Origin of the sequence: Paenibacillus sp. Marseille-P2973 (genome assembly GCF_018101095.1) — a bacterium.
Lineage (GTDB): Bacteria > Bacillota > Bacilli > Paenibacillales > Paenibacillaceae > Fontibacillus > Fontibacillus vini.
On record NZ_JAGQEH010000004.1, the window covers coordinates 115,344 to 172,786 of the forward strand.

Annotated in this window: 55 protein-coding genes (2 of these 55 cut by a window edge); 35 read left to right on the plus strand and 20 right to left on the minus strand. The window is 51.1% G+C overall.

The window, feature by feature from the left end; all coding sequences use genetic code 11:
* Together KB559_RS10060 and KB559_RS10065 are read left to right on the plus strand one after the other, a co-directional pair.
* Positions 1-1,023 carry the final stretch of a cellobiose phosphorylase gene (locus tag KB559_RS10060; protein ID WP_211021612.1) on the plus strand. The gene continues 2,199 nt to the left of window position 1, outside the view, so 1,023 of the gene's 3,222 nt are visible here — the last part of the coding sequence; its start codon lies beyond the left edge, outside the window; its stop codon occupies positions 1,021-1,023.
* A 248-nt stretch (positions 1,024-1,271) separates the two neighbouring features.
* A complete protein-coding gene (locus KB559_RS10065) occupies positions 1,272-3,167 on the plus strand; it encodes a sensor histidine kinase (protein WP_211021613.1) in 1,896 nt (631 codons plus the stop codon).
* Between the two features lie 56 nt (positions 3,168-3,223).
* On the opposite strand, the gene KB559_RS10070 is transcribed toward KB559_RS10065, so the two are convergent.
* Positions 3,224-3,469, minus strand: coding sequence for an NHLP leader peptide family RiPP precursor (locus KB559_RS10070; RefSeq protein WP_211022159.1), 246 nt, complete (start codon positions 3,467-3,469; stop codon positions 3,224-3,226).
* Between the two features lie 77 nt (positions 3,470-3,546).
* Positions 3,547-4,485 carry a hypothetical protein gene (locus tag KB559_RS10075; protein WP_247681726.1) on the minus strand — a complete coding sequence of 313 codons (939 nt, stop codon included), beginning with the start codon at positions 4,483-4,485 and terminating at the stop codon, positions 3,547-3,549.
* Positions 4,486-4,658: 173 nt separating this feature from the next.
* On the opposite strand from KB559_RS10075, the gene KB559_RS10080 reads away from it, so the two are divergent.
* Positions 4,659-5,501, plus strand: a complete 843-nt coding sequence (locus KB559_RS10080; protein WP_211021615.1) for an SDR family oxidoreductase — start codon at positions 4,659-4,661, stop codon at positions 5,499-5,501.
* A gap of 141 nt (positions 5,502-5,642) precedes the next feature.
* On the opposite strand, the gene KB559_RS10085 is transcribed toward KB559_RS10080, so the two are convergent.
* The 5 genes from KB559_RS10085 to ytaF all read right to left on the minus strand — a co-directional run bounded on the left by KB559_RS10085 (position 5,643) and on the right by ytaF (position 9,990).
* A complete protein-coding gene (locus tag KB559_RS10085) occupies positions 5,643-6,857 on the minus strand; it encodes a M24 family metallopeptidase (protein ID WP_211021616.1) in 1,215 nt (404 codons plus the stop codon).
* A gap of 46 nt (positions 6,858-6,903) precedes the next feature.
* Positions 6,904-7,554 carry an amino acid ABC transporter permease gene (locus tag KB559_RS10090; RefSeq protein WP_211021617.1) on the minus strand — a complete coding sequence of 217 codons (651 nt, stop codon included), beginning with the start codon at positions 7,552-7,554 and terminating at the stop codon, positions 6,904-6,906.
* Between the two features lie 40 nt (positions 7,555-7,594).
* Positions 7,595-8,470 (minus strand): substrate-binding periplasmic protein, encoded by an 876-nt coding sequence (locus KB559_RS10095; protein WP_211021618.1) that lies wholly within the window; start codon positions 8,468-8,470, stop codon positions 7,595-7,597.
* Between the two features lie 53 nt (positions 8,471-8,523).
* A complete protein-coding gene (locus tag KB559_RS10100) occupies positions 8,524-9,159 on the minus strand; it encodes a TetR/AcrR family transcriptional regulator (protein WP_211021619.1) in 636 nt (211 codons plus the stop codon).
* Between the two features lie 180 nt (positions 9,160-9,339).
* On the minus strand, positions 9,340-9,990 hold the full coding sequence (ytaF, locus tag KB559_RS10105) for a sporulation membrane protein YtaF (protein ID WP_211021620.1): 651 nt from the start codon (positions 9,988-9,990) through the stop codon (positions 9,340-9,342).
* 145 nt (positions 9,991-10,135) lie between these two features.
* On the opposite strand from ytaF, the gene tatA reads away from it, so the two are divergent.
* Positions 10,136-10,339, plus strand: coding sequence for a twin-arginine translocase TatA/TatE family subunit (gene tatA, locus KB559_RS10110; RefSeq protein WP_211021621.1), 204 nt, complete (start codon positions 10,136-10,138; stop codon positions 10,337-10,339).
* 132 nt (positions 10,340-10,471) lie between these two features.
* On the opposite strand, the gene KB559_RS10115 is transcribed toward tatA, so the two are convergent.
* Positions 10,472-11,452, minus strand: coding sequence for an MraY family glycosyltransferase (locus tag KB559_RS10115; protein WP_211021622.1), 981 nt, complete (start codon positions 11,450-11,452; stop codon positions 10,472-10,474).
* Positions 11,453-11,513: 61 nt separating this feature from the next.
* A complete protein-coding gene (locus KB559_RS10120) occupies positions 11,514-12,956 on the minus strand; it encodes an MFS transporter (protein WP_247681727.1) in 1,443 nt (480 codons plus the stop codon).
* A 176-nt stretch (positions 12,957-13,132) separates the two neighbouring features.
* Between KB559_RS10120 and KB559_RS10125 the strand changes: the two genes are divergently transcribed.
* The 4 genes from KB559_RS10125 (at position 13,133) to KB559_RS10140 (ending at position 17,006) form a co-directional block, all read left to right on the plus strand.
* Positions 13,133-13,510: a DivIVA domain-containing protein gene (locus tag KB559_RS10125; protein ID WP_211021623.1), complete on the plus strand. Its 378-nt coding sequence runs from the start codon at positions 13,133-13,135 to the stop codon at positions 13,508-13,510.
* Between the two features lie 422 nt (positions 13,511-13,932).
* Complete coding sequence (locus KB559_RS10130; RefSeq protein WP_211021624.1) at positions 13,933-14,397, plus strand: Dps family protein; 465 nt, start codon at positions 13,933-13,935, stop codon at positions 14,395-14,397.
* Between the two features lie 274 nt (positions 14,398-14,671).
* Entirely contained in the window at positions 14,672-15,319 is a 648-nt protein-coding gene (locus KB559_RS10135; protein WP_211021625.1) for a transcriptional regulator, read from the plus strand.
* A gap of 1,351 nt (positions 15,320-16,670) precedes the next feature.
* Positions 16,671-17,006, plus strand: coding sequence for a KGG domain-containing protein (locus KB559_RS10140; protein WP_211021626.1), 336 nt, complete (start codon positions 16,671-16,673; stop codon positions 17,004-17,006).
* Positions 17,007-17,119: 113 nt separating this feature from the next.
* Here KB559_RS10140 and KB559_RS10145 read toward each other — a convergent pair whose 3' ends face one another.
* Positions 17,120-18,814 carry a methyl-accepting chemotaxis protein gene (locus KB559_RS10145; protein WP_211021627.1) on the minus strand — a complete coding sequence of 565 codons (1,695 nt, stop codon included), beginning with the start codon at positions 18,812-18,814 and terminating at the stop codon, positions 17,120-17,122.
* A 157-nt stretch (positions 18,815-18,971) separates the two neighbouring features.
* On the opposite strand from KB559_RS10145, the gene thpR reads away from it, so the two are divergent.
* Together thpR and KB559_RS10155 are read left to right on the plus strand one after the other, a co-directional pair.
* Entirely contained in the window at positions 18,972-19,550 is a 579-nt protein-coding gene (gene thpR, locus KB559_RS10150; protein ID WP_211021628.1) for an RNA 2',3'-cyclic phosphodiesterase, read from the plus strand.
* A 175-nt stretch (positions 19,551-19,725) separates the two neighbouring features.
* The gene (locus tag KB559_RS10155; protein ID WP_211021629.1) at positions 19,726-20,553 is read left to right on the plus strand and encodes a cell wall hydrolase; all 828 of its coding nucleotides are present in this window, start codon (positions 19,726-19,728) and stop codon (positions 20,551-20,553) included.
* Here the strand turns inward: KB559_RS10155 and KB559_RS10160 are convergent.
* Positions 20,544-21,740 carry an MGDG synthase family glycosyltransferase gene (locus tag KB559_RS10160; protein ID WP_211021630.1) on the minus strand — a complete coding sequence of 399 codons (1,197 nt, stop codon included), beginning with the start codon at positions 21,738-21,740 and terminating at the stop codon, positions 20,544-20,546. The genes KB559_RS10155 and KB559_RS10160 overlap by 10 nt on opposite strands.
* Before the next feature lie 289 nt (positions 21,741-22,029).
* Here KB559_RS10160 and KB559_RS10165 point away from each other — a divergent pair, with 289 nt between their 5' ends.
* From KB559_RS10165 to KB559_RS10190, 6 genes are all read left to right on the plus strand, one after another.
* Positions 22,030-22,608, plus strand: a complete 579-nt coding sequence (locus tag KB559_RS10165) for a TetR/AcrR family transcriptional regulator (RefSeq protein ID WP_211021631.1) — start codon at positions 22,030-22,032, stop codon at positions 22,606-22,608.
* A 77-nt stretch (positions 22,609-22,685) separates the two neighbouring features.
* Positions 22,686-24,866, plus strand: coding sequence for a YhgE/Pip family protein (locus KB559_RS10170; RefSeq protein ID WP_211021632.1), 2,181 nt, complete (start codon positions 22,686-22,688; stop codon positions 24,864-24,866).
* A gap of 238 nt (positions 24,867-25,104) precedes the next feature.
* Positions 25,105-29,700 carry a glutamate synthase large subunit gene (gltB, locus tag KB559_RS10175; RefSeq protein ID WP_211021633.1) on the plus strand — a complete coding sequence of 1,532 codons (4,596 nt, stop codon included), beginning with the start codon at positions 25,105-25,107 and terminating at the stop codon, positions 29,698-29,700.
* 819 nt (positions 29,701-30,519) lie between these two features.
* Complete coding sequence (locus KB559_RS10180; RefSeq protein WP_211022161.1) at positions 30,520-31,176, plus strand: PDDEXK family nuclease; 657 nt, start codon at positions 30,520-30,522, stop codon at positions 31,174-31,176.
* Positions 31,177-31,339: 163 nt separating this feature from the next.
* Positions 31,340-32,251: an ABC transporter ATP-binding protein gene (locus KB559_RS10185; RefSeq protein ID WP_211021634.1), complete on the plus strand. Its 912-nt coding sequence runs from the start codon at positions 31,340-31,342 to the stop codon at positions 32,249-32,251.
* The gene (locus tag KB559_RS10190; RefSeq protein ID WP_211021635.1) at positions 32,244-33,023 is read left to right on the plus strand and encodes an ABC transporter permease; all 780 of its coding nucleotides are present in this window, start codon (positions 32,244-32,246) and stop codon (positions 33,021-33,023) included. The genes KB559_RS10185 and KB559_RS10190 overlap by 8 nt, the downstream gene beginning before the upstream one ends.
* Positions 33,024-33,112: 89 nt before the next feature.
* Here KB559_RS10190 and KB559_RS10195 read toward each other — a convergent pair whose 3' ends face one another.
* The gene (locus tag KB559_RS10195; protein WP_211021636.1) at positions 33,113-33,529 is read right to left on the minus strand and encodes a bactofilin family protein; all 417 of its coding nucleotides are present in this window, start codon (positions 33,527-33,529) and stop codon (positions 33,113-33,115) included.
* 46 nt (positions 33,530-33,575) lie between these two features.
* Positions 33,576-34,559 (minus strand): M23 family metallopeptidase, encoded by a 984-nt coding sequence (locus KB559_RS10200; protein WP_247681729.1) that lies wholly within the window; start codon positions 34,557-34,559, stop codon positions 33,576-33,578.
* 177 nt (positions 34,560-34,736) lie between these two features.
* On the opposite strand from KB559_RS10200, the gene cls reads away from it, so the two are divergent.
* A complete protein-coding gene (gene cls, locus KB559_RS10205) occupies positions 34,737-36,167 on the plus strand; it encodes a cardiolipin synthase (protein ID WP_211021637.1) in 1,431 nt (476 codons plus the stop codon).
* A gap of 32 nt (positions 36,168-36,199) precedes the next feature.
* Here cls and ligD read toward each other — a convergent pair whose 3' ends face one another.
* A complete protein-coding gene (gene ligD, locus KB559_RS10210; protein ID WP_211021638.1) occupies positions 36,200-37,102 on the minus strand; it encodes a non-homologous end-joining DNA ligase in 903 nt (300 codons plus the stop codon).
* 126 nt (positions 37,103-37,228) lie between these two features.
* Between ligD and KB559_RS10215 the strand changes: the two genes are divergently transcribed.
* Positions 37,229-38,176 (plus strand): ATP-dependent DNA ligase, encoded by a 948-nt coding sequence (locus tag KB559_RS10215; protein WP_211021639.1) that lies wholly within the window; start codon positions 37,229-37,231, stop codon positions 38,174-38,176.
* A gap of 16 nt (positions 38,177-38,192) precedes the next feature.
* Here KB559_RS10215 and ku read toward each other — a convergent pair whose 3' ends face one another.
* Positions 38,193-39,221, minus strand: a complete 1,029-nt coding sequence (gene ku / locus KB559_RS10220; RefSeq protein ID WP_211021640.1) for a non-homologous end joining protein Ku — start codon at positions 39,219-39,221, stop codon at positions 38,193-38,195.
* Positions 39,222-39,429: 208 nt separating this feature from the next.
* On the opposite strand from ku, the gene tsaE reads away from it, so the two are divergent.
* The 4 genes from tsaE to tsaD are packed head-to-tail and all read left to right on the plus strand — an operon-like array spanning position 39,430 to position 42,390.
* Complete coding sequence (gene tsaE / locus KB559_RS10225; RefSeq protein ID WP_211021641.1) at positions 39,430-39,924, plus strand: tRNA (adenosine(37)-N6)-threonylcarbamoyltransferase complex ATPase subunit type 1 TsaE; 495 nt, start codon at positions 39,430-39,432, stop codon at positions 39,922-39,924.
* Positions 39,925-39,926: 2 nt separating this feature from the next.
* Positions 39,927-40,829: a tRNA (adenosine(37)-N6)-threonylcarbamoyltransferase complex dimerization subunit type 1 TsaB gene (gene tsaB / locus KB559_RS10230; protein ID WP_211021642.1), complete on the plus strand. Its 903-nt coding sequence runs from the start codon at positions 39,927-39,929 to the stop codon at positions 40,827-40,829.
* A 17-nt stretch (positions 40,830-40,846) separates the two neighbouring features.
* Positions 40,847-41,362 (plus strand): ribosomal protein S18-alanine N-acetyltransferase, encoded by a 516-nt coding sequence (gene rimI, locus KB559_RS10235; protein ID WP_373316826.1) that lies wholly within the window; start codon positions 40,847-40,849, stop codon positions 41,360-41,362.
* On the plus strand, positions 41,356-42,390 hold the full coding sequence (gene tsaD / locus KB559_RS10240; protein ID WP_211021644.1) for a tRNA (adenosine(37)-N6)-threonylcarbamoyltransferase complex transferase subunit TsaD: 1,035 nt from the start codon (positions 41,356-41,358) through the stop codon (positions 42,388-42,390). Before rimI ends, tsaD begins: the two co-directional genes overlap by 7 nt.
* A gap of 111 nt (positions 42,391-42,501) precedes the next feature.
* Here the strand turns inward: tsaD and KB559_RS10245 are convergent, their stop codons facing one another.
* Together KB559_RS10245 and KB559_RS10250 are read right to left on the minus strand one after the other, a co-directional pair.
* Positions 42,502-42,933 (minus strand): bactofilin family protein, encoded by a 432-nt coding sequence (locus KB559_RS10245; protein ID WP_211021645.1) that lies wholly within the window; start codon positions 42,931-42,933, stop codon positions 42,502-42,504.
* Complete coding sequence (locus tag KB559_RS10250; RefSeq protein WP_211021646.1) at positions 42,933-43,958, minus strand: M23 family metallopeptidase; 1,026 nt, start codon at positions 43,956-43,958, stop codon at positions 42,933-42,935. Before KB559_RS10250 ends, KB559_RS10245 begins: the two co-directional genes overlap by 1 nt.
* Before the next feature lie 301 nt (positions 43,959-44,259).
* Here KB559_RS10250 and KB559_RS10255 point away from each other — a divergent pair, with 301 nt between their 5' ends.
* Genes KB559_RS10255 through KB559_RS10270 form a run of 4 tightly spaced genes read left to right on the plus strand, consistent with a single transcriptional unit; the run spans position 44,260 to position 46,915 of the window.
* Entirely contained in the window at positions 44,260-45,081 is an 822-nt protein-coding gene (locus tag KB559_RS10255; RefSeq protein WP_244861573.1) for a VanW family protein, read from the plus strand.
* Positions 45,078-45,497: a DUF6157 family protein gene (locus KB559_RS10260; RefSeq protein ID WP_211021647.1), complete on the plus strand. Its 420-nt coding sequence runs from the start codon at positions 45,078-45,080 to the stop codon at positions 45,495-45,497. The genes KB559_RS10255 and KB559_RS10260 overlap by 4 nt, the downstream gene beginning before the upstream one ends.
* A gap of 22 nt (positions 45,498-45,519) precedes the next feature.
* On the plus strand, positions 45,520-46,074 hold the full coding sequence (locus tag KB559_RS10265; RefSeq protein ID WP_211021648.1) for a pyridoxamine 5'-phosphate oxidase family protein: 555 nt from the start codon (positions 45,520-45,522) through the stop codon (positions 46,072-46,074).
* A gap of 37 nt (positions 46,075-46,111) precedes the next feature.
* Complete coding sequence (locus KB559_RS10270; protein ID WP_211021649.1) at positions 46,112-46,915, plus strand: AAC(3) family N-acetyltransferase; 804 nt, start codon at positions 46,112-46,114, stop codon at positions 46,913-46,915.
* Positions 46,916-46,939: 24 nt separating this feature from the next.
* Here KB559_RS10270 and cysK read toward each other — a convergent pair whose 3' ends face one another.
* Positions 46,940-47,863 carry a cysteine synthase A gene (gene cysK / locus KB559_RS10275; protein ID WP_211021650.1) on the minus strand — a complete coding sequence of 308 codons (924 nt, stop codon included), beginning with the start codon at positions 47,861-47,863 and terminating at the stop codon, positions 46,940-46,942.
* Positions 47,864-48,087: 224 nt separating this feature from the next.
* Between cysK and KB559_RS10280 the strand changes: the two genes are divergently transcribed.
* Entirely contained in the window at positions 48,088-48,582 is a 495-nt protein-coding gene (locus KB559_RS10280) for a hypothetical protein (protein WP_247681730.1), read from the plus strand.
* Here KB559_RS10280 and KB559_RS10285 read toward each other — a convergent pair.
* Positions 48,569-49,450 carry a hypothetical protein gene (locus tag KB559_RS10285; RefSeq protein WP_211021651.1) on the minus strand — a complete coding sequence of 294 codons (882 nt, stop codon included), beginning with the start codon at positions 49,448-49,450 and terminating at the stop codon, positions 48,569-48,571. The two genes, KB559_RS10280 and KB559_RS10285, sit on opposite strands and share 14 nt — an antisense overlap.
* A gap of 173 nt (positions 49,451-49,623) precedes the next feature.
* On the opposite strand from KB559_RS10285, the gene KB559_RS10290 reads away from it, so the two are divergent.
* Complete coding sequence (locus KB559_RS10290; RefSeq protein ID WP_211021652.1) at positions 49,624-49,941, plus strand: YciI family protein; 318 nt, start codon at positions 49,624-49,626, stop codon at positions 49,939-49,941.
* Positions 49,942-50,232: 291 nt separating this feature from the next.
* Here the strand turns inward: KB559_RS10290 and KB559_RS10295 are convergent, their stop codons facing one another.
* Entirely contained in the window at positions 50,233-52,194 is a 1,962-nt protein-coding gene (locus tag KB559_RS10295; protein ID WP_211021653.1) for an ABC-F family ATP-binding cassette domain-containing protein, read from the minus strand.
* 190 nt (positions 52,195-52,384) lie between these two features.
* On the opposite strand from KB559_RS10295, the gene KB559_RS10300 reads away from it, so the two are divergent.
* The 7 genes from KB559_RS10300 to groL all read left to right on the plus strand — a co-directional run.
* Positions 52,385-53,026, plus strand: a complete 642-nt coding sequence (locus KB559_RS10300) for a 5-formyltetrahydrofolate cyclo-ligase (protein WP_211021654.1) — start codon at positions 52,385-52,387, stop codon at positions 53,024-53,026.
* Between the two features lie 38 nt (positions 53,027-53,064).
* Positions 53,065-53,532, plus strand: coding sequence for a cyclic pyranopterin monophosphate synthase MoaC (gene moaC, locus KB559_RS10305; protein ID WP_211022165.1), 468 nt, complete (start codon positions 53,065-53,067; stop codon positions 53,530-53,532).
* A 69-nt stretch (positions 53,533-53,601) separates the two neighbouring features.
* Positions 53,602-54,087 (plus strand): MogA/MoaB family molybdenum cofactor biosynthesis protein, encoded by a 486-nt coding sequence (locus KB559_RS10310; RefSeq protein WP_211021655.1) that lies wholly within the window; start codon positions 53,602-53,604, stop codon positions 54,085-54,087.
* Positions 54,088-54,193: 106 nt separating this feature from the next.
* Entirely contained in the window at positions 54,194-54,424 is a 231-nt protein-coding gene (locus tag KB559_RS10315) for a twin-arginine translocase TatA/TatE family subunit (protein ID WP_211021656.1), read from the plus strand.
* 110 nt (positions 54,425-54,534) lie between these two features.
* A complete protein-coding gene (gene tatC, locus KB559_RS10320) occupies positions 54,535-55,293 on the plus strand; it encodes a twin-arginine translocase subunit TatC (RefSeq protein WP_211021657.1) in 759 nt (252 codons plus the stop codon).
* A gap of 299 nt (positions 55,294-55,592) precedes the next feature.
* Positions 55,593-55,874, plus strand: coding sequence for a co-chaperone GroES (gene groES / locus KB559_RS10325; RefSeq protein WP_114496573.1), 282 nt, complete (start codon positions 55,593-55,595; stop codon positions 55,872-55,874).
* A 99-nt stretch (positions 55,875-55,973) separates the two neighbouring features.
* Positions 55,974-57,443 carry the 5' portion of a chaperonin GroEL gene (groL, locus tag KB559_RS10330; protein WP_211021658.1) on the plus strand. 150 nt of this gene lie beyond the right edge of the window, so 1,470 of the gene's 1,620 nt are visible here — the first part of the coding sequence; its start codon is at positions 55,974-55,976; its stop codon lies off the right edge, out of view.

Here is a 57,443-nt window from a genome sequence, read left to right on the forward strand (position 1 = left end):
CGGGAACGAATTCGCTTTGGAATCAGCGGAGCGGAGCAAAAAGTTCAGTTGTCCACACTGGTTTCAATTTACAAAAATATGCTTCGCAAGATCGATGCCGGTATAACTGAAGCCATTTCACTTGGCGGTGGGTTGACGCCGACGTACTTTGCTTTCGAAGCGGTGGAATACGAGCCTGTTCTTGATGAACAAGGGAATGCGATTATTAGCGGCTACGGCTTGCCCAAGGCGAAGGTCAAGAAATTTGCGGCACGTCCGCTGCCTCATTTCCTGGAGGGTCCGGCACGCTGGATGAAGACGCTGGAGAACCCGGAGGAAGCAAAAGAAGCTTACGAGAACATTCGCCGCAGCGATCTTTTCGACCAAAAATTGCAGATGTACAAGACTTCGGTCAGCTTGAACGAGGAATCCCATGAAATCGGCCGGATCCGCGCGTTCACACCGGGTTGGCTGGAGCGGGAATCCGTATTTCTTCATATGAGCTATAAATACTTGCTGGCGCTATTAAAGACCGGCTTGAAGGAACAGTTCTTTGCGGAGATCCAAACCTCGTTGATTCCATTCCTGGATCCGGCGGTTTATGGCCGCAGCACGCTGGAAAACTCGTCCTTCATCGCTTCCAGCGTAAATCCGGATCCTGAGGTGCACGGCCGGGGCTTTGTGGCCAGACTCAGCGGTTCCACCGCCGAGTTCATCGGGATGTGGATTACAATGATGGCAGGCAAACACGTATTCCGGGTTCAGGAAGGAGAACTTCAGCTTCATTTGAATCCTTCTCTTCCGGGCTGGCTGTTTGATGCTCAAGGGCAAGTATCGTTCAAATTCCTGGGTAGCACGGAAGTGACTTATCATAATCCGGAGAAACGGGATACCTTTGGACCGCAGGCAGCGACGATCTCCAGCATCACCGTTCATAAAAATGACGGTACGACCTTGCGTGTGGACGGTTCCGTTATTGCCGGCAGGCTTGCGGAAGACATCCGCAGCGGGAATGTAAAAAAACTAGAAATAGAGCTCGCTTAGTTCTTAGCCCTGAACTCATAAGAGGTCAGGGCTTTTTTTATTTAAATTTCTATTTCGTACAAGATTGGAAAGTAATTTTCAAGATTTGACAAAACTATTCATAGATTAAACTTGTTAATAACGGTAAAATGTTTCTGGTACGTGTCCTTATTTAAATCGTTCTTTATTTTCCATATTATTGAAGGTTTATCGGTTTATTGTATCGAATTAGATAGATTAGCTCTTAAATTATTGGCAGGGGTGCTGGAATGAAGGCTTTTTTTAAAGCGTTTGCCATCTTGATTGTACTTAGTGTTGTAGCGACTTGTGCATTTTTAATGGAAAGTCCCGAGCGAAAAAGCGCGGACGAGCAATCGATTAACGATTGGCAAGTTGTATGGACCGATGAATTTAATCCTGAAATAAACATAAATCAACTGGAAGCGATGCAAAGTTGGGAGAACGTTAAAGCGAATGATCCTGCTCCTAAGCGCCCGGAAGGGGCGGAGGGACAATGGGTGAAGATCGATATACCAACTATTCCATCCGGTTCTCCAGCGCTCTTATTTGAAAAAATATACGGGCTTCACGTAGTGATTAAATCCCAGAATGGGATGATATATGAGTCTGACCGAATGTACAATTACGGAATAAATACAATTTTGCTGCCTATGGACCACTCCTCAGAAGGGGAGTCCATTTATATCGGGATCAAGTCGGGGACCCGGATCGGATTGCAGAGCAATGTACTGGCAGGGGACTTTAAAGAACTGCAAAATACTTTTATCAAGAACAACATGACGGATTTTATTATCGGCAGCGCCCTGATTTTCATCGCCGTCGTGATGCTGATTTGTTCCCTGTTCCTGAAAAATGAAAACATGTCCAGTTGGTTTTCGTTATGTATGGTGATCTTGTCCAGCGGAACCATAGTTATTACATACTCTTCGTTCCTGTATTCGCTTTTTGGTAAATATGGAAACGTGTATGTTCTATTGTTCGATTTGTCGCTCTTCGTACTGCTTCCTTCATTTACGAGCTTTTTTGAAAGCATATTCGGCAGGGGCTACAAATCTATCATTACTAAATTCCGGAAATTTCAGGTCGGCTATTCCCTGTTCTGCATACTTTTAATGGCGATCAATTTGTTGAGCAATAATCAATTTTATGAATACTACAGACTTGCTTCCGGTACGCTGATCGGTTTGTTTATGATCATTCAGTTTATTTTATTGGTTTCTATCGCGACGATTTATACAATTCGGGGAAATCAAGAAGCGATCATCTTTACGATCGGTTTTGCTGTTTTTGCCGTTTTGGGGTTAGGGGAATTGCTCTGGTTCTATTTAAAATCGGAATACTATGATCTATTTCTTTGGAAATGGGGCGTAGTATGTTTTCTGATTGCCTTAATAATTATTCTCGGCAAGAGATTTGCCCGTAATCATGAGCAGGTAGTGGAGTACTCCAAGCAATTGGAGTTGTTTAACAATGAGCTCCAGCGTTCCGAGAAAATGGAGATCATCAGCGAACTGGCGGCATCCGTAGCGCATGAAGTGCGCAATCCGCTTCAAGTAACCCGGGGCTTCCTGCAATTGCTTGTGGCCAAGCAAAATTCCACGGACAAGGTTTACCTCAGCATGGCGCTGGAAGAGCTGGATCGGGCGTCTGCGATTATTACGGATTTCCTCACGTTTGCCAAGCCGGAAGTCGGTAAAGTGACCACGCTGAACGTACTGAACGAGTTCATTCATATCGAAGGCATTCTGATTCCAATGGCCAATCTTCAGGGCGGCAAAATTTCTGTGCACATCCCTCAGGATCTGCATATTAAAGGGAATTCCTCGAAGTTCAAGCAGGCTTTTATCAATATCATTAAAAACAGCATCGAATCCCTGCACGGCGAAGGGGAGATTCATGTGTGGGCGTATGAAGAGAACGGGGAAGTATGCATTCATATTAAGGATACCGGCGAAGGGATGGATGAAGAGGTGCTGGCCCGGCTGGGAGAGCCTTACTTCTCGAATAAGACCAAGGGGACCGGATTGGGGCTCATGGTGACGTTCCGGATTATCGAAGTCATGAACGGCAAAATTCATTTTAAAAGTGAAAAAGGAGTAGGGACGGAGGTTGTGGTCCGGTTTCCCGCAGTGAAAAATGCGTAAGAAACCGGAGCCTTGCCCTTCGCCGCTACTCCTGGTTATGAATTAACTAGGGTAGTTTAAGATCCCCAAACTGCGTTTGGTTTAACTTCGGACTTAATTACATTAGCTGGACTAGGAGGCAGTACGAGGTAGAATTCATCGGAATTCTCTTCTACTGTCTTTACTTTAATGTGATCCGGGAGAATTACACCTAGTGCCTCCTGGATTGCTGCTTTTGGATCGGCGAGTAATTTAGCCTTAAAACTTGGATCTTGCCATGCTTTTTCAATAACTTGTGTTTGAAGGAGAGCCCCTGATGTCATAAAATCACCCTTTCTCAATAAAATGGTTATATTTTCCTTTCTAGTATACCATGAATCTTGTAGGAAATCTAGGAATACTAGATATTCTTGGATAGCCAGTACCCAAGACCGCCACCTTGCAATAAAATTACTTTCGCTTCGATCTCCCGGGCTCCTTCTTCAAGGTTATTCCGCAGAAAATCATGAAATTCATAAAGATCGGGTGCAAGGTCCCGAATAGCGGCCAACTCCTCGTGATTGCGCCGGGCATGTTCCGACAGTTGATTAAGCGTGCCATGAATCGTAATGGCCTGCCTGATTTCCTCCGGTTCGGGCCTGCGCTCCCCCGGGATCTGCAAGTCAGTCTGGACGATCGAAACCAGAGAGTTGTAGCTTCCCTCGGCGAGGTCCTTCTCCCAGTCCTGCCAATCGTCCAACAGTTGCAGCGTCACCAGAACGGTATCTACAGCCTGCTCCAAGCGGGGAATCTCTGCTTCCCGGCCCGCAATAGACATGATTCCGGCAATCGACAGCTTTACCTGGGCTGCCTTATGGCCCATTCTAACGGGATTCTCATGATAGAAATCCGAACCCGTCTCACTGGATACGGCCTCGGCCCATTGGTTTACGTACTTTTTATAATAGGACCAAAAGAGAGGATTTTCCGAAAAACAGCTGCTGTACAGTTTTACGAATTCCAGATGAATCAATTCGGCCAGCGGGAGTTGACCGGGCATAAGCTTGTCCGGTTCATCCATGCAGGCATCGATCAGATGGTAGTACATCATTCCGAAAATGTTGGCGACCGCAAAGCGGCGGGTGATTTCCGTTTCTATGCCGGCCAGCGGCTGGAGCCAGAATGGCAGCAGATAACATATGTAGTTTTTGGAACGGTTGTCCTTCAGGGCATGGAATTTATCGAGATAATCCAGTGCCGGTTTCCGGAACGGTTCGGGAAGCTCTCTCAGAATGGATTCCGCTTCGGCAAAAGCGAGACTAAGTTCCTGTTCGTAGGGTGTCAGCCACTTCAAAGACATGCCTCCTTTCATACTATCTTTGAACTACGTCATGATTATATAGATTCCATTATAGAATAACATGGAACCCGATAAAACCTAAAGCCCGGGTCTCAAGAGGGATTATACTGAATTCATAGAAATGTATAGTATAGCCGACTGACCGGCAGATAACTGTACAAGGGGGTAACGGGATGCAAGGAAAGACGGTAATCATCACAGGGGCAAATTCGGGGATGGGGCTGGCCTCCACCATAGAATTGGCACGGAGGGGTGCGCATGTTGTGATGGCTTGCAGAAGTCCGGAACGGGGCCGAAAGGCGTGGGAAGCAGCCGTCCGGGAAAGCGGATCAGACCGGCTGGAGTTGATGCTGTGCGATTTGGGCTCCCTGGATAGCATAGCGAAGTTTGCCGGGGAAGTGACGGAACGATACGGCGCGATTGATGTACTGTTGAATAATGCGGGTGTAGTATCCTTGAAACGGGAACTGACGAAGGACGGCTTTGAGTCCATGTTGGGAGTCAATCATCTGGGTCATTTTCTTCTCACCAATCTGCTGCTGGATTCGCTAAAGCGCGCCGAAGAAGGACGAATCGTCAATGTGTCCTCAGGCGCTTACAAAATCGGCAAAATTCATGAGGATCCGTCGCTGGCACGGGGCTTTAATGTCGCGAAGGGCTATGCGCAATCGAAGCTGGCCAATATTCTGTTTACGAAGGAGTTGGCCCGAAGACTGGAAGGAACCCGGGTAACGGCGAATTGTCTGCATCCCGGAGCGGTCGCCACCAATATCGGAGTTGACCGGAATACCGGGTTCGGCAAATCGCTGGTCGGCTTATTGCGCCCGTTTTTCCTGACGGCGGAGCAGGGGGCGGAAACGGCGATATATCTGGCGAGTTCTCCTGAAGTAAAGGGAGTCACGGGACAATATTTCTATAAGAAGCAAGCCAGGCCGCTTACCGCAAGGGGTGAGAACCCGGATTCCGCCCGCAGGCTGTGGGAATGGAGCGAGGAACAAGTCGGATTGAAACGATGATCATCCGCATTTGTAGATATGAAGTCCTTAGGGAGATTCAGCAATAGATTGAAATGAAAATGACGGTGACGTGGAGATTGATCATCTCCACGTCACCGTCATTTTGTAATTTCTTATATGCGAGATGACTAGGGATCCCGATTATAAAACAACCAGATCCCGGGTCAGTTTGTTCAGCCGTTCGTTCCCGTTCTCAGTGATCAGCAGCATGTCCTCGACCATGACTGCACCGACGCCGTAGCCATAATAAGGCGTTTCGATGCAGACAACCATGCCTGGCTCGAGCACGGTGGTTTCGGCGGCGCTGAAGAACGGCGCCTCCTCGGTGGCGAGAGCCAGGCCGATGCTATGGCCGAGGTGGCCCCGGTTGTAGTCCGGCAAGCCGGAGCGGCGGATGATCTCCATGCCCTCGGCGAACACCGCGGCCATCGGCACCCCGGGGCCGGCGAGCTCCAGCATGCGGTCGTGGCCCGGCCGCAGCGCCGCATAGGCGCGCTTCGCAGCATCGCCCGGCTCGCCTAGCGAGAACGTGCGGGCGATGTCCGCGCCGTAGCCCTGCACGTCGGCGCCGACATCAAACTTGATGATGTCGCCGGGAGCCGCACGGTGCGGCGCGTAGACCGACGCCGGCGCGAATTGCGGGCCGACGGAGATCGTGGTGAAGCGCTCGCTGAAGCCGAAGCGGCGGCGCGTCACCGCGATCCGGAACGCGGCCGCGAGCTCGGCCGCGGTAACGCCTGCGGCGACGGCCTGCACGGCAGCGCCGATCGCTTCTTCCGAAATCGCGCAGCTTTCCCGCAGCTGCGCGATTTCGAAGCCGGTTTTACGCGCGCGAAGCCGCGTAAACAGCGGGGCGGCTTCCGCCCAGCGCAGCTGCGGAAGCCGATCGGCGAGCAGCGCGCGCGTCCCGCCGCGCATGCCGCCCAGCTCGGCGGCGACGGCTGCGCCGGCCGCAAGGCCGCTGGCGCCGAGTGCCTCGGCCAGCGCCGAAAGCGCGGCGTCCGGCCCAGGAGCAGCCGGACGCTCGCCGCGGAACAGATCCCTTCTCATGCCGAAGGGATCATCCAGGTCAATCCATTGCGGGTAGGTAAGAATGTCAAAGCCCGGGATGCGGTCCGGCAGTCCCGAGGCTTCGAATTCGCTCATGAGCAATATGGATTTTCGGCCCGGATCACGGAACACGATGGCAAAAGCCGCCTCGGTCATCCGGAAGGTATACATAAACATGCTGGGCTGGCCGGACAGATAGTAGACATTTTCGGCGCTGGAGGCGACAAGAGCGTCCAATCCTTCCTGTTCCAGCATTTCTTTGGCTCTTGAGGCCACGTCCAGCAAATGTTCTTCTTTAAGGTTCATACGGTTTCAGCTCCTTGGTAGGGTCGCCAATACAATCATTCAATTATTAAATCTCGTAGGCTTTGGACAATCGTTTTTCGATGCGGTTCAAGATGATCGACAGGCCCGTGCTCATGATCCAGTACATCAAGCCGATGGCCAGAAAGAAAGGCATTGCCACGTAATACCTGGACACCAGGATTTGGGCCGCGCGGAACAACTCAACGACAGTAACGACAGATACCAGGGAAGTTTCTTTGAGCATCCCGATAAATGAGTTCCCAAGCGGAGGAATCGCGATCCGTGCCGCTTGAGGCAACACTACAAAACGCATCGTCTGCCAAGGGGTCATTCCTAGAGATTGAGCGGCTTCAGTCTGTCCGTGATCGACGGACATGATAGTGGCTCTAAACGTCTCGGAGAGGTAGGCGCCGATATTGATGCTCATCGAAAGGTAAGCCGACATCATAGGACTAAGATGTATGCCCCAGTCGGGGAGACCGAAATAGACAATGAAAATTTGCACCATTAACGGCGTGCCGCGGATAATCGACACGTACACCCGGGCGATGTTCCGGATCACGGCATTCCCTTTTAATCGGGCGACGGCTACCACTAATCCGATGATCAGTCCGAAGAACATGGACACCAAGGTAATCTGCAGCGTGTAATAGGCGCCGGTCAGCAAATATTCAAGATTATCGAGCACGAGTTTCATCGGGTTACCTCCCCAGAGCAGGATGAACTATTTATATAGTTTAAAAGTTAGGATCTACGTCAAACCATTTGTTGTACAACGTTTTAAGCGTACCGTCATCTTTAATTTCCTGAAGCGCCTTGTTGACGGCTTCTTGCAGATCAGGGTTATTCTTCGGCATAGCAACGCCGGCAAAATCGGATTTCAAAGGCTCGCCTACGGTTTTCAATTTCAGGTTATTGCTCTCAATGAGCGGCTTCAGAGCGAACACGTTATTGATCGTTGCGTCGATCCGGCCGTTGTTGAGGTCCATCAGCGCATTCAAATTGTCGTTGTAAGTCACGATTTCAAAATCGCCGACCTTAGGGAGCACTTCGTCGCGCAGATAAGCTTCGTCATTCGTTCCGAGCGCCACGCCGACCTTTTTCCCTTTAAAATCTTCAACCGATTGAATGCTGTCGTTATTGTCTTTTACGATGATGCTTACATCATTTTTTACATAAGGCTCGGAGAAATCAATCGATTTCTTGCGATCCTCGGTGATTGTGACTTGGCTGATGAGAGCGTCGTATTTTCCTTTTTGCAGACCTTCGATCAATCCGGAAAATTCACCGGTCACAAAGTTCGCCTCGACACCGATCCGTTTGGCAATTTCCTTGGACAAGTCGGCATCGTATCCGTCGACCTCATTGTTTTCATTGACGAAATTATAAGGCGCGTACGTGCCCATCAAACCGATGGTAATTTTGCCTTTGCTTTTAATCTGCTCCAGCAGCTTGCCGCCGGATGCGTTACTTTCGTTTTGTGCTTGATCGTTGCCGGCCGGAGGTGTTTGGGAGGCGTTATTCCCGGCGTTGTTGCCGCAAGCGGACAAAACAAGGGTTAGCGCAGCAATCAGAGTCATGAAAAATAGGGATTTTCTCTTTCTGGATTTCATAGTGTGGTTCTCTCCTTATTTATTAAAATGTTGTTTGTGAGTGAGGTTTCTTATCAGCCAGGTTCGCCGATCAAACCGTAAAATTCAAAACGCGCGGCCGCATGGGCCATTTGCTCCGCCGTATAGACCGGGACGTAATCGACGTCATGCTCCGGCCCGAACAACCATTTGGAGATCGTACCTTCAATCAGGGAAGAGAGAAGCAGGGTTCGAAGCTCCACTCCCGGAGAATCGGGAAGCATTCCAAGCTCGGACGCTCTTTCGATATTGGTTCGAAAGGCTTGTCCAAAAGCCTGCCAGGTTTGCGAGACGGCTTCCTGGACGGCAGGATCGGCGCCTTGGCCCTTAATGAGCAGTAGTACCATCAAATGCCGTTCGCTCTCCGCGAACCTGAACAGCTCCGTCAGCAGCTTGCGCGTGGACACGTCCATGTCTTCGACCGTGCCAGGCTCTTTGCGATAACCCGTCGCAATCGTTTCGACTAATTTGTCCTTACCGCTGCGGATCAATTCAAGCGTCATCTTTTCCTTACTCTCAAAATACCAGTAGAAGGTTCCCTGCGAGACGCCGGCAGTTTTTACGATATCCGAAATTTTGGTGTTGTGGTAACCTTTGCGGGCAAACCATTCCAGCGCGATGTCTTTCAATTGTTGCTTTCGCTCCGGATCAGGGGTGTTCGCTGATTTCAACCATGGCACCTACTTTCCTAATTGACTCGTCAGTCAGTTAATTCCGATAAGTCTAATAGTATTAATTAGTTTTAATTTTGTCAATTGGTCGTTGAAGTTTTTTTAGAATAAATTTTCTTCGATAAACCCAACATAGCCCCTTTCACAAATGGAAGGGGCATTAAGGAAGACGGTTGACGTTTATAAAATTTGATGCAGACCGATGATGATAAGCAGCAGGCCGGAAATGACGGTAGCCCGGTTGCCTAGCTTTTCGGCGGCGTATTTTTCACCGAAACCTGCGCACAGGGCCAGAAGCAGAAAGCTGAACACACCGACCGACAGAGAGGTGTAAAATACATTTAAATGGGTAATGCCCGCATTAAATCCGCCCGCCAGCGCGTTCATCGCAAGTGCGATGCCGAGCAGCAGTGATTCTCCGAGGCTGAGACTCTTGGAGCTGTCTTTGTCCGCTTCCTCCGGATTGCGGAGCAGGCGGGTCAGAATCGGTGGATCGTCCTCCGTAGCAACGACCGGTTTCTTTTCCACAAAGGGTTGAAGAAGCACCCACACTCCGACAGCCACAATCACAATCGTACCGATCCATTGACCGACCCAAGGATGAACCCACAAGGCGATCATGTTACCGAACAATCCCGACAATAGCGTAGCGATAAATGAAATGAGCGCGATCGCAAGGTTGGAATACCACGGAATATGGATTTTTCGGACACCGTAGGCGATGCCGACCCCTGCATTATCCAGGTTGGAGGCCAAACCGATGGCAACGACAGCCCAAAGGCTGATCATGTTCATGATGCTCGCTCCTTTGCAACATTGATGCCACAGCATATGCCCAGAAGTCGGTTTTGGTTTCTTCCAGTCCGAAGACAATTCAGGAATGTGGAGAAATTTAGCGAATCCTTATAAATAGTTTTCCTTTCTTCCGAATAAAGTAGTATAATTTTAAAAAAGATAGCCTAAAGAGGTGATATAAGTGCTTGAAAATTTGTTGCGGCCCACACATCTGCTGTTATTGGTTATCGCCGCACTGTTATTGTTCGGTCCGAGCAAACTGCCTGAATTGGGACGCAGCTTCGGGACGATGCTGAAGGAGTTTAAGAAAGGCGCTCGCGGGGACTTTGACGATGAGAAACCGAAGGAGATCCAAACCGCCGTACAAGAGACCAATAAATCCTAACATAAATAATCCCTGTTAATGCGGGGAGAAGCTGTTTGCACAAAAATGAAGGGCGCCCGGTGGGCGCCCTTTTTGTGTGTCTAATGTATCTTTATTATAGAATTTGCAAGTTTACTATAAGAGAGCCCGAGATCACCCTTGTATAAGCAGCAGGATGATTGAGGACAGTCCGAGACAGGTGCTGATGAGGTACAGGAACATTACGGCCTGCTTATGGTTTAAGCCGGCGCGCAGCAGCCGGTAGTGAACCTGGCTGGCATCGGCCTGATAAATGGCTTTGCCCTGCAGGAAACGTTTGATGACAACGAACAGGTTGTCAAAAATCGGAACCCCCAACGCCAGCACGGGAATAAACAGGGAGAGTACGGTCGCCTGTTTGAAAGCTCCGTCCAGTGCGATCACGGCAAGCATGAATCCGAGGAACGTCGCTCCTGCATCGCCCATAAATACTTTTGCCGGCGGTTTATTATACCTGAGATAGGCAAGCGTCACACCGATAAGCGTAATGGATAGCATCGCGGATGTGGTCTGACCCTTAGTCAAAGCGACCACAAACAAGGTTACGGCCGAAATCGCGGACAAGCCGCCAGCCAATCCATCCAGTCCGTCCGAAAAATTAATAACGGTCGTTACGCCGAAAATCCAGAGAATCGTCAATATAAACTGCAGCCATACCGGCAAAAGTACATAGTCCCCGCTGAACGGATTGACGAAGCCGCTGAAAGAAATTCCAGAGGCGAACACCAGCACGGCAGCTGATACTTGTACGATCAGCTTCGGTAGGGCAGGGAAGTCTTTGCCTTTGGTTTTGAACCAGTCATCGACGGTTCCGATCACAAGCAGCAGAATACCGCCCAGGAACAGAGCGCCTGTCTGCATCGAGAAATCCCGTGTAAACAGGAGGTACGAGATAAAAAATCCTGCAAAGATCGCATAGCTGGCTGTCAGCGGGATCGGATTGCGATGGATTTTTCGTTCGACATCCTCTCTGGGCTTATCCACGAAATCAAGCCGGAACGCCAGTCTTCCCAACGGGGGAATCAGAAAATAGACAATGAGAAACGAGAGCAAAAAAGAATAGATATATAAGATTGTAGTCACCACCAAGGCCATTTTTACTTTACTTGCTAAGTCTTATTATAAAAAGAAACATGAATTCTGTCGAACAATTAAATCACGAATGGCCCGGTTTCGCTTGCCGGGGCTTAACCCGCATCCGTTGAACGGAAACGAGCAGGGCCAGCAGACAAATGCCCATCGCCGTCCAAAAAACAGTATGCAGCGCATGCAGCGCGGCTTCGGGCTCTCCGGATGACAAAGGCCTCAAATAGCTGAGACGTGAAGAGTAAATCGATATGGACAGGGAAGTGCCGAGCACCATGCCAATATTTCGCACCAACGCATTCAATCCTCCGGCGGTTCCCAGCTTGTCCCGGGACACCGAACCCATAATGCTGGAGTTGTTCGGGGATTGGAACAAGCCGCCGCCCAGTCCGAATAGTCCAAGATGCAGCCCTACCATCCATGCGCTCTCATTCGTCGACAGCGTGTTCAGCAGTCCGAAGGCGAGTGCGTTGACAATGAGCCCGGCGGTAGTCAGGGAGTACGAGCCGATCTTGTCGGACAGCCAACCGGAGATGGGAGCGACAACGGCCATGACTAGCGGGTAGACCATCATCGTGTATCCGGTTTTGGCCGGAGAGAACCCGAGAACGTCATGCATATAGAACGGCATCAACACATTAGTAAAGAACAGAGCGACGAAGGAAAGGAGCGCCGTAATATTCCCGATCGCAAAGGCCGGAATCCGGTAAAGACTGAAATCGAGCATCGGGTAGCGGGTTCTTTTTTCCCATAAGTAGAACAAGATCAGCACCACAAGGGATAACCCTCCGCCAATCCAAACGGTAGGGGAGAGCCAGCCCCAGTCTTGTCCGCCCGAAATGACGTATAGAAACGCCACCATGCCGATCATGAAGAGCGTGGAGCCCGTGTAATCGAACGGCTGCTGTTCCTTGCGGTTGCGGTCCTTGGGCAGAATAAACCAGCCCGCGATAAATCCGAAGATCCCGATAGGGACGTTAATCCAGAAAATCGACGTCCAGCCCAGATGCTCGACCAGAATGCCGCCGATCCCCGGTCCGGTCAACGAGCCAAGCGATACCATGGTTCCGGTGATCCCCATAGCTCGCCCGCGTCCTTTGCTGGAGAACACCTCGGCGATAATCGCCTGGCTGTTGGACATGAGGCACGCGGCTCCCAGCGCTTGGAGTATCCGGGAGCCGATCAAAAGGCCGAGTGAGCCGGATATTCCGCAAAGGGCCGAACCGATGGCGAAGATCAGAAAGCCGTAATTGTAAATTCTGCTGCGGCCAAACATATCCGAAATTTTGCCCATGATCGGTAAAGTTGCGCATATCGTTAGCAAATACGCGGTAAGTACCCACTGGACGACATGAATGGGGGCGCTGAGTTCCCCGGCGATCGTGGGCAACGCCACATTGGCGATGCTTCCGTCCAAGGTCGACATAAAGGTGCCGAGAGAAACATTGGCGAGTATCACCCACGGGCTGGTTAGCCAGGTGGATTTTGCAGGTTTGTTATGTTCTTGTGCCAAGATGATAACCTCTTTTCAACTGCCGCTTTGGTATAATTTCGCTTTTTGTATTATATCATGGGGAATGTAGGTTTACTCTGCGCAGTCATTGCGTCGAAAATCCGATTTAATTATGATACATTATATAGGGTATTAATAATGAAAAAATGTAAGCTTTAGGGTATGGAGGGATACTCATGCAAGATGAATACTCGCGCAAGCTGGAGGACCAGAAAGGACTGTTCCGGCAGTTGGGCATCAAGCTGGATGCGCTCGCTATTCACGAAAAGGATTTCGACGTTAAGATGCGGGGCTACGAAAAAGAAGAAGTCGACCGTTTCCTTGATGACGTGATTATGGATTACGAACGTTTTTACGATATTATTACGGACCTGCTGGACAAATATAAAGAAATCCAGCGCCGCCAGGCTTACTGGGAGGAAGAGAAAAAGTCTCTGGCCGCCCGCAAGCCGCAGATCGATACGGAAAACTCGGTCGACCGCCGGATTGTGGAGGATGGCATCCGCCAACTGGAACGCAATCTGGAGCAGTTGAAATTGCATATTCGTGGATAAATCATAATAAGGAACCGGCGATTTTTGCCAGGTTCCTTATTTTTTAGATATCAGAAAGTATAAACTTCGGAGCATTAGCTGCCTGATATCGCAAGAAAAACTTCCGCCAAACGCGGTCTGGCTTCCATGAAAGTGCGTCGATAGACGTTTTTCTTATGTTTCTTAATGAATTTGAGGATGTAATTCTTGCGCAGGTAAGTGCAGGCGAATAAACAGCTATCTTTTTACGCAAACTTCTAAAAAGAAATCGGAACGAAAAGACCGGAAGGCGATCTTCACGGGATGTTCATGTTTTAAACGTTGCACTATGTACGGTATGGTGGTATGATTATAACAGGATTTAGAATTAGTCTAAATTTAAAGTATCTTTCTAGTGCTGCTATCTCTACTTTAACATTATATTTTAATTGGAGGGAATTGAAATGACAAATCAAAACTTGACCCAAAACGAACTGGCTCTGGAAAAGCAACTGAACCTGCAAATTGCGAACTGGACTGTCCTGTATACGAAGCTGCACAATTTCCACTGGTTTGTGAAAGGTCCAAACTTCTTTACTCTGCATGAAAAATTTGAAGAGCTGTACAATGAAGCTGCCGCCAATATTGACGAGCTTGCGGAACGTTTGCTGGCCATCGGCGGAAAACCGGTAGCAACCCTTCGCGATTCCCTGTCCGTCGCTTCCTTGTCCGAAGCTGCCGGCGGTGAAGCACCAGAAGCTATGGTCGCTGCAATCGTTGCGGACTTTACGACACTGCAAGGCGAATTGAAGCAAGGCATGGAAGCTGCCGAAGAAGCACAAGACGAAGCTACTAGCGACCTCTTGTTGGGGATCTTGTCTTCGCTTGAGAAGCATAACTGGATGTTGAACGCCTATTTGGGCAAATAATTATCCACTGTTGGTTTAGCTATAATCGAGCAGGCCCCGCCATTGGTGGGGCTTGTTTTTTTTGTGTTTTAGATTATTTATAGGAGATTTGAGTTAAATGGAAAATGTGATTCCAGTGATCATTTGCGCAAAAACCTCCTTGCCAGTCGCACTTGCATCCGTGTACACTATGGTTAGGAATTGACGGAGTGAAGAACACGCCGTTTCATTGCATTTGCCTATTGCGGGCGATGTCATGGAACGGCTTTTTTTATTTTCGAGAGGCGGTGGAATCATGTTCGATCAAAAGTATGAAGAATGGATCTCTTTGAATCTGAAGGAGGAGGAGAATCCTAGGCGACGCGAACTGCTTGAGAAAGGATTGGGGCATGGGACGGTCGAGTTTTTACGCTCAGTTTGGTATCCTGCGGTGGGTAATTTTAATTACTTGTATCCTGAATGGGAAGTACGCGATTTCAACAATGGTTACCGGTATCTGGACCTTGCTTATATGCCGGGCGGTGCAAAAGGCGGGATTGAAATCCAAGGGTACGGACCCCACGCGAGAGACCTTGATGTCAGACGGTTTAAGGATCTATGCATGCGACACAGCATGCTGGCCCTCGATGGATGGGTGTTTCTGCCTATCGCCTACCTATCCATCAAAGAGGAACCGAAACAATGCCAGCAGCTCATCCTCTCCTTCGTCGGTAAATTTCTTTCGACCGATGTGTCGGTATCGGCCGAGATGGGGTGGGCGGAAGCGGAAACGATGCGTTTTGCGCGCCGCTTGCTGCGTCCTTTTTCCCCGTCCGAACTCGCACTCCACCTTCGACTTTCACCTCGCCAAGCTCGCCGGATTTTGCACCGTATGGTTGAGTTGCAAATTTTGCGCGTCGCAGGAGAGGGCAGCCAGCGCTATCGCAAATATCAACTGCGGTAGCAGATGGGCAAGAGGCGGAAACCAAGGTGGGCGTAAAGGCGTCGCGGACTACAGGTTGACGTGAAAGAAACTCGTTGTGAACTCACCAGAACTACCTAAAAGGACTCGCAAAGAACTCGAACTCGAAATAACTTGCAAAGTGCTCGCAAAGAACTCGCAAAAGAGCTCGTCCAACTTTTAACGGACATAGTAGCCCTTAAACCGAACAAAAAAGTAACTTTGAAATTCTAACGGACACAGAAGACGCTAACTCACGAAAATCGCCCAAAATCTGATGGCGAAGCCCCATATAAGGGCACTGGTGTCCGTTAGATTTAGAAAGGAGCCAAATTTGAGGGAATAACGTTCCTGGTGTCCGTTAGAGAACCTACAAGTGTTGAGCCGACTTTTAACGGACATAGGAGCCGTTAAACCTTGCAAAAAGGTAAGTTTGAAATTCTAACGGACACAGAAGACGCTAACTCACGAAAATCGCCCAAAATCTGATGGCGAAGCCGTATTTAAGAGCTCTGGTGTCCGTTAGATTTAGAAAGGACCAAATTTGAGGGAATAACGTCCCTGGTGTCCGTTAGAGAACCTACAAGTGTTGAGCCGACTTTTAACGGACATAGAAGACCTTAAACCGAACAAAAAAGTAACTTTGAGATTCTAACGGACACAGAAGACGCTAACTCACGAAAATCGCCCGAAATCTGATGGCGAAGCCCCATTTAAGGGCTCTGGTGTCCGTTAGATTGTGAAAGGAGCCAAATTTGAGGGAATAACGTCCCTGGTGTCCGTTAGAGAACCTACTAGGTGTTGAGCCGACTTTTAACGGACATAGGAGCCGTTAAACCGTGCAAAAAGGTAAGTTTGAAATTCTAACGGACACAGAAGACGCTAACTCACGAAAATCGCCCGAAATCTGACGGCGAAGCCCCATTTAAGGGCTCTGGTGTCCGTTAGATTGTGAAAGGAGCCAAATTTGAGGGAATAACGTCCCTGGTGTCCGTTAGAGTAACAACACTGGAGATGGATCTGGCTTCACATTGCATGGAATCATACTATTGTCCCTATATGCCGCAAATTTCTAATTTACTTGTTCTACGAGCCGCATTTGCCAGACTACTTCACTCACAGCCATACGACGAGCGAGAAACATACTACGGTTGGTTAATTGCATCATTAGTAAAATGCCGGAAAAAGTTTACGCAAATTGAAGCTCTCAATTGGTTGGATACGTTTGGTTAGAAATGTGCTTGCTTGCCTGGTATGTCGATAGGAATAGTTGTTTTGTTTTCTGAAGGGGGGGTAATACAATAGCGTACCGATGAACGGTACCATCCAAACAAACGATAAGGAGAGATTTCAAATGGCAAACAACAACCGAGATGGGAAAATGAGCCGTGAGGAAGCTGGTCGTATGGGCGGAGAGGCAACGGCCAAAAACCACGATAAGGATTTTTATCAGGAGATCGGTAAAAAGGGTGGGGAAGCCACTTCCCGCAATCATGATAAAGACTTCTATCAAGAGATTGGCCAAAAGGGCGGGGAGGCTACTTCACGCTCGCACGATAAGGATTTTTATCAGGAGATCGGACAAAAAGGCGGCGAAGCGCGCAGCGATTCAGATGGCAATAACGGCAAGATGAGCCGTGAAGAGGCTGGTCGCAAGGGCGGCGAAGCAAGAGCACGTCAGCGGAAATAATCTAGCGGAAAAGCGTTCGGTAGAGAATGCGGCGCTGAGGCTGCAGCGTTAAATTATAATTGAAACGCCCCTCATCCTTAGGATGAGGGGCGTTTTGCGATCAGTGCCGCGTATTAGACTTTAAAGCGGTCGATCAAAGTGTGCAGCCTTTCCGATAGATCGGAGAGGAAGGTAGCGGAAGCATCGACTTCCTGCATGGCGGCAAGTTGTTCCTCGGAAGCCGCGGACATGGTCTGGGTTCCGTCGACAGTTCCGTTAGCCACGTTTACAAGCTGCTCCATTGCTTCCACCAGCACTTTGGAGTTCACGGACAATTGACGAACCGTTTCGCTGACATTTTCAACGGCTTCGGCGGAATTCTTGGTCGATTGTTGAATTTCAAGGAAGGAGTTCCCTGCGTTTACGACAAGCTCGGTCCCAAGCTTCACTTCAAGAGTTGCCTCTTCCATGGTATCCGCGGTCGCTTCCATTTGTTTAATAATAAAGTTAATGAGTGAGGCGATCTGTTTGGCCGAGTCCGCGGACCGCTCGGCGAGCTTCCGGACGGAGGAAGCGACGACCGCAAAGCCGCTGCCATGCTCGCCGGCCCGGGCGGCCTCGATGGCGGCATTGATCGCAAGCAGGTTTGTTTCTGCGGCAATCTCTGTTATGATGTCGAGAATATTCTGAATTTCCCTCGAATGACTGCTTAGTTGTCCTATGTTGGAGGAGAGACTTACGATCTTGTCTTCAATTGTATTCATTTGCTTAACGCCAAGCTGAATGGAGGTTCCACCATCCTTGGCGGCTTCAGCGGAAATTCGGGCTTCCTCGGATACATGGTCGGCCGTATTTACGATCTGGCTGATAAAAGCGGACATTTCCTGAAGGGCTGCAGAGCTTTGCTCCAGATTTTGCAGCTGTTTCTCCGCGCCTTCAGCCAGCTCTTGAATTATGTATACCGTTTGCTCGCTGGCCTTTCCGGTTTCCTCGGCACTGGCCGACAGTTCCTGGGAAGAGGAGGCGACCTGCATGGATGTTTCATTAACCTCGGTAATCAACTGGCGTAACTGTACCGTCATGTTGCCAAAATCCCGAGATAAGGTTCCCACTTCATCTTTGCTGGAGATAGACAGGGGCTCTACGGTCAAGTTGCCTTGGGCGACCAGGTTGACCTGTTTCGATAATTGCTCGATCGGACGTATCATCCGGTGAATAAACAGATAGACGGCGACGATAGCCAGCAGGAACACTGCTCCTCCAATGATAAAAGGCAGGGCAATGATATCCCAGACCCGCTCATGGATGATGGAGGCATCGAAGTTAATCGCCATCAGGCCGATGATTTCTTTGGTCGGGTCATGGTCTTTATAAATCGGACCGTAGCCTGTGAGAAGCCCAACGCCATCATAGGTGTAGATTTTTGTATAAACGGAATGCTTGCTGTGCATAATCATATCGCGATCATCTTCGCTGAAGTAAAAATCGTCTCCGGCTTTATATCCGCGCTGTTTCAAATTTTGATCCGCGGCCAGGATTTTACCGTCCAAAGAAAGAATAAACACTTCCTTGAAGAGCGATTTGTGGTTTACGGTCCAGTTTAAACGTTCCTCCAGGGCTCCAAGATCGGAAGTATCCCCTTTAGCGAGTCGTTCGATGATTCCAGGATCCACAAGGCCAGTCGTGATGTTGGCACAGCCTACCGTTTCGATTCCGACAGACTCTTCCACTTGTCTGTAGGCCGTCTGGTAGCTGAAGAAGCCGATGAGTGCGCTCACAAGCAGGAGCACCCCGATAATGCCGGCAGTTATTTTTCTAGCGAATCCCATACTCATTCCCCAATCATAATAGGTTGCTGTTGTACAAGGTGTGAAGTCTAAATCACATTATATAGTAGTAATGTTTTGAGAATTTATTAGCTTAATCATTCAAAGTGTGACAAAATAGTGAATTTTCATATAAATTGTGACAAGTGAGGCGATGTTTGTGTCAAAAATTATCGATTCCTGGAGGGTTTTCATTGCGGTACCTCTTCCTAAATCAATAAAGGAGGCAATATCTGCTTGGACCGAACCGCGCAAAAGCGATCTGGCCTTCTCGAAATGGGTTCATCCTTCGGACTATCATATTACCGTCCAATTTCTCGGAGATATATCGCCGACCCGGATCAATGACCTTCAAGCAAACCTGGAAAGCATTACGGAGGGCCAAAAAGCATTTGAATTAAATGCCAGGGAAGTAGGTTTTTTTGGACGTGCTTCGAACCCCCGAGTCCTTTGGGCAGGGGTGGAAGGGGACATGGAACATCTTAAGGCGCTGCAGAGCGCCGTGGCGGAGGGCAACCGGAAACTGGGCTTTATCCCGGAGGACCGTCCTTATAGCCCGCATATCACTCTGGCGCGAAAATATGCTGAAGATCGCCGCCTCTCGCCGGAGCAATTATCCGGAACCGGATCTCCTCCCGAATTCGGAAGCTGGACCGCAGACGCCATCGTCGTTTACCGAACTCGGATGAATAAATCGCCTATGTATGAAGAAGTGGGTAGAATTTCACTTTTATCATAGTAATAATCTTGAGTCTTCCGTCCTTCGGAAGGCTTATTTTGTTGAAAAAAACATTTTTTTGTTATTCAAACGTCTTTTTTTCGGTTACATAGATGAAAGAATATATCATCATGCGTAAAGTTCTTCGGAAAGAAGAGCCATTTACTAGAGAGAAATGTCGGGTAGGAGGTCTATTATGTATATTTTTCGGCAAAGCCGTTACGTCGCGCTCCTAATAGGAGCCATTTTGGTTAGTCTTGGTGCGATTTGTCTGCTTCAGCAAAACTTGGGGAAGGAGAGAACAGGGAACCGCAATCTTTCTGCAATGCCTGTGAATCCAGAAACAAAACTTATCATCTCCGCACCTCCGTTGCAGCAGCATCATGCGATATCGATCCAGGGAGAGAGGCTTGGCAAGCCGATCCTCCCGAATTTAACGACTCTTGAAATAAAAATCCAGCAAACTGATTTCGGCATAAGCCGCTCGGAGCATAATGAACTGCTGGCAGAGCAGATTTGGCTGCGCAAACAGGCGCTTGAGCCAAAAATAACGGAGCCTGCTCCCCCGGACAAGAACCATCCCCCCGACCAATTATTCTTCACGCGCACAAAGCTGCTAAACCATGAAGATAAGGAAGACGCTACATGGAGCTACGCTTTGGGCGAGGAAGAACTGCTTCTCCTCCAAAAAATCGTTATGGCGGAAGCAGAGGGCGAACCGTACGAAGGCAAGGTGGCAGTCGCCAACGTTGTCTTAAACCGGCTGCGGTCCGCTAATTATCCCGATACCATAAAGGAAGTTATATATCAAAAATCTCAATTCAGCCCTGTTCGGAACGGAAGATTAAAGAGAGTTAGCCCGAATGAGGACACGATTCATGCCGTGAATGAAGCATTGAACGGACGAAGAGAGGTATCGGACGATACCTATTATTTCTTGTCGCTGAAACTGGCTAAAGATCTCACGATTGCCCGGACAAAGGATAAAGCGAAAGTAATCGGAAATCATACTTTTTATAAATAGTCATGATAATTTACCGCTTGGCCTACCGCCTGTCTGCTCAGTTCCAGAGCAAGCGAGGATTCCGCGGGGTCTTCCAGCAGATCGGCGATATTTCTGGCGCAAAGGTCAGGCCGGTAAAAGGAAGTGTCCGGACTTCGACGGAGCTCGGTATAACTGCCGGTGTAAGCTGTGCGGTCACTGCTTATTTTGGCGAACCAGAAATCCAAAATTTCTGTGGAGGTCAGTTCATTTCCGCAACCTATTTTTATAAAATAATCGCGGTTCTTATCCTCCTGGCCGGGAATGCATTCATAGAACAGCATAGGTATACCCTTGGCCAACCCTTCCGTACAAGTCATACCACCGGGTTTGGTAATTAGCAGATCAGAGGCGTCCATCCATTTGCTGATTTCACGGGTGTAGGCAAGCACCCTGATATTGGAGTGCTGAAGCCCGGGATGATTACGCAGTTTAGCTACCAGCTTCTCGTTGCTGCCCATGCAGCAGACAATTTGGACATTCTTTTTCCATTGAGATAATCTTTCGATTAACTCATCTTTCAGAATGCCCCAACCGCCGCCCATAATGAGTACGGTCGGGATATTTTTGAGTCCAAGCTCGCGCCTTACGGAAGCTTTGTCCTGCCGGATCCAGAATTCGGGATGAACGGGAATGCCGGAAACCTGAATGGCGGCCGGTTTTACACCGCGTTGGATCAGCAGGCTCCGGACTTCGGGAGTTGAGACAAAATAGCGGTCAACTTCCGGACTGATCCATGATCCATGGGCATCATAATCCGTAATCAGCGTATACAGAGGAACATCCAGCCCTGAAGCCTTCAGCCTCGATATTATGGCGCCGGGAATCGGGTGCGTACAAATAATCAAGTCCGGCTCCATCTGTCCGATCACCCCGGCGGCATGATTATAAAACAATTTATGGAGCGCCAGCCGGGTAAGCCGTCCGACCGGCTTTTCGTATTTTTTGCGATAAAACAGGCCAACAAGCGCAGGGCTAGTCGTTACTGTGATCCGGTAAGCGGATAGAATCCAGGGGGCAAGCGTAGGATTCAGTACCGAACCGAGCTCCAGCACCTTGGCCTGTATATGCGGATCCACTTTCTGCAATCCGGCCGCAAGCGCATGAGCCGCCTGGGTATGGCCGCTGCCAAACCCTTCCGATAAGATCAGCACTCTTTTGAACGGCATAAGATCACCCTTTTCATAATCTGAAATTGCGAAGAGATTATTTCACTCGTAACTTCAGTTTATTTTTTTTACGGCTTGGAAAAAAGAGCCTGCGGACTGGTCTGAAGCTGGACTTTAGTCGGGGCGTCCTTCTATTGAAGTATGATGTAAGTCACTTTGAAATTTCCTGAAAAAACATCTTGCAAAGTGGAATTAGACGTGATAAAGTGTTGATTGACCAAATGACCGAAATTGAATTTTAGTCATTTTCTTGAGAGCAAGGCATTTGACGTAAAAGGAGGTGCTCGAAATGGCTGTGGTAGATCGCCGCAAACAAGTCATCGAGGCAGCGGAGAAATCCTTCGCGTTGTTCGGATATAAGGCAACGACGATGGACCACGTGGCGAAGATCGCTAATGTTGCCAAGGGGACGATCTACACATTTTTCACTAACAAGGAGGAGCTCTTTGACGAGATTCTCCGCTCGGTCATCCTGGATATGAAGCGGATTGCGGAACGGGAAGTCCGGGAAGACAGACCTTTTTTCGAAAACCTGTATCAAAGTATGGATTCGCTGCTTGAATACAGAGCCGAGCATGAGCTGTTGATCAAACTGTTTCAGGAAGTCCGTGATTTTGGGACACCGCAGGCCCGGGAGGGGCTGGAGAAGATTGAACATGCGATTCTGGGCTATTTGGAAAAGCAAGTGGATCGCGCGGCGGGGCGAGGGGAGATTAACGGTCTTGATCCGAAGGTTGTCTCATTTGTCCTCTTAAAGCTTTACATCGCGTTGACGTCGGATTGGAACAAGATTCACGATCCTTTGAGCAAAGAGCAGATCAAGGAATTTACTCGCCGATTTTTGTCGGGTGGTCTTTCACTGGCATAGGACCCGGGCCTTGAAGGAGCCTGGACTTCAAAAAAATAGAAATTAGACATCAGAGGATACAAGGAGAGAAAACGAATATGAAATCAATGTCGGTGTTTTTCAAGGACTTGGCTGCATCCTTCAAAAAGCCAAAAGTAATTATCCCGATTATCGTCGTACTGTTTATTCCCGTGCTGTATAGCGGAATGTTCCTGGCGGCGTTTTGGGATCCTTACGGCAAAATGGATGAGATTCCCGTAGCGGTAGTTAATCAGGACACGGGCGCTGAATATGAAGGGAAATCGCTTCAGGTCGGTAAGGAACTGGTGGAAGAGTTGAAGAAGGGAAATGACTTTTCGTGGCGGTTCGTTACCCGTGAAGAAGCGGAAAAAGGGATGGACTCCAATGAGTATTACATGACGATTGTAATTCCGGATAACTTCTCTTCGCAGGCAACGACGCTGATGGATGAAAATCCTCAGCCGGCACAAATCATTTATGAACCAAACGAAGGCTATAACTTCCTGGCTGCCCAAATCGGCGGTACGGCGGTAAAAGAAATCAAGGCTAAAGTTTCCGCTAAAGTAACGGAAGCCTATACGGAAACCCTGTTCGATCAGGTTGAGAAAATTTCCGGCGGCTTGAACGATGCAGGCGACGGTGCAAGCACCATTAATGATGGAGCTGTTCAACTCGATACAGGCGCTAAAACATTGAAAGAGAACCTTGCCAAGCTGGCGGCCGGTACAATCGAACTCAGTAACGGCATCGCTCCGCTTCAAGAAGGAGCCAGCTCGCTTAGTAAGGGAGCTGCGGATCTGAAGACCGGGGCATCTACATTGGCAAGTGGTCTAAATCAATTGTCCGCAGCGGAAAAACAACTGGAAAGCGGAGCTATAAAAGCCCATGAGGGCGGCGTGCAGTTGAAAAATGGATTGGATGCTTCCGTTCAAGGAGCCGATAAGCTTCAAGCGGGTCTCACCGCTTCTGAAGAAGGCAGCTCCAAACTGGTAACGGGCCTCGAGTCATCGCTTCAAGGCAGCACTAAAGTGGCTGAAGGAGCGAAAGGGGTGGCCCAAGGCTTGGAGCAGCTTACTAAAGCAAGCCCTGAGCTGGCGGAAAATCCGACTGTTCAGCAACTGCTCGCAGCCAGCAAAGCTGTGGCTCAAGGCAGCGAACAAGTGCAGCAAGGCCAGCAGCAGCTGCTGCAAGGCAGTAAGGACTTACACAGCGCTCAACAGCAATTGCTGCAAGGCAGCCAGCAGTTGGCGCAAGGGCAGAAGCAACTCGCCCAAGGTGCTACCCAGTTGACCGCAGGCCAAGAGCAATTGGCTGGCGGGCTGAAGCAATTCGGCGGTAAATTGGCCGAAGCGGCAACAGGCGGCGAACAGCTGGCAGCCGGTGCAGGCAAGCTGAGCACGGGTGCCAAGCAAATCGAAGGCGGCATGGGCCAAGTGTCCGGCGGAGTGCAAACTCTGGCCGACGGTTCCAAGCAATTGGATGCAGGCGCAGGCGAGCTCAAGAACGGAATGGATAAACTGACTGAAGGCTCCGGAGAGCTGGCAAGCAAGCTGAATGAAGCTGCCGATCAAACCTCCGGTGTTAAGAAGACCGATAAGCTTGTAAATATGTATGCCCAACCTGTTGAAGTAAACGAGCAAAAAGTGAACGAAGTGCCGAACTATGGTACAGGTTTCGCTCCTTACTTCCTGTCCCTCGGTCTGTTCGTCGGAGCGTTGATCTCGACGCTGGTCGTTCCGCTTCGCGGAACTTCGGTAGAGGACGCCACCGGTTGGAACCGGTTTGTCAGCCGGGCCCTTGCGTTTACCGGCATGAGCTTGGTGCAATCGCTGCTCGCATCGGGACTGACTCTGTATGGCTTGGGACTTAAAGTTCAAAGCGTTCCAATGTTCTATCTGTTCAGCTTCATTACTAGCTTGTGCTTTATGTTTATCATTCAGGCTTTGGTCACATGGCTTGAGAATCCGGGCCGCTTCCTGGCGATCCTGATTCTGATCTTCCAATTGACCACAAGTGCAGGAACATTCCCGCTGGAATTGATCCCTAACTGGATGAAAGCCTTCAACCCGATTCTTCCAATGACGTACAGCGTCAGCGGCTACAAAGCGGTTGTTTCTACGGGCGATTTCAGTCACGCTTGGCAGCAGCTTGGCGTACTGGCGGGCTTCGGCGTCGTCTTCCTGGCGATTACGCTTCTCTACTTCGCCACGCATAAACACAGTGAGGATGTAAGCGCGGAAGCGAGTCTGAACGCTTAAGCTTAAGCTTAAGAAATTCATAGTTTAATCTAAGAACCTGCAGTACCTCTTAATGAGGTTTTGCAGGTTCTTTTTTTTTGAAGTCTATTTCTTTGTAAAAACTTTTTAAGCATTTGTGCAAAAGAAAGAGAAAATAGTGCAAAAACAGCGGACGCGTTTTCCGGTAGAATAAAAATACTAAATAAAACCCGTTGTTTATAAGGTGACTCACTTTATTTATAGAAAGGTTGCGCTGAATATGAAGCACACAATGATACCACAAAAGCAGGGACTATACGATCCTGCCTTAGAAAAAGACGCCTGCGGGATGGGGTTTGTAGCCCATATTAAAGGCAAGGCTTCGCATGAGATCGTCAGCCAGGCGCTTACGATGTTGAGCAATATGGAGCATCGCGGAGGGCAGGGAAGTGAACCGAATTCCGGTGACGGCGCAGGTATATTACTGCAAATCCCGCACCGCTTTTTGGCCGCGGAAACAGAGAAACTCGGGTACATTCTTCCGGAAGCCGGGCAGTACGGAGTAGGGATGCTGTTTATGGCGCATGACGATGCGCTTCGTAGCGAACAAGAGGCCGAATTGACGCGGATCGTGGAAGAAGAGGGGCAGACCGTGCTCGGATTTCGGACCGTTCCGACACGGGACGATATGCTAGGGAAATCGGCTAGAGAGGCCAAACCTTTCGTAAGGCAAGTATTTATTAGCCGCAGCAATAATCTGGTGAATGACCTGGATTTTGAACGGAAGCTATACGTCATCCGGCGCCGGGCGGAGCTGGCTATCCGTTATGGCGGTGCGGAAGGAGGGGATGCTTTTTACGTGTCCAGCATGTCCTGCCGTAAAGTCGTATATAAAGGAATGCTTACGACGGAGCAGGTCGGCCAGTTCTATGTCGATCTGAAAGCGGAGAGTCTGGAATCAGCCATCGCCCTGGTTCACTCGCGCTTCAGTACGAATACGTTCCCAAGCTGGGAACGGGCGCATCCGTATCGCTTCATGATTCATAATGGTGAAATCAATACGTTGCGCGGCAACGTGAACTGGATGCATGCCCGGCAGGCGCTGTTCGAAACGGAAGCCTTCGGCAGCGATCTTGAAAAGGTGAAGCCGGTCATTAATCCGGACGGTTCCGATACCGCTATGTTCGACAATACATTTGAGTTTCTGTATCTGAGCGGCCGTTCTCTCCCGCATGTCGCCATGATGATGGTGCCGGAGCCATGGAACAACCATGCCGAAATGGATGAGGACAAAAAGGCATTCTATGAATATCATAGCTCATTGATGGAGCCATGGGACGGGCCGGCGGCGATGGGCTTCACCGACGGGATTCAGATCGGAGCAATGCTTGACCGGAACGGACTCCGACCTGCCCGTTATTACGTGACTAAGGACGATCTCATCATACTTTCCTCCGAGGTAGGCGTATTGGACATTCCTGTGGAAGATGTTCTGTATAAGGATCGGCTGCGACCTGGACGCATGCTCCTCGTCGATACGAAAGAAGGACGGATCGTTTCGGACGAGGAGGTTAAAGCGTCGATCGCCAAGGAAAATCCGTACCGCGAGTGGCTGGAAGAGCACCGGATCTTGCTTAAAGATCTTCCGGAAGCTCCGGAGCTTCCGGAGGAGCAGCTTGAGAATATTGTGCATCGACAGATGGCATTCGGATACAGTTTTGAGGATTTGCGCAAAGTGCTTGAGCCGATGGCACTGACGGGCGAGGAAGGTCTCGTCTCCATGGGATACGATGCTCCGCTCGCCGTACTGTCGGACCGGCCGCAACGGCTTTACAACTACTTCAAGCAAATGTTCGCCCAGGTGACGAACCCGCCGATGGATGCGATCCGTGAGGAACTCGTAACCTCCACGGCGACCATGATCGGACCGGAACGGAATCTTCTGTTGCCGGAGCCGGAGAGCTGCCGTCAAATTCGGCTAGAATCTCCGATTCTCTCGAATGAGGATTTGGCCAAACTTCGCCATATCCGCCGTCCGGGATTCAAGGCGACGACCCTTCCGATTCTGTTTCCGGCTGGGCAAGGTGCTGAAGGGCTCCGTCAGGCTCTGGATTCGCTATGCGAAGCGGCCGACCGCGTGATCACCAAAGGCCATAACCTTCTGATCTTGTCGGACCGCGGTGTCGATACCGAGAACGCTGCAATCCCTGCGCTGCTCGCTGTCTCTTCATTGCACCATCACTTGATCCGGGAAAAGACGCGCACGAAGGTCAGCATTTTGCTGGAGTCCGGCGAACCGCGGGAAGTGCATCATTTCGCGCTGCTGCTCGGATACGGCGTGAGCGCCGTAAATCCGTATCTTGCCTTCGAAACGCTGGCGGATATGATCGATCAGGGCATGCTGCAAGGGATTTCGCCTCAAAAGGCAGTAAGTAACTTCATTAAGGCGGCTATGAAGGGCGTTGTGAAGACTTTGTCCAAAATGGGCATCTCCACGATCCAATCGTATCGGGGAGCGCAGATTTTTGAAGCTGTCGGCCTGCGGGAAGATTTTGTGGACCGCTACTTCACCTGGACGCCGTCCCGGATCGGAGGAATCGGTCTCGAGGGCGTAGCCAAGGAAACGCTGAGCGACCACTTCCGGGCTTTCTCTCAACAGGACGGCAACGACAAAGTGCTGGATTCGATCGGGGAATATCAGTGGCGCAGCGACGGAGAGGAGCATCTGTTCAATCCGCAAACCGTTCACTTGCTGCAGCAGTCGGTACGAACCGGAGATTATGGACTATACAAAAAATTCTCATCCCTCGCTCAAGGGGAAAATGAAAAACACTTGACACTGCGTTCGCTGCTTGATCTGAAGCCGATCGGACCAAAGGTGCCGCTGGAAGAAGTGGAATCGGCCGCATCGATCATGCGCCGTTTCAAAACCGGGGCTATGTCCTTCGGATCTATTAGCAAAGAAGCGCATGAGACGATTGCCATTGCGATGAACCGAATCGGCGGCAAGAGCAATACCGGTGAGGGGGGAGAGGATCCATCCCGTTATGTTCCTGACGCGAACGGCGATTTGCGTCGCAGCGCTATCAAACAGGTTGCTTCGGGCCGGTTCGGGGTTACTTCCCACTATCTGGTTAATGCCGATGAAATCCAGATCAAAATGGCGCAGGGGGCTAAACCGGGTGAAGGCGGTCAGCTTCCGGGGAAGAAGGTTTACCCATGGATCGCCGAGGTTCGCGGTTCTACGCCGGGCGTGGGCCTGATTTCCCCGCCGCCGCATCATGACATCTACTCAATTGAGGATTTGGCTGAATTAATCTTCGATCTTAAAAATGCAAACCCGAGGGCCCGCATCAACGTGAAGCTGGTATCCGAAGCGGGCGTCGGTACGATCGCAGCCGGCGTGGCCAAAGGGCGCGCAGACGTGATTCTTATCAGCGGCTACGACGGGGGAACCGGGGCATCGCCGCAAAGCTCGATCCGCCATGCAGGTTTACCTTGGGAGCTTGGCCTTGCTGAGACGCATCAAACGCTGATGCTTAATAACCTGCGCGACCGGGTCGTGTTGGAGACGGACGGCAAAATGCTCACCGGCCGGGATCTAGCGGTCGCGGCTCTGCTGGGCGCCGAGGAATACGGCTTCTCCACCGCACCGCTCGTCGCCGTCGGATGCATCATGATGCGGGTCTGCCAGCTGGATACCTGTCCGGTCGGCGTGGCGACGCAAAATCCGGAGCTGCGCAAAAATTTCATGGGCGATCCTCAGCATGTCGTCAATTTCATGACCTTTGTCGCCGAAGATCTTCGCGAGTGGATGTCCGAGCTCGGCTTCCGCAGCCTGGAGGAAATGATCGGCCGTACCGATTGCCTGGATACGTTGAAAGCGATCGACCATTGGAAGAAACAAGGTGTCGATCTGGCTCCGTTGCTGCACATGCCGGAGGTACCGGAAGGAACCAGCCGGTACTGCACGCGGCAGCAAAACCACGGCCTGGAAGAGACGCTGGATCTCACGCATCTTCTTGGCCTGGCGGCTCCGGCGCTGGAGCGCGGCGAAGCCGTCGGCGCAGTGCTGCCGATCTGCAACGTGAACCGGGCAACGGGTACGATCCTCGGCAGCGAAGTGACGCGCCTTTACGGAGCGGCCGGCTTGCCGGAGGATACGATCACGTTCCGGTTCGAGGGATCGGCCGGGCAAAGCTTCGGCGCCTTCGTGCCAAGGGGCATGACGCTGACGGTGGAGGGCGATGCCAATGACTACACCGGCAAAGGCTTGTCGGGCGGCAAGGTCATCGTGAAGCCGTCGCCGCAGGCTACGTTTGCTGCCGAGGAGAACGTCATCGTCGGAAACACTTCGTTCTACGGTGCGACCGGCGGAGAAGCCTACATTCGCGGCATCGCCGGCGAACGATTCGCGGTCCGGAACTCCGGCGCGAGCATCGTGGTCGAAGGGGTAGGCGACCACGGCTGCGAGTACATGACCGGCGGACGCGTCGTCGTCCTTGGCGGCACAGGCCGCAATTTCGCGGCCGGGATGTCCGGCGGCATCGCATATGTGCTCGATATGCAGGGGAACTTCGTGGGCCGCTGCAACCAAGGGATGGTGCTGCTGGAGCGGGTCGAAGACCCGGCCGAGGCCGACGAACTTCGGACGCTGATCAGCCGCCATGTCCTGTACACGGATAGCGCTGCCGGACGCCGCGTGCTGGACCACTGGAATGAGCTGCTGCCGAAATTCGTCCGCGTCATTCCAAAGGACTACAAGCGGATGCTGGAGCAAATCCGCAAGGTGGAGAATGATGGCCTGCAGGGCGAGGCCGCCCTTCTCGCCGCGTTCGAAGCCAACACGCGCGAGCTGGCACGCTCGGGCAACTAAAGCCAGCGCCTGCCATCGCTCCTGGTGGGCCCGCGCCCAGTGATGGCGGGCGCTCAGCGGCGGCAGATGGCTTTGGGCGCGGGAGCGAGGGTGCGGCAAGTTGCATGCGACGCAAACATAACAGCCGCTTTCTATACAGCGTTATAGGAGTCTAAGAGTCTAACTAGCCGAGGCCACGATTTTCCGTGGCCTCGGTTAGTTGTCCATTGGATATTTCCAATAGACACGGGTAGAAACTTGGCTTTTCGGCACTTTCATTGGAAATATCCAATAGGAAATTCAAAATTCACACCCAAATCAGAATAATTGACCCATTTTCATTGGAAATATCCAATTGACCCCATGCTTTAAACTGTTTTCGAAAACACTCATTGGAAATATCCAATAGGCGAGTTGGCGATGACAAACTTGTAGGCTAGGACTATATAAAATGAGAATATAGAGCATAAATAGAATAAGTGCAGTGAGTAGAGTAAGTGTAGTGAGTAGAGTAAGTGTAGTGAGTAGAGTAAGTGTAGTGAGTAGAGTAAGTGTAGTGAGTAGAGTAAGTGCAGTGAGTAGAGTAAGTTTAGTGAAGTGGAGTGAGTGTAGTAAGTGTAGTAAGTGGAGTAGGTGTAGTTAGGTGTAGTGGGTGTGCGTGCGAGTACAATAAAGGTTTGGGGAAAAGTAAAGCGAAATTGTTCCAAATAAAAATTTGAATATATTGGAATCACAAGATTTTACGTGATATACTTTCGTTAGACGAAGAACGTCCTTTCCCTTTGGGGAGAGGGCGTTATTTTTTTGGAAAGGGTGAGTGGCGTGACAGAAGCTTTTGAGATGGCACATGCCTCCTTCATCAATGAACATTTAAGCCGGAGAACGGGAGAACGCAAGGGGAGGCTGCTTCGGGGACATAATTATGCGGAGAAGCTGCTGTTAGAAAATGTATGGTGGCCGGTTTTTGGCTCTTTCGAAAATCTGCACCCGGAGTACGAAATAAGAGATTGGAACCGGAAGTCGCAGTTTTTGGATTTTGCGTTTCTGCCTCCGTTCGGTAAATTCGGCATAGAATGTGACGGTTTTCAAAGTCATGTCCGGGAAATGGATCGCGAACGATTTAGTTACTCTTTGAATCGGGATACGTTTCTAACGGGGATAGGGTGGAAAATGATTCATTTTTCATTCGATGATGTGCAGCAGCGCCCCGAGGTATGTCGCATGCTGCTTCAATTGGTTATTGGTCCGCATTTCATAAAAAAAGTCGAGACGATTTCTTTACATGTTATTGAAAAAGAGATACTCCGATTAGCCTGGCGTTTAGAAGGGCGTGTCCGTCCCAAAGATGTGACCGATTTGCTGAAAATCGATTTTAGAACTTCCCGAAGCTGGCTTCGATCCCTGGTAGATAAAGGGATGCTTGAACCTAAGGGTAAAGGAGGAAAAATCCGAAGTTATGAGCTGCTTGATAACTCGGAGATTTTTCTAGCTCAATAACTCCGCTCTTGGTCCTCACTTGAAGACTATCTAGCTCAATAGCTCAGTTCCCGACCCTACCTAACAGGTCTATCTGAACTAGCAGTTTCGTCCCCGCCACCCACCTATGGTAAAATAGGGAAAACGCCGAAACAGGCGGGCGTATGGTTAGGAGAGTGGAGGTATGGTACAGGAACCTGTGGTTCGGATACAGGGCGTCAGCAAAAAGATCGGCTCCAAGACGCTGATCGATAACTTGACGCTCGATATTCCGCCGGGTCAGGTGTACGGATTTTTGGGACCGAACGGGTCCGGAAAAACGACAACGATCCGGATGATGGTCGGATTGATGTCGATAACGCAAGGCGATATCCTGATTCAGGGCTCGAGCATAAAGAGTGATTTCGAACGGGCGGTTTCCCATATCGGGGCTATCGTTGAGAATCCGGAAATGTACAAATTTTTAACCGGGTATCAAAATATGGTGCATTATGCCCGGATGTCGCCGGGGATTACCCGCGAGAGAATTATGGAAGCGGTAGAACGTGTGGGGATGCAGCATCGCATTCACGACAAGGTGAAGACGTATTCTCTCGGGATGCGGCAGCGCCTGGGCGTGGCCCAAGCGATCCTGCACCGGCCCAAGCTGCTTGTGCTGGACGAGCCCACGAACGGGCTGGATCCGCAAGGTATCCGCGAACTGCGAGATTACCTGAGGATTTTGGCGAAGGAGGAGGGGACGACGGTATTCGTGTCCAGTCATCTTTTGTCCGAGATGGAGCTCATGTGCGATACAGTCGCGGTCATTCAGCAAGGCCGGCTGATCGACGTGAGGGAGTTGAACCACGGAGACGCTCCTGCGGACGGTCAGCGTGAAACGGCGTTCGATGTGGATCATCCGGCCCAAGCGCTGGATTTAATCGGAGCGGGGCGGATCGAAGGCAGCAGCCTGATCGTCGCCGTCGACCGGAGTGCGGCAGCGGCGATTAACGCCAAGCTGGTCATGGCGGGTATATCGGTATACGGCATTCGTGTGGTAACCCGTTCGCTGGAGGATCAATTTTTGGAAATGACGGGAGGCGGGCATATTGGGTGATTTTCTGAAGCTGGTTCAAAATGAAAACATGAAAATATACCGCCGATTGCGGACCTGGATCATGTTCGCCATCCTGGTGCTGTTGATGATGCTGTTCGGAGTGCTGTTTTACATGGGTAGCTCCTCTTCCCCGATAGGAGCCTGGGACGCGGTGGATCAATTGTCGTTCCTTTATTTTCTGGTCTCGATTTTCTCGGTAGTCGTTGCTGCCGATATCGTGGCCGCGGAATTTACTTGGGGCACAATTAAATTGCTGCTTGTCCGGCCATGGACACGGACCAAAATATTGGTATCCAAGCTGTTGGCCGTATTGCTGTTTACGCTGGCGATGTCGGCGGTCTATCTCCTGGCAAATATGGCTGTTTCGTTTCTGTTGTTTCCGGATATTCAGTCCGGCGTGTTCCCCAAAAGCTCGGGAGGGCCATTCGGCTATATCATGGAGGATTTGCTCTACAATTATATCGATCTGCTCGTAATTACGATCTTTGCATTTATGGTGTCGACAGTATTTCGTACGAGCGGCCTTGCGATCGGCTTGTCGATGTTCATCTTGTTTGCGGGCAATATCTTTACGATGCTGTTTCATCCAACAAGATATGCTTGGGCTAAATATATGCTATTCGTCAACATGGACCTGGGCCAATACCGGGGCGGGCAGGTCGGACCTGCAGGGATGACGCTGGGCTTCTCGGCCGCCGTGCTTACCGGGTATGTGCTGGCGTTCCTCCTCATTGCCTGGTTTGTTTTCAAAAAGAGAGATGTTGCAGCCTAGTCTATCCTAATCTAATCGTCATCCGAAACAAAAAGTTCCCGTTCGCTCCAAAGAGCAGGCGGGAACTTATTTTATCAGGTTCACAGTGATTACCCCGCTTCAGGACGCGCCGACTTTTTGGAGGACTTCACTTTGCCTTCCTTAACGGGAAGCACGGCGGGAGAGGTCTTCTCCATTTGGCTGGAGCCGTTCAGCAGTCCGCCTTCCACAATAACCAGCTTGGCGACGTTGACATTCCCGTCAACCTGACCGCTTCCGGTAATCGTCAGACGTCCGTGGCTGATAATATCACCGATAACTTTCCCGGCTACCACGATGTCGGCGCCTATGATGTTGGACCTGGCTTCACCGGTTTCCCCGACAATGACCTGACCTACACATTCGATTTCTCCGTTGAATTTTCCCTCGATCCGGAGATTGGCTTCGCATTCGAGCCGTCCTTCGGCAGAGCTGCCCTGGCCGATAAGCGTGTCCGTGCCTACCGGCGATTTATTATCCTTGAACATAAGCGATTTCATCCTCCATCAACATGGTAATATTAATTGGTCTACTCTACTCCAAATAAGGTAACGGATCTACGGCCTTTTCCTGCTTGACGATCTCGAAATGCAGGTGCGGCCCGGTGCTGCGGCCCGTGTTGCCCAAACTGCCTATTCGTTGTCCCTTGGTCACGGTATCCCCTTCGGAAATGCTGATTTTGCTGAGATGAAGATACCAGCTCTGAAGACCTCCGGGATGTTCAACGACGATGTATTTGCCGTGGGAACTGTCTTTGGCGGCGGTGATCACCTTGCCGGCTCCGGCCGCGTAGACGGGGTCTCCGATTTTTCCGGCAATATCGACCCCGGCATGAAAAGAGGCCCGTCCCGTGAACGGATCGGTGCGATAGCCGAAGTTGGAAGTCAAGCGCTTGGACAATGTCGGCCATTCCGTAGGGGTGCCCGAGAGCGTATATTGGGTTTGCCTGGCTTTTTTTAGGGTGACCGGCACGTTCTTCTCCATTTCATCAAGCAAAGCGCTCATTTCCGTAAATTGATCCTTCGTATCCAAGGCCAATTGTTCGATTTCGTTCTCGTGAACCGCGATAAATTCGCCGCCGACTCCAAGCGAATCCTCGTCCAATGACATGGAGGACAACCTTCCGAGTTCCTCGCCGCCCCCGTATTTGTCGATGAACTTTTGCAGCTCGGTTTCAAGCTCGGTTACCCGTTCCATCCGGTTCATCATCTCCTGGGACTGCCCGGATAGAGCGATGACTTCGTTCTGCAGCCGTTCGATCGCAGCGTCTTTGTCGGTTACGACGGCTTCAAAACGAAGGTCCTGGCTCTGAATCTGCTTCTCCAGCTTGCTGATCGTTTGACTGGACTGAATTTGCAGGCTGATAATAAGGCCGGAGATAGATAACAGGGCGATCAGCGGAACGGCTATAACCAGCGGCTTGGATACATGGAGCTGTTTGACGGGCTGGTTCGCATCCCGGAGGACAAGCAAGGTCATCCGATGGGGGTTGGGTAAGCCTATGCTGGCGGTTTTCATGGCGTCTCCTTTCCTCTCAATATGAGATCGCAAATGCAAGCTTTCTATAATTTATCTATTCCTATGACTCTTAAATCATGTCAAAAAAAGTGTCTTGTCTGATATATCTGTCTGTGCCCCTGATGAATAATTTCTTAGCAGGATGGTTAATGCTGATTGAAGGGAAGGGTGAGGGTAATGGCTTGGCTGGTTATAGTTTTGTTTGCTTTTATTTTTCAGATCGCTACGATTCTTGTGCTGGAATTCCGCAGTCCCAGCAAGGCGATTGCCTGGATGTTCATCCTCTTCGCGGTTCCGCTGGTCGGGTTTATTCTCTATTATTTCGTGGCCCAGGACTACAAGAAGCGGAGAAAGCTGCGCCGCCGAGGATCTCGTTTGTTTCAGGAGATGAAGGCCCGGCTTTGGCAGCAGTCGGAGATCGTAAATGATATCGGAGAGATGCACAACCGGGAATTTGAGGGCCATGAACGATTGTTCAGCCTGTTGACCCATCTTTCCGAAAGCCCGATTACGGGTTGTAATGAGACGCAGGTATTTAATAATGGCGAAAAAGCCTTTCATGCCATGCTGTCGGAGATGGAAAAAGCCAAGGATCATATACATATCGAATTTTATATTTTCCGAAACGACGGTATCGGCACGCAGTTCCAGGAAATGATGATTCGGAAAGCGCGGGAAGGAGTACAAGTCCGGCTGATTTGCGACGGTCTCGGAAGCTATAAACTGCCGCGTTCATTCGTACGGAAGCTCGAAGAGGCTGGGGTAGAGGTGTTTTTCTTTTTACCGCCGTTGATCGCGACCTTGGACCGGCGCGTGAACTACAGAAATCACCGGAAGATTATCGTAATCGACGGAACCGTCGGATTTGTGGGCGGACTGAATGTAGGAGACGACTATCTTGGTCTGTATGAAAAAATGGGCTATTGGCGCGATACGCATCTGCAGATCAAAGGGGATGCCGTTTATTTCCTGCAAAATACGTTCCTCGGAGACTGGAGGCTTGCCTCGGGACAACGTGTTAGCGATCCGGAGCTGTTCCCGGAGCACAGCTGCCGGGGAAATGAGCAGGTCCAAATTTTGACCAGCGGCCCGGACCAGCATTGGAATGCGCTTCAGGAAATGTGCTTTGGCGCCATTTCCGTTGCCAAGCGGCGGATCTGGATTACATCGCCGTACTTTATTCCCGATCCCAGCATTTATGCCGGGCTAAAGACTGCGGCGGTCAGCGGGGTTGAGGTCAAGGTGATTATTCCTTATCAATCCGACAGCCGGCTGGTAAAGCTGGCCTCGCTCTCTTACGTGGAGGAACTGATGCAGGCGGGCGTCCAATTTTATGAATACACCAAAGGTTTTGTACATGCCAAAGTGCTGATCGTGGACGATCTGCTCGCTTCGGTCGGTACGGCCAACATGGATATGCGCAGCTTTTTCTACAATTTCGAGATGACGGCATTGCTGTTTGACCGGAATTCCATTTCCCGGCTGTCGCGGGATTTTGAAGAGGATTTGACGGATAGCCGCATGATCGTGCCGCGGGAATTTGCCCGGCGTTCCCGCCGGCAAAAAGGGGCGGAAATGCTGGCCAGACTGCTTTCCCCTTTGCTGTAAGGGTGGCGTGCAGGATTGCGCGCCGCGGCGGGCTACTTCTTCCCGCCCGGCTGCCGCAAATGCTGCAGGATCATCTCAACGGATTGCGGAGCAACCGTCTCAAGCAAATCGCCTTTTTCTTTTAAGCGGTCGCCGATATTGAGGAGATGATAGTCGGACGGAGCCGGACTGCGCTGCACTTCTTCCCAAGTTAGCGGAGTGGAGACGCTGGCAGCCTGACGAGCTCGGGGAGTATAAGGCGCGGCAAGCGTCTTTCCCGCATAATGCTGAAGATAATCGAAATAAATTTTGTCGCCCCGGTCCTTTTTAAGCCGCTCTATCGTAAAGAGGCCGGGGTGTTTTTCCGTCACGTAGCGGGCTACGAAATGGCCGATCAGACGGAGGTCATCGAACGTAACGCCGTATTGGATCGGAACAATGATCTGTACGCCCGTCGCCCCCGACGTCTTCGGAACGGAAGACAGGCCCAGGGAGCCGAGGATTTCCCCTACATAGAATGCGGCCTCCATGATCCGGGGCTCCTCCTCCAAGGAAGGATCCAGGTCGATCATCCATTCGCAAGGCAGTTGTTCGCCGACATAATGGAGCGACGGGTGAAATTCGATCGCCGCCAGATTTCCGAGCCAAAGCAGCGCGGGCAGACTATCCAGCACTACATACCGGATGCCGTCATGGACGGAGGTCTGAACGAATGGAGGCAGGGGATCCGGGGCGTTTTTTTGATAGAAAAACTTGCTATGAATTCCCCCGGGGTAGCGGATCGTCGTCAACAGCCGGTTCCGGCAATAACGCAGCAAAAAAGGCGAAAGCTCCGCGAGTTTTTGCAAATACATCATTTTGGTGATCCCGGCCTCCGGCCAAAGCAGCTTGTCGGGGTTGCTCACGGGTACCTCTTCGCCTTCAATAACAATACTTCCTTTGATACTGCGGGGCATTAAGAACCCCCTCCCTTCAATATTATCCTTGCCCGATTCGATAAAACTATAAGTCTTGCCCGGAATGACGATCCATTGCTAGGGGTAGACTTGGAAAAGATACATCCGGCAAAGGAGGGGCAGCACATGGAATTGGAGCCGGTAATTCCGTTTGAACCGGTCCGGGCCCATGACATTCCAACGGGCGACCAGTGGATTGCACAGGTAAAATGGGACGGGGTCCGGATGCTTACCTATTATGATGGACGAGAGGTTCGTCTGATTAACCGGAAAGGAAATGAGCGGACCAAGCAGTACCCGGAATTTACCGATGTTCCGGCTTATTGCAGCGCGAACTCGGTGATCCTGGATGGAGAAATGATTGCAATCGCCGGCGGGAAGCCTTCGTTCCATGAAGTGATGCGGCGCGACAGCTTGCGGCGGGACCAGGAAATCCGCTTTGCGGTTTCGCGGGTTCCGGCAATATATATGATATTCGATATTTTATATTGCGATGGAGAGTGGGTTACCGATCGTCCGCTGAACGAAAGGCAGCAGCTTTTGCAGGAGATCATCACCCCGCATGAGAGACTTCAACTCGTCCCTAATGTAGCGGAGGCCGAAAGTCTGTTCGCGGTGATGAAACAGCAGGGCTGGGAAGGGATCGTTTGCAAGCAACTGGACAGTACATACCGGATCGGCGGAAAGGACGGGCGCTGGTGCAAGCTCAAGCTGGCTCATGACCTACATGCGGCAATAGGGGGAGTAACCTACCGGGATGGCAGGGTGAATGCGCTGCTGCTGGGCGTGTATGATGCTGAAGGAAGGTTTATATATATTGGCCATGCGGGCACGGGTAAATGGAAGATCGGAGAATGGACCCGGTTGACGGAAATGGTGCCGCAGTTGCGGATATCCGGACGTCCGTTTATCAATACTCCCGAGCGGATCAAGGGGGCGGAGTGGGTTAAACCGCAGCTTACCGTAAAGGTGCAGTTTTTGGAGTGGACCCCCGGGGGCACGATGCGGCATCCCGTCATTCAGGGATGGAGCAATATGCCGCCGGAGGCTTGTGTATTGGCGCAAAGCATTTAACGGGTCAATGGCGAGGTCAGGAAATCGTCTTCTTGGCAGTCTTAGTGCTCTTGCGCTTGGGCTTCGGAACGGTGACAGTTTCCGCTGCACTTGTACCGGCATCATTTGCCTCGGATCCAGATTTGGCACCGGCTCTCCCGGTTTCGGTGTCCGCACCGGTCCCCGCTGCTGCACCCGCAGCGGCTTTTCCTTTTTTGCCGCCGCTTCCCGAAGCCGCCGAGGCGCCCCGGGTCCGTTTGGCTTTGCTTGGGCCGGGATCGGTCGTAATGGCCGCCACGGGCTTGACCGCCTCGATACTGGCCTGGAGCGCGGCCATCAGATCGATCACATTGTTCTCCGGCTTGGCCGGTGCCAGGCTGATTTCTTCCCCGGCAACCTTTTGCTCGATCAACTGCAGGAGATTGTCCCTATAATCATCATTGTATTTCTCCGGCTCAAACGGGGTGGACAGCTGTTCGATAAGCAGCTTAGCCATCGTCAGTTCCTTGTCGTTGATCGTGATGTTCTCGGGGAGATTCGGCACCTGGCTGATCGGACGGATTTCATCCGGATAGAATATCGTTTCAACCGCGAGGCACCCCTCCATGACGCGAATCGCCGCCAGACTGCTTTTGGAACGGATGGCGATTTTCGCGATACCGATCTTCCCCGATTGCTTCATTGCCTCCAGCAGGAGCTGGTAGGCGTTTGATCCGGCCTGGTCGGGCGATAAATAGTACGTTTTTTGAAAATAGATCGGGTCGATGTCTTCCAGGTCCACAAAATCAAGAATGGTGATCGTTCTTTCGGATCTGGCGGACAACTGCTCCAGCTCCTCTTTTTCAAACAGGACGTATTTTCCCTTTTCGTATTCGTAGCCGCGGGAAATTTCCTCCCAATTCACATCCACGTCGCAGGACGGACAGCGCCGGACATAAGAGATCGGGCTGCCGCATTCCTTATGGATATATTTCATGGAAATATCTTTGTCCTCGGTAGCGGAGAACATTTTGACCGGAACATGGACAAGCCCGAAGCTGATTGCCCCTTTCCAAACCGTATGCATCTGTCGGTGGACTCCTTTCGCCGGACAGCGGATGCTGCCGGTTGCCTTTTCTCATTAGTATGGATAAAAAACTATTTTAATAAACTATAGAGCCGCCTGGGTTCATAGGTGCGGGATAGCAGACGGAGGAACGGTTCCGTGTTGCGGGTGCCGGGACGGACCGATATAATGGGGACATACGTTTGTTGGACATGAAGGAAGGGTACCCATGGAATGGATTTTTGATAAAGCATCTTCAGGTTATGCATTTAAGGCGGCCGATCTGGACGATACGGACAAGCTAGCCGCTTATTTGGCCGGAAATTCCTCTCCCGGAACGGTGATCGCATTGGATGGTGACCTTGGGGCGGGGAAGACGGCCTTTTCGCAGCGGTTCGCCAAACATTTGGAAGTGAAGGATACGGTCAACAGTCCGACGTTCACGCTGATTAAGGAATATGAGGGCAGGCTGCCTTTTTATCATATGGATGTGTACCGGTTGTCGCTGGAGGAAGCCGAGGAGCTTGGGCTGGATGAATATTTTTACGGCCGTGGCGTTACCTTGGTGGAATGGGCGAGCATTATTGAAGACCTTTTGCCCCAGGAAGTGCTGTACATTTACATAGAATCGGGCGAGGGGACGGAGCGTACCTTTTATTTAAAAGGCTGCGGACAGCCTTATGAGGCCTGGATCAACACCTTGAGAGAGAATGGAGTCCTTTGAATATGAACCAAGAACATGAACGGAATGGAGACCGGGCGCAGGGGCGGATTTTGGCGTTTGATACATCAACCTCTTCCCTGGCGGTAGCGGTTATGGAGAACGGCAAAGTGCTGGCTGAGCGCAATATTCACGCCGAGCGGAACCATTCGGCTTATCTGGTTGAAGCGATCGGGGAAGCTTTGGCCGCTGCGGGAGTCGCTAAGGCGGAGCTGGACGGGATCGCCGTCGGGGTAGGTCCGGGCTCTTATACCGGCGCCCGGATCGCCGTTACAACGGCGAAAACGCTGGCTTGGGCGCTGAGCCTGCCGGTATATGGCGTCTCGAGCCTGGAGGCGATCGCCTTGGGCGGATGGGCACGGGGAACGGCGCAGGATGCGGCCTTGCTTGGCCGTACACTTAGCGTCGAGCCAAGCGGAACTCTGCGGGAAGATGCTCCAGGCCAGGCGGCTGACAGCACACTTGAGCCTCAAGCGAAGAAAGGCTCAAGCGGCGGCAGCGGGCACTGGATTGTCCCGCTGGTAGACGCGCGGCGCGGGCAAGCGTATACCGCGCTGTTCGGCGCGGAGGCCGGCATGATGCCGGAGCGTCTCGAGCCGGATGGAATCCGGCTCATGTCGGTCTGGACGGAGCAGCTGTCCGGCCTGCTGGAAGCGCTCGCGCCGGAGGATCGTCCCTCCGGCGTATGGTTTGTGGGCGAAACGGCGCTGCATGAGCCTGCGGCGGAGGCGCTTCGCCCCTTGCTCGGCGATGCGCTGCATCTGATCCCCTATGAGCTTGAGGGGACCTGGATCGGATTGACCGGCACCCGCCGGGCCGGTCTGCGCGGCGGAGACGATGTGCATGCGCTGGAGCCGAACTATACCCAGCTGGCCGAGGCCGAAGCCAAGCGGCTGCGCGAGCGATAGGGGGAACGGCGATGGACATGTGGAGAGAGGCAGATGCCGGGCGCGTGCAGTTTCGGACGATGAAGCTGGAAGATATTCCGGATATTATGGTCATCGAGCATGAATCTTTTACGCTGCCGTGGAGTGAAGAAGCTTTTCGCAATGAGTTGACGTTAAACCATTTCGCCCGTTATATGATCCTGGATGTCGACGGCCAACCGGTCGGTTATGCCGGGATGTGGACGATTGTGGATGAAGCGCATATTACGAATATCGCCGTCCGGACCGCTTACCGCGGACGGCATTTGGGAGAACTGCTGCTTCGGCGGATTATGGAATGGGCCATGGAACTGGGTATGGAGCGCATGACCCTCGAGGTACGGGCCACCAACCGGGTGGCTCAATCGCTGTATGCCAAACTGGGGTTTGTTCCTGCCGGTGTACGCAAGGGCTATTATTCGGATAATAATGAGGATGCTATCATCATGTGGTGCGAGCTGCCGGAATTAGAAAACGGGAGCGGAGAAGAGGAAGGAAGCGAACAAAATTGCTGAATCAGGATTGCTATATACTTGCGGTGGAGACCAGCTGTGACGAGACTTCGGCCGCCGTTGTCAAGAACGGAACCGAGGTGCTGTCCAATCTGATCGCCAGCCAGATCGAAACCCATAAAGCGTTTGGGGGCGTCGTTCCGGAGGTGGCTTCCCGCAAACACGTTGAGAGTATTACGTTGATGCTGGAGGAGGCGGTGAAACAGGCCGGGATATCTCCAGGTCAGTTGTCCGCTGTAGCGGTAACCGAAGGCCCAGGTCTGGTCGGAGCGCTGCTCGTCGGCATCATGGCCGCCAAGAGTCTTGCTTTTGCGTTGGACAAGCCGCTGATCGGCACCCATCATATCGCCGGACATATTTACGCGAACCGCCTAGTGGGCGAGATTCATTATCCTTGCCTGGCTCTGGTCGTGTCCGGCGGACATACGGAGCTGGTGCATATGGAGCGTGAGGGGCGTTTCGAACTGATCGGCCGCACCCGGGACGACGCCGTAGGCGAAGCTTATGACAAAGTCGCCCGGGCGCTGGGATTCCCTTATCCCGGAGGACCGCATGTCGATAAACTTGCGATGGAGTCGGATGAGGCGGAGGAGCTTCCGCGCGCCTGGCTGGAGCCGGATTCCTATGATTTCAGCTTCAGCGGGCTGAAGTCCGCCGTGCTGAATGCGGTGAACCGGCACCGGATGCGCGGCGAGGAAGGCTTCGAAGCCGCGATTGCTCGCGGATTCCAGGAATCCGTCATCGATGTGGTCGTTGAAAAGGCGATCCGTGCGGTTAAATCAACCGGAGCCGTCCAGCTACTGCTCTGCGGCGGGGTGGCCGCCAACCGCGGTCTGCGCGCGGCTTTGAGCCAGCGCTGCGACAAGGAAGGGATTCCGCTGTCGATTCCGCCGCTGAACTATTGCACCGATAATGCGGCGATGATTGGTGCGGCCGCTTATCTGAAATGGAAGAACGGCGAGTTTTCGAATCTGGAACTCAAAGCGGAACCGTCCCTCTCTTTGGAGTCCTGGTCGGTCAAAGAAGGTTAATAGATAAAGTTGGATAAACTACAACAAGGCCGCATCCCGGGAAGGGTCATGAGACATATGCTGTCCATGATATTCCGGGATGCGGCCTTTATTGTTTAACCAGTATCAGTCCTATTTCTCTGCCGCTGCGGCGGATTGCTTGTCCGCAAGCTTTATCGTCTGAACCGATGCAGAGGAGGGATTTTGGGCGCCTTCCATTCGGCTCGTCCCTTCAAAGACGCTTCCTTCCTCAATCGAGAGAGAGGCGGCGGAAAGGTTGCCGTAGAGCTTGCCTTTAGCAGTGATGGTCAGCTTCTGCTTGGCCTGAACGTTGCCGTTGACGGTACCTGCAATAATGATGTTTCTGGCGATAATCGTATCGGAACGGATCATTCCCTTTTCCCCGACGGTTACGTCCCCTTCGCAGTCGATATCTCCGATAACCTGTCCTTCAATTCGGATGCTGGCGCCCGAGATAATCTTCCCCTCGAATGTACTGCCCTCCCCAACCAAGGTATCGGTGGTATTCGGATCGAGCTTTACGGCGGTTTTATTCTTGAACATTACTGATTTTCATCCTCTCCGGGAATAGTTAGATAGATTAAGGGATCGACGGTAACTCCACCCTTAATGACCTCGATATGGAGATGCGGACCTGTGCTTCTTCCCGTTGAGCCGAGCAGCCCGATTTTATCCCCCTGTTTAACAACATCGCCTTTGGTCGCGATCGTTTTTTTCATATGCATATAGATGGTTTGCAGGCCTGATGGGTGCTTGATCGTAGCATAATTACCTCGCGCGGAGCTGTATCCGGTATCCGTGACCGTACCGTCGGCAGCGGCGTAAATCGGATCCCCGGTTTGCCCGCCGATATCCAGACCGCTGTGAACCGTAAGTCTGCCGCTAAAGGGATCGCTGCGTTTCCCGAATTGGGAAGTGACCCGTGCGGAATCCGTAGGCCAATAGGTCGGCAAAATCCTCATCATTTCCTTGTACTTTTCCACGTTGATCTTGGTCTGCTCCAGCCTTGATTGCAAATCGGGCATTTCATTTAAGGAAGCCGCGATGCTGTCCTTCGTCTCGTTTATTAAGGCAAGCACATCTTCTTCGCTCAAAGGAATAGATTCGCCGCCAACCCCGCCTTTCTGTTCATAAGCTTCTCCGGGACTATCCGCAGCTACGGCCACGGTAGGAGCAAGTCCTCCGGTTTGCCGATTGCCATTTGTAATAGCTTTCAATTCCGCCTCCAGCTGTTCCAGCTCGAGCATTCTCGACTCAATGGTTTTGGATTTCTCCGATAGATCGAGCAGCTCTGTAAGCAATGTATCAATGGCTTGTTCCTTGTCATCGACTGTACTTTCATAATAATCCTTTGACGAGGATAGCTCCGTCTCCAAAGCTACTATCCGGCTGGAATGGCTCTGGTTCGCCACGATAAGGACCAGTACCAGCCCGATTACGACTATTGCCGAGACCAATAGGGACAATAGCAGAGCCAAACGCGTTCTAAACCGGAATACGGGGCTTGCGCCCTCAGGTACGACAAGTATTGTAAATTTCCTGTTTGCAGGCTTGAATCCGAATTTCATGCGATCCTCCCGAGTATGACAAAATCTTTGAAAAATAGGCCAAAAGACATTTGTTTTCAGCACCAAAGCTACTAATTCGGCAAAACATTCCAAAACCCTCCCGCAAGTCACAATTTACTGTATAAGATGATAGGAAACTCTCAAGCTTCAATGTCGGATACGCAACTGGATGCACTATGTGATCAAAAGATTGCTTATGAACAACCTGTCTCAGGTTAAATGTGCAGGATTGCGAAAACTGAGTATAATATTGGTAACTGCGACGTCAATTTGGCAAGAAATTGTATTTGGGGGGATCCCTTTGAAGCCAATCCCGAGATCCAAGACAAGAGTATGGCTGGGAACTAAATATTATCGCTTGAGACGTTACTGGACATGGTGGGTGGATGGTCAAAAGATCTCCAGAATCCGGGAGAAGGAGTCTCTTCCCCACAAGTTGGCGGGTCACCAAACGATTTTGCTGCGTCAGCTCAAGGATGTGGATATGCAGCTTCAGCATAACAAGATTGTTAATTTGAAGCTTGCCGTCCAGCGGATTAACGGAGTAATCATCCAGCCCGGTGAAACCTTTTCCTTTTGGAGATTAGTTGGCAAGCCCACGCGCAGGAAAGGATACGTGCCGGGAATGGTGCTGCATTACGGAAAATACAAGCAGGGTGTTGGAGGCGGGCTATGCCAGCTAACCAATCTGCTTTATTGGATGGCGCTTCATTCTTCTCTGGAAGTCAGGGAGAGACATCGCCATAGCTACGACGTGTTTCCGGATTCGGGCCGAACCCAGCCTTTCGGAAGCGGAGCAACCTGCTCTTATAATTATTTGGATCTTCAGCTGTATAACCCGACGGATGCTCCGATTCAGATTCTTGTACATGTTTCGGAACATGATCTGATAGGCGAGCTAAGATCGGTCAATCGACCGCTGCACCGCTATGAGGTATATGAGCAAGCGCACAGGATTACCCGGGAGTATTGGGGCGGGCATATCCGGCATAATCTGATATTTCGGCGCGTCTTTAACTTAGAGGGTGAACTGGTCAGGGATGAGTATGTGACGGAGAATCATGCTCTGATGATGTATGAGCCTTTGCTTGAATCCGGAATACGAGAGGGAGTTGGCGAATGAGTTATACAAATACGTTTATCCGGGTTTCCCCGGACTGTCCTGCTGAAACAGGCATCGTCCCAGTATCGGCAAAAGAGAGCAAGCCGGTTCATGTAATTCAATATGAACTGCTGACCGAACATCCTTATAAATTTGACTATCCTGCGTTATTATTTGAGACGCATATCCGGCACAAACGGATTTCAGCGGAAGTAATTCAGGAGCGCGAGCAGGAAATCAGGGACGATTTGTTCTCCAAAAAACACGCCTGCCTTCGTGCATCCGCGCTGCCCAAGAAGTACGGTTGGGGTGTCCATTACGACGAGAATGGGAAAATTGCCATCTACGGCATGGATTCTCACGAATACAAGCGCTTTACGGAATCGGCCGATGGGAGCATCCAAGTATTGAACGGAATGCGAAGCCGGAGGGACTAAGAGATATTTGGGAGGGAACCTGATGGGAAAAAGATTTGCGGCCATGCTGCCTCAGCATATAGAGTTCATCTCCAAGCAGCATATATTTTTTGTGGGTTCCGCACCTCTCAGCGGGGAGGGGCATGTGAACCTGTCGCCGAAGGGATACGATTCGCTGCGAATTCTTTCGGAATCGGAGGCGGTGTATCTGGATTTGACCGGGAGCGGCAACGAAACGGCGGCGCATTTGGCGGAGAATGGAAGAATAACGCTGATGTTCGCTGCGTTTGAAGGCCAGCCGCTCATATTACGGTTGTACGGGAAAGGACGGGTTATTCTTCCCAGCAATGAGGAATGGGAGAAGCTTGAGGGATATTTCCCCCCGCTCCAGGGTGCGCGTCAAATGATCCATATTTCCGTTTACGAGGTTCAAACCTCCTGCGGCTTCGGTGTTCCGCTGTTCCAATACGAGGGAGACCGGAACACCTTGATCCAATGGGCGGAGAACAAGGGAGAGGCGGGACTGGATGAATACCGGCAGCAGAAAAATGCCGTAAGTCTGGACGGTTTGCCATCTTCATACGGGGAACAGGCTTAAGTTAGAAGAAGTAGATAGAGAAAAGGGGAAGCTGTACATGGAACTTATGCAAGGAAAACTTATTACTGTGGAAACGCTGCGGTCCGATCTTACCGCCCTTGGCGTAAGGGAAGGGATGACGCTGCTCGTCCATTCTTCCTTTAAGTCGCTCGGACAATGGGTGGCCGGGGGACCGGTCGCAATGATTCTGGCATTGGAACAAGCCATAGGCGATACTGGAACGCTCGTTGTTCCGACGCATTCGAACGATCTGAGCGATCCGAGCGGATGGGAGAACCCTCCCGTCCCGACCGAGTGGTGGGACACGATCCGGGAGCAGATGCCGCCCTATGATCCGGACTTAACGCCACTGTGGCATATGGGCGTCATTCCGGAATTGTTCCGCAAGCAGAGCGGCGTGAAACGGAGCGGACATCCGCATGTCTCTTTTGCCGCAAGAGGAATTCATGCCGATTTCATTACCGATCACCACGGCTTGGATTACGGGCTTGGGGAGCAGTCTCCGCTGGCCAGGATCTATGAAACGGAAGGCTGGGTCCTGCTGCTTGGCGTAGGCCATGCCAACAATACCTCGCTTCATTTGGCTGAATACCGTGCTGATTTTCCCGGAAAAAAAGAAATCAGCAGCAGTGCGCCAATGATCCTCCAGGGTGAGCGGCAATGGGTCAAGTTCCGTGACATTGAAATCGACTCCGAAGATTTTGAGAAGATCGGTGCCGACTTTGAACGGGATACGGGCAAAGTGCTGCGAGGCTGCATCGCAGGCGCACCCGCCATGTTAATGCCGCAAAAGGCACTGGTTGATTACGCCGCAGAATGGATGACGCATACGAGAAAATAAAGTCCTGAAGCGCCAGGTTATCGGTTAATCGAATAGACCCATGCTCAGGTATCTTTCGCCGGTGTCCGGAGCGATGCATAATATCCGCTTTCCTTTGCCGAGCCTCCGGGCCAACTGCAGTGCCGTCCAGACCGACGCACCGGATGAAGGGCCGACGAGGATGCCCTCCAAGGCGGCAAGCCGACGCGCGGTATCGAGAGCGTCTTTATCCTCGACCTGCACGATTTCGTCGTAAACTCCCGTATTCAGAATGGGAGGAATAAAACCGGGACTGGTGCCTACCAGCTTGTGTGGACCGGGTTGTCCCCCCGACAGGACAGGGGAGCCTTTCGGTTCGACAACGACGATTTGGATCTCCGGCAAATGTTCACGCAAATATTCACCGGTGCCGGTTATCGTGCCGCCGGTTCCGGAGGTGGCGACAAATGCATCCAGTCTGCCATCCATTTGCGAGATAATTTCCGGACCCGTGGTCAGCCGGTGGACATCCGGATTCGCCGGGTTTTGAAACTGCTGGGGGATGAAGCTGCCCGGAATTTGCGATTGAAGCTCCAGCGCTTTCTCGATCGAGCCGGGCATACGCAGAGCTGCAGGAGTTAATACGACCTCCGCGCCGTAGGCTTTAAGGAGGTTGATCCGCTCCAGGGTCATGTTGTCGGGCATGACCAGGATCGCTTTATATCCCTTCGCCGCAGCATTCATCGCAAGCCCGATACCAGTATTGCCGCTGGTCGGCTCAATTATTGTGGCCCCCGGCTGGAGAAGGCCCGCTTTCTCCGCCTCGGCGATCATATGAGAAGCGGCGCGGTCCTTCACGCTGCCGCTAGGATTGAAATACTCCAGTTTGACATAAACATCGGCGTCTTGTTCTCCGGTCATACGTCCCAACTTGACCGCCGGAGTATTGCCGACGAGTTCGGTGATGCTATTAAATGCTTTGCAGGTCATAGCAGGTAAAGCCCCACTTTCAGTACGGCTGATAAGAGCCGGGTTTTCTGTATATTCTACCCGTGTTGCCGATCACGTTCAAGCTAAGCAATAAATCAGTATCATGCGGGATTATCCTATGGTAAAGTAGGAATAACAACGAAGATGAGGCCACCAGCGGGTTTCATCTTTTTTTATTTTGATTAGTGATGAATTTCACAACTTGAAACGAGGGGATGTTGCAGATGGTTGAAGCAAGGAAAATGCCGCTCTCCGTGAAGCTGCTGATTGCATTGCAGGGCTTTTTAGGAATAGGGGCAGTGTTTGGAGGGGGGGCTTTAATTATAGATCCCAGCGGGCAGTTGCTCGGAATGCCGACGGAAATGATGAAGATCCCGCTCTTTTCCGATTTTTTGTTCCCTGGAATGATTCTGCTGCTCGTACTGGGGATCGGCCCGCTGGGAATTATGGTGTCACTGCTTCGCCGGCAAGCGTGGTCGCTCGGAGAGAGGCTCAATTTATTCAGGCCCATGCACTGGTCCTGGACGTTCTCCCTATATACGGCATTTGCTTTGATTATTTGGATTATGGTGCAGCTCTATATTATCAAAGAGACAGCTGTGATTCACCTTGTTTACATGATGCTTGGTCTGGCGATTCAAATCGTAACGCTGCTCCCGTCCGCAAGGAATTTCTATGAGCTTGAGGACGGTAGCGGGGATGGCATTACCATGACTTAAGCTCGGTCCGCTTCCAGGTGTCTTTCGCTACGCAGATGTACATATAGTTCTCGTCCCAGGCGATATCCCCCTGGTTGCCCGGAGAATTGGCCGATTCGGGAGTCTTCGATTCCCGGATGCGTATGCTGTCGCCGGCGACGTCAAGTTTGCTCTCGGGGGCATTGGTTCCAATGCCGACGTTGCCGTCGCTGCGACTTACGGTCACTGCACTCTCAATGGCTTCACCTTTATCGTCATAACGGATAATGTTGAAATCAGCGCCGCTATTCCCGCCTTTTTCCCCGCTGTTTGTACGCAGGCTCCAAAGCGGAGTGGTCGCATTGTCCTTGCCCGTTTTGGCAAATTGGATATCCCGATTGCCTTCAGCGGCTACTCTGAGAATGCCGTCCATGACGTTGAAGTTGGAAGAGTGGGTGCGTATCTCCGCTACATCGGTGTCGTAAGGAATTTCAAAGCGCGTAAACAACTGGTCTTTGTTCTCCCCGTCGGGAGACATCGTAGTTTCGAATGATATATGCTTGTGGTCATGTTGTTCCGGATTGTTTGCTTTGTCATGTGAGACGATAGCCGTTTTGTCGTTTCCTTTTTCATCGGCCCATGAGATAGCCGGCTTGGCCCGTTCCGCGGTCCATTGCAGCCGGATGAGATCGGACAGATGACCTTCGGAAGCGACCCACTTTTGATCCGTCGACAGATGAATCCGTTCATTTTGCGGGAACGCTAAACCACCGCCCGGCAAAGAGGATTCTTGAAAAGAGGGCGCGGAAGAGGATGATGAACTTTCAGCGACGCCAAACAACTGGCATCCTCCTACAAAAGATAAACTAGCCCCTAACGCCGTCAGGGAGACAATTTTTATCAGCTTCATTTCATACTCTCCTTTTTTTTACAGGATTTGATTGAATTCCTATAGAGATAATTGTATTTTTTTGTTGAAATGACAATAGGTAATTTGAATGGAATCCTTGGGGAAATTCATCAGCTAATGGGTTTGATCCGCCTTGTGGGAAATTAGTACGAGAAACGAGGGACGTGAAATCGATGGAGAATTCAACGGAAAATCAATCTTTTGTGAAGTATGTGATTTTACTTTCGATGAATCCGGGAAGGAGCTTCAATGAGGAGTTAATCCGCAGTCATGTCGCCTATTTAAGGGAATTACAATCGATGGGAAAACTGGTAATGTGCGGACCCTTTGTCGATGTTCCCGGAGGGATGCTCATTATTCAGGCCGCCGATTTGGAAGAAGCCAAAGCTTTGGCGGAGCGTGACCCGTTCGTGAAATCAGGAACTGAGAACTATGAACTAAGGGCCTGGGAAATTTCCTGCGAAGCGAACAATCATTTGGGAATGGGGTAAAATAGGGGGCCTGTCAAGATGTGGACAATATTAACCGCAATTTGAAAGGCTATTGTATGAAAAATGCTTGAAAGCTTGCCTGACAACGGATGAAGACGGATTCCGAAAATCGAGTCATTATTTTCTGAAAAATGTGGATAATGTGCATAACCTAGTGGATAAATTCTACAATTTCAAAAAAAGCCCGAAAAAAACGACCTCAAGGGTCGCCTTTTTTGGAAATGCATCTTCAACACTGTGGATAACGATGTGTATAAAGAGATTATAAAGAATTTGAATTTTTTTTGAGAATTATTCTGCGGCAAGGGATTCCCATTCCTCATAAGCCGAGGACAATTCTAATTTGTTACTGTCAATTACCGATTGGCGCTCCTGAAGGGCAGTATAGTCCTGATATATTTCCGGGAGCATTAATTCCGCTTCTAGATTGGCGATTTCGCCCTCCAGCCGGGCGATGGTCTCTTCCAGCTGTTCCAGTCTCCGGAGACGAGCCCGTTCCTGACGCTTAGCTTGTTTATCCGCTTCATAATTGGCGGCCCCCGTCTTTCCGGTTGAAGCCTCCTCAACGGAACTTCGATCCTGGGGACCCGGTTTCGAGGCTTCACTGTTTGCCTGTTCCGCGGCCAGCTCCTGCAGTTCCTGTTTTTTCGCCAAGTAATCGTCATAATTACCCAGGAAATGTTCGGCACCGCCGGGATGAAGCTCCTCAATGCGTTCCGCCATCTTGTTCAGGAAATAACGGTCATGAGATATGAAGAGCAAGGTTCCGTCATAATCAATCAGCGCCGATTCCAGCACTTCCTTGCTGAACAGATCCAGATGGTTGGTCGGTTCGTCTAGGATCAGGACGTTAGCTTTTTGCAGCATCAGCTTGGAAAGGGCGATTCGGGCTTTTTCCCCGCCGCTTAAGGCAGAGATTTTCTTGAGCACATCCTCACCGCTGAACAAAAAGTTGCCCAGCACGCTGCGGATTCGGGCCTCTTCCATATGGGGAAAGGCGTTCCAGACTTCCTCAAGCACGGTGTTTTGCGGGTTTAAATGACTTTGTTCCTGGTCATAATAACCAACCTTGACCTTGGTTCCCCAGGTGATCGAGCCGGCGGTCGGCTTCAGATCTCCGGTCAATATTTTCAACAGCGTGGATTTTCCGATTCCGTTCGGTCCGATCAGGGCAACCGTTTCTCCGCGCCGCAGGCTGAAAGACACGTTCTTGAATAAAGGAGATGACCCGGGCTCAAAGGCATAACTCAACCCATCGACTTGAAGTACATCTTTACCGCTTGTGATTTCTGCTTCGAAGGAAAAGCTGGCCTTCTTCAGATCTCCTAACGGACGGTCCATGACGTCCATCTTCTCTAGGGCTTTCCGGCGGCTCTGCGCACGTTTCGTGGTTGAGGCCCGGACGATATTTTTCTGAATAAAAGTCTCCATTCGGGCGATTTCATCCTGCTGTTTCTCGTATAGCTTCATTTGGCTCTCGTACTCCGCAGCCTTCAGTTCGATATAACGGCTATAGTTACCGGTGTATCTGCGGGATTGATGCCGCTCGATTTCGACAATTGCCGTAACGAGCCGGTCCAGGAAGTAGCGGTCATGAGAGACGACAAGCAAGGCGCCGGAATAGTTGCGCAGATAATCCTCCAGCCAGGTCAGCGTCTGAATGTCCAGGTGGTTGGTCGGTTCGTCGAGCATGAGCAGATCCGGAGCCTGAAGCAGGATCCGTGCCAGGGCCAGCCGGGTTTTCTGCCCGCCGCTCAGCGTGGAAATCACGGTGTCCGGCGAAAAAGAGCCGAACCCCATACCATGAAGTACGCTGCGGATGCGGGTTTCGATTTCATAGCCGCCTTGATCCTTGAACCAATCTGATTTTATTGCATAGCGTGTCAGTAAATCCTGGTAAGCTTTATCGTCATGGGCCAAGCCCGGATCGGCGATCTGAATTTCCATCCGCCGGAGCTCCTGTTCCGTTTCCGTCAGATCGGAGAAAACATCGAGCATTTCCTCCCAAATGGTACGGTCCGATTGCAAGCCGCTATTTTGCGCCAGATAACCGACCCGCGTTTCTTTAGCTTTGAATATTTGTCCGCCGTCCGGAGTCAGCTCACCCGCCAATATTTGCAGCAGGGTCGACTTCCCGGCGCCGTTCACGCCGACGAGACCGATCCGGTCCCGTTCAAGAACCTGAAGTCCGATTCCTCCGAGTATAGTGGTTACGCCGTATAATTTAGTAATATCAGTAGCTTGAAGCAGCATATCAATTTCGATCCTCCTATATAACTCCCTCTCTATGAACAGTGTACATGAAATAACGTTCAAATGCACCGCTCATTCCTGTAGGGCAAGGGTTTGAAGTGTCCGGTTCAGTTTTCATTTTGCCTCAACAATGATACACTAAGGAAAGGTATAGCATGTCCCGTCCCTAAGGCGGAAAAGGAGTTATCGCATGAGCATCGGGGAAAGCAAAAGAGAGCTTAGAGCGGAGATGTCCCGAGTTCGTTCCGAGATCTCCGGGGAGTCCCGGAGTGCGCAATCGCTTGCTGCCTGTATGCATGCGGAACATGAAGTGATCGGACCGCTTCGGAATAAGCGAGACTCCGGGCTGACGGTGTTTACATATTTGTCGTTCCGCGATGAACCGGATACTCGCCCGCTTCTGAGGAGTTGCCTGGAACGAGGCGATACAGTCCTGGTTCCGAGAGTGACCGGAGACGGTATCATGACGCTGCATCGTATCGGTGGAGAAGAGGATCTTGCACCCGGAACCTGGGGTATTCTTGAGCCGGGAGAGGAAGTCCCTATATGGCCTGCCAGCCGCTACGGTGAGATTGATCTGGCCATAGTCCCAGGCTTGGCTTATGATCGGTGGGGAGGCAGGATCGGCTTTGGCGGAGGTTATTACGACCGCTTTATGGCCGAGTGGGCGACTTGGAGCGAAAGGGAAGCCAAGCGAACGGGTTTTGCGCTAAAAGCTGCGCTTGCCTTCCGGGAGCAAATTGTTTCGGGCCTCATTCCCATGGAAGAACATGATTTTAGACTGGATATGCTGTTTACGGCAACCGGTACCATATATATAGAAGGAAAGTAGTGAAGAACATAATGGATTCGGCAGAAGTCCAAGGCAAGATGACTCATTTTAACGAACAGGGAAGAGCCCGTATGGTAGATGTCTCCGGCAAGGAGTCCACGGTGCGTATCGCAGTTGCGGAAACGACGATCACCATGCTGCCTTCAACCCTGCTGGCCATCAAGGAAGGCAAGGTTGGGAAGGGCGACGTGCTCGCCGTGGCTCAAATTGCCGGAATACAGGGCGCCAAACGAACTTCGGACTGGATTCCGATGTGCCACCCATTGGCGCTGACCGGGGTGAATCTTGCATTCACAGACAATGGAGTCGACGAGCTTCATATTGAGGCTACCGTAAAAACGGAAGGAAAGACCGGAGTGGAGATGGAGGCGCTCACCGCGGTATCCGCCGCCGCGCTTACCGTCTATGATATGTGCAAGGCGCTGCAAAAGGATATGGTGATCGGACCAACGCAGCTTCGTTCGAAGAGCGGCGGAAAGAGCGGGGATTACATTCGGGAGAGTTAGGTACGACCGGACACAGGCGAATGATTAATCCCTGATTCATATATAAGAGGTGGATAAGGAGGGTGACTCATGGTTTGGAAGACTGCGATCCTAACGGCAAGCGACAAAGGAGCCAGAGGCGAACGTGAAGACACGAGTGCCCAGGTAATCCGGGAGCTTGTGGAGGAAGAACTTGGGGGCGAAATTGTGGAATATCGGATTGTTCCCGATGAGCCCGATGAAATTATTGCCGCCCTGATCGAGATGACGGATTATTTCCAAGCCGATCTGGTGTTGACCACAGGCGGTACGGAACTCGCGATTCGCGATGTAACCCCGGAGGCGACGCGGCGAGTCATTGAACGGGAAGTGCCGGGAATGGCCGAAGCGATGCGCTTTACGTCGATGCAAAAGAACCGGGGTGCGATGCTGTTCCGCGGCATTGTCGGAATTCGCGGACGTACTCTGATCGTTAATTTGCCGGGAACGCCGAAAGGCGTGCACGAGAACCTGGCAGCCATTATGGATCAGCTTCCCGAAGCGCTGCTGATGGTCACGGGTCAATTCCGGCTTTAATCCGTACGGACTCCGGACCGGAAATGGATGCAAGATTGTCAGGCGGATGGACTAATTTTGTGATATAGGTTATGGTATTGTTAGGTATGTGAAAGGAGAGTCGGGGATGACAGCCGGATTTCTGTTAATCGTTATTGCAGCATTGCTTCTGTTTGGACCGAATAAATTGCCTGAACTGGGACGGGCGGTCGGACGTACGTTCCGGGAGTTTAAGAACGCTACCCAGGATATCGTGGATGATCATGATCAATCCGAAGCAAAGAAACCGGAGGCAGCCGCGGCTTCGACTCCGACTCCGCAGCCTGATAAAGCCGATCATCGTAGGCTTCCGGAATAGTAGTTGTCTTTTTTAGCTTAACTATGTGAAATAATTGAACTGCTGTCCCTTCCTTGCCGGGAGGGATTTTGTGTGTGATATTCGTACCTGGATGGCGGGGAGGCAGGCCTATGGCTGAACAAAAAGATACTCAAAGCGTGGTCGATCATTTATCGGAACTGAGACGCAGATTGGTTTATGTCCTGTCCGTCTTTGTAATCGTTCTGGTCGCCGCCTTCTTTGTGGTGGACCCTATTTATCATTATGTAACTGTGAACGCCCTCTCCGGCGTCCGAATTGATCTAAACGCCTTTTCCTTCTGGGACGGGGTCGGCGTATATATGAAAATTTCTATGGTAGTAGCGCTGGGAATTACTCTGCCGTTTACGCTGTATCAGCTTTGGGCTTTTGTGAGCCCGGGATTGAAGCCGGCGGAACAGAAGGCAACGCTCAGATATATTCCGTTTGTGTTTATTTGTTTTTTGGCGGGACTGGCCTTCGGTTATTTCGTCGTATTTCCGCTTGCTATGTCCTTCACGGGTTCGCTCAACAAGCAGCTTGGACTGATTGAGACGTACGGAATGGCGGACTATTTCAAGTTTCTGATGAATATTGTCCTGCCGATTTCCCTGTTATTTGAGCTTCCGCTCGTCATTTTGTTCCTGACCCAAATTCGGCTTCTAAACCCGGTACGGCTCAAGAAGATGCGCCGGGTCGCTTACTTCATTCTTGTGGTGATCTCGGTTATGATTACCCCGGCCGACTTCTTTTCGGCGTTTTTGGTACTGATTCCGCTTATTTTACTTTATGAGCTTAGCGTGTTGTTGTCCAAACGTGTATATCGCAAGCAATTGGCTGCGGATGCAGAACGGGAACTGAAATATAAATAGGTTGGATTAAGAGGGACATGTCCGCACTTTGCGGCGTGTCCCTCTTGCCGGTTCAAGATTTGTCCGCTCGGTTCGGGCGAATAGAATGGAATATTTTTACGTGGCGGAGGATAAAATGGTGAGGGTGTGTTCGTCCGTATTTTTTTCGGAAAAGGAACAAAAATTGGATCAGGGACTTGAAATCTGACCTTAAGTTGAGTATCATAAAAGTGGTTATTAGCACTTGAGGATGTCGAGTGCTAATACATAGTTTACTTCAATCCATTAACACAAACATATTTAAAGGAGGCTATTTTTTCATGATCAAACCTTTAGGTGAACGCGTATTGGTAGAACCGATCGAACAAGAGGAAACAACAGCTTTTGGCATCGTGCTCCCGGACACGGCTAAAGAAAAGCCGCAGGAAGGTAAAGTAGTCGCTGTGGGCAGCGGCGCGCTGAAAGACGGAGTACGTGTACCTCTGGAAGTGAAGGAAGGCGACCGCGTGTTGTTCTCCAAATATGCCGGTACGGAAGTTAAATATGAAGGCAAAGAGTATTTGATTATGAAAGAAAGCGACATTCACGCGATCGTCGGCTAAGTCGGGTAGTCTTTTATAATGACCGAAACTTATAAGCAGTAAGCATAGCATCAAACCTATTCTTTACCATTCATCATTAACCAGGGAGGTAATTCAACAATGGCAAAAGAAATCAAATTCAGTGAAGAAGCCCGCCGCTCGATGCTTCGCGGGGTCGACACTTTGGCTAACGCAGTTAAAGTAACGCTCGGTCCTAAAGGCCGTAACGTGGTATTGGAAAAGAAATTCGGCAGCCCGCTCATCACAAATGACGGCGTGACGATCGCTAAAGAAATCGAACTGGAAGACGCTTTTGAAAACATGGGCGCTCAACTGGTTAAAGAAGTAGCTACCAAAACTAACGATGTTGCCGGTGACGGTACGACTACGGCAACGGTTCTGGCTCAAGCGCTGATCCGCGAAGGCCTGAAGAACGTAACTGCAGGCGCTAGCCCGATCGGACTCCGTAAAGGGATCGATAAAGCGGTTCGCACGGCAGTAGAAGAATTGAAGAAGATCTCCAAAACAATCGAAGGTAAACAATCGATCGCTCAAGTTGCCGCAATTTCCGCAGCTGACGAAGAGGTTGGCGAATTGATCGCTGAAGCGATGGAAAAAGTGGGCAAAGACGGCGTAATTACCGTTGAAGAATCCCGCGGCTTTGCTACGGAGTTGGAAGTTGTTGAAGGGATGCAATTCGACCGCGGTTATGTATCTCCTTACATGATTACGGATACCGACAAAATGGAAGCCGTTCTCGACAACCCTTATATCTTGATCACAGACAAGAAGATCAGCAGCACGCAAGAAATTCTGCCGATCCTCGAGAAGATCGTTCAACAATCCAGACCGCTTTTGATCATTGCTGAAGATCTCGAAGGCGAAGCGCAAGCGATGCTGATCGTGAATAAACTGCGCGGTACGTTCAGCGCGGTAGCTGTTAAAGCTCCTGGCTTTGGCGACCGTCGCGAAGCTATGCTGCAAGATATTGCTGCTCTTACTGGCGGCCAAGTCATCACCGAGAAATTGGGTCTTGATCTGAAGAGCACTTCCGTGGAGCAACTGGGTAACGCTCGTCAAGTTATCGTTACTAAAGAAAACACCACAATCGTTGACGGCAGCGGCGACAAGAGCGACATCAGCGCTCGCGTCAACCAAATCCGTGCCCAACTGGAAGAAACTACTTCCGAGTTCGACAAAGAGAAGCTGCAAGAGCGTCTGGCTAAATTGGCCGGCGGCGTAGCGGTTATCAAAGTCGGCGCAGCTACCGAAACCGAACTGAAAGAGCGCAAACTGCGCATTGAAGATGCCCTGAACGCTACGCGTGCAGCGGTTGAAGAAGGTATCGTTTCCGGCGGCGGCGTAGCCCTCGTGAACGTATACAGCGCTGTAGCTGGCTTGAGCCTGGTAGGCGACGAGAAAACAGGCGCAGAAATCGTACTGCGTGCTCTGGAAGAGCCGGTTCGTACGATCGCTGCCAACGCTGGCGAAGAAGGCTCCGTCATCGTTGACCGTTTGAAGAAAGAACAAGTAGGCATCGGCTACAACGCCGCTACCGGCGAATGGGTCAACATGTTTGACGCAGGTATC

Bases quoted from the DNA above. Each gene is read 5' to 3' on its own strand.
- cls (WP_211021637.1), top strand. From the start codon at position 34,737: ATGGCTTGGCTGGTTATAGTTTTGTTTGCTTTTATTTTTCAGATCGCT.
- KB559_RS10090 (WP_211021617.1), bottom strand. From the start codon at position 7,554: ATGAAACTCGTGCTCGATAATCTTGAATATTTGCTGACCGGCGCCTAT.
- KB559_RS10285 (WP_211021651.1), bottom strand. From the start codon at position 49,450: ATGAAGCTGATAAAAATTGTCTCCCTGACGGCGTTAGGGGCTAGTTTA.
- tsaB (WP_211021642.1), top strand. From the start codon at position 39,927: ATGAACCAAGAACATGAACGGAATGGAGACCGGGCGCAGGGGCGGATT.
- KB559_RS10140 (WP_211021626.1), top strand. From the start codon at position 16,671: ATGGCAAACAACAACCGAGATGGGAAAATGAGCCGTGAGGAAGCTGGT.
- KB559_RS10280 (WP_247681730.1), top strand. From the start codon at position 48,088: ATGGTTGAAGCAAGGAAAATGCCGCTCTCCGTGAAGCTGCTGATTGCA.
- KB559_RS10250 (WP_211021646.1), bottom strand. From the start codon at position 43,958: ATGAAATTCGGATTCAAGCCTGCAAACAGGAAATTTACAATACTTGTC.
- KB559_RS10135 (WP_211021625.1), top strand. From the start codon at position 14,672: ATGTTCGATCAAAAGTATGAAGAATGGATCTCTTTGAATCTGAAGGAG.
- ku (WP_211021640.1), bottom strand. From the start codon at position 39,221: ATGCATACGGTTTGGAAAGGGGCAATCAGCTTCGGGCTTGTCCATGTT.
- KB559_RS10085 (WP_211021616.1), bottom strand. From the start codon at position 6,857: ATGAACCTTAAAGAAGAACATTTGCTGGACGTGGCCTCAAGAGCCAAA.
- KB559_RS10195 (WP_211021636.1), bottom strand. From the start codon at position 33,529: ATGTTCAAGGATAATAAATCGCCGGTAGGCACGGACACGCTTATCGGC.
- KB559_RS10070 (WP_211022159.1), bottom strand. From the start codon at position 3,469: ATGACATCAGGGGCTCTCCTTCAAACACAAGTTATTGAAAAAGCATGG.
- KB559_RS10295 (WP_211021653.1), bottom strand. From the start codon at position 52,194: ATGCTGCTTCAAGCTACTGATATTACTAAATTATACGGCGTAACCACT.
- KB559_RS10130 (WP_211021624.1), top strand. From the start codon at position 13,933: ATGACAAATCAAAACTTGACCCAAAACGAACTGGCTCTGGAAAAGCAA.
- KB559_RS10310 (WP_211021655.1), top strand. From the start codon at position 53,602: ATGGTTTGGAAGACTGCGATCCTAACGGCAAGCGACAAAGGAGCCAGA.
- tatC (WP_211021657.1), top strand. From the start codon at position 54,535: ATGGCTGAACAAAAAGATACTCAAAGCGTGGTCGATCATTTATCGGAA.
- KB559_RS10075 (WP_247681726.1), bottom strand. From the start codon at position 4,485: ATGTCTTTGAAGTGGCTGACACCCTACGAACAGGAACTTAGTCTCGCT.
- ytaF (WP_211021620.1), bottom strand. From the start codon at position 9,990: ATGCTGTGGCATCAATGTTGCAAAGGAGCGAGCATCATGAACATGATC.
- KB559_RS10185 (WP_211021634.1), top strand. From the start codon at position 31,340: ATGGTACAGGAACCTGTGGTTCGGATACAGGGCGTCAGCAAAAAGATC.
- KB559_RS10160 (WP_211021630.1), bottom strand. From the start codon at position 21,740: ATGCCGTTCAAAAGAGTGCTGATCTTATCGGAAGGGTTTGGCAGCGGC.
- KB559_RS10145 (WP_211021627.1), bottom strand. From the start codon at position 18,814: ATGGGATTCGCTAGAAAAATAACTGCCGGCATTATCGGGGTGCTCCTG.
- KB559_RS10215 (WP_211021639.1), top strand. From the start codon at position 37,229: ATGGAATTGGAGCCGGTAATTCCGTTTGAACCGGTCCGGGCCCATGAC.
- ligD (WP_211021638.1), bottom strand. From the start codon at position 37,102: ATGCCCCGCAGTATCAAAGGAAGTATTGTTATTGAAGGCGAAGAGGTA.
- KB559_RS10290 (WP_211021652.1), top strand. From the start codon at position 49,624: ATGGAGAATTCAACGGAAAATCAATCTTTTGTGAAGTATGTGATTTTA.
- KB559_RS10155 (WP_211021629.1), top strand. From the start codon at position 19,726: ATGTATATTTTTCGGCAAAGCCGTTACGTCGCGCTCCTAATAGGAGCC.
- KB559_RS10245 (WP_211021645.1), bottom strand. From the start codon at position 42,933: ATGTTCAAGAATAAAACCGCCGTAAAGCTCGATCCGAATACCACCGAT.
- KB559_RS10270 (WP_211021649.1), top strand. From the start codon at position 46,112: ATGGAACTTATGCAAGGAAAACTTATTACTGTGGAAACGCTGCGGTCC.
- KB559_RS10260 (WP_211021647.1), top strand. From the start codon at position 45,078: ATGAGTTATACAAATACGTTTATCCGGGTTTCCCCGGACTGTCCTGCT.
- KB559_RS10315 (WP_211021656.1), top strand. From the start codon at position 54,194: ATGACAGCCGGATTTCTGTTAATCGTTATTGCAGCATTGCTTCTGTTT.
- KB559_RS10080 (WP_211021615.1), top strand. From the start codon at position 4,659: ATGCAAGGAAAGACGGTAATCATCACAGGGGCAAATTCGGGGATGGGG.
- rimI (WP_373316826.1), top strand. From the start codon at position 40,847: ATGTGGAGAGAGGCAGATGCCGGGCGCGTGCAGTTTCGGACGATGAAG.
- KB559_RS10115 (WP_211021622.1), bottom strand. From the start codon at position 11,452: ATGGCCTTGGTGGTGACTACAATCTTATATATCTATTCTTTTTTGCTC.
- KB559_RS10165 (WP_211021631.1), top strand. From the start codon at position 22,030: ATGGCTGTGGTAGATCGCCGCAAACAAGTCATCGAGGCAGCGGAGAAA.
- KB559_RS10125 (WP_211021623.1), top strand. From the start codon at position 13,133: ATGCAAGATGAATACTCGCGCAAGCTGGAGGACCAGAAAGGACTGTTC.
- tsaE (WP_211021641.1), top strand. From the start codon at position 39,430: ATGGAATGGATTTTTGATAAAGCATCTTCAGGTTATGCATTTAAGGCG.
- KB559_RS10265 (WP_211021648.1), top strand. From the start codon at position 45,520: ATGGGAAAAAGATTTGCGGCCATGCTGCCTCAGCATATAGAGTTCATC.
- KB559_RS10170 (WP_211021632.1), top strand. From the start codon at position 22,686: ATGAAATCAATGTCGGTGTTTTTCAAGGACTTGGCTGCATCCTTCAAA.
- KB559_RS10300 (WP_211021654.1), top strand. From the start codon at position 52,385: ATGAGCATCGGGGAAAGCAAAAGAGAGCTTAGAGCGGAGATGTCCCGA.
- gltB (WP_211021633.1), top strand. From the start codon at position 25,105: ATGAAGCACACAATGATACCACAAAAGCAGGGACTATACGATCCTGCC.
- KB559_RS10200 (WP_247681729.1), bottom strand. From the start codon at position 34,559: ATGAAAACCGCCAGCATAGGCTTACCCAACCCCCATCGGATGACCTTG.
- moaC (WP_211022165.1), top strand. From the start codon at position 53,065: ATGACTCATTTTAACGAACAGGGAAGAGCCCGTATGGTAGATGTCTCC.
- cysK (WP_211021650.1), bottom strand. From the start codon at position 47,863: ATGACCTGCAAAGCATTTAATAGCATCACCGAACTCGTCGGCAATACT.
- KB559_RS10180 (WP_211022161.1), top strand. From the start codon at position 30,520: ATGGCACATGCCTCCTTCATCAATGAACATTTAAGCCGGAGAACGGGA.
- KB559_RS10095 (WP_211021618.1), bottom strand. From the start codon at position 8,470: ATGAAATCCAGAAAGAGAAAATCCCTATTTTTCATGACTCTGATTGCT.
- groES (WP_114496573.1), top strand. From the start codon at position 55,593: ATGATCAAACCTTTAGGTGAACGCGTATTGGTAGAACCGATCGAACAA.
- KB559_RS10065 (WP_211021613.1), top strand. From the start codon at position 1,272: ATGAAGGCTTTTTTTAAAGCGTTTGCCATCTTGATTGTACTTAGTGTT.